59 protein-coding genes (1 of these 59 cut by a window edge) are annotated in these 54,778 nt (G+C 59.2%); 34 read left to right on the forward strand and 25 right to left on the reverse strand.

All coding sequences use genetic code 11. The features are described from left to right. Positions 1-255: 255 nt before the first annotated feature. Together HNQ83_RS00005 and HNQ83_RS00010 are read right to left on the reverse strand one after the other, a co-directional pair. The gene (locus HNQ83_RS00005; RefSeq protein WP_175387088.1) at positions 256-1,476 is read right to left on the reverse strand and encodes a CaiB/BaiF CoA-transferase family protein; all 1,221 of its coding nucleotides are present in this window, start codon (positions 1,474-1,476) and stop codon (positions 256-258) included. A 12-nt stretch (positions 1,477-1,488) separates the two neighbouring features. After that, positions 1,489-2,670, reverse strand: a complete 1,182-nt coding sequence (locus HNQ83_RS00010; RefSeq protein ID WP_175387089.1) for an acyl-CoA dehydrogenase — start codon at positions 2,668-2,670, stop codon at positions 1,489-1,491. Between the two features lie 159 nt (positions 2,671-2,829). On the opposite strand from HNQ83_RS00010, the gene HNQ83_RS00015 reads away from it, so the two are divergent. From HNQ83_RS00015 to HNQ83_RS00065, 11 genes are all read left to right on the forward strand, one after another. Continuing rightward, positions 2,830-3,729: a LysR family transcriptional regulator gene (locus HNQ83_RS00015; RefSeq protein ID WP_175387090.1), complete on the forward strand. Its 900-nt coding sequence runs from the start codon at positions 2,830-2,832 to the stop codon at positions 3,727-3,729. A gap of 435 nt (positions 3,730-4,164) precedes the next feature. After that, positions 4,165-5,286: a Re/Si-specific NAD(P)(+) transhydrogenase subunit alpha gene (locus HNQ83_RS00020; RefSeq protein ID WP_175387091.1), complete on the forward strand. Its 1,122-nt coding sequence runs from the start codon at positions 4,165-4,167 to the stop codon at positions 5,284-5,286. Between the two features lie 11 nt (positions 5,287-5,297). After that, entirely contained in the window at positions 5,298-5,654 is a 357-nt protein-coding gene (locus HNQ83_RS00025; protein WP_007992881.1) for an NAD(P) transhydrogenase subunit alpha, read from the forward strand. After that, complete coding sequence (locus HNQ83_RS00030) at positions 5,651-7,087, forward strand: NAD(P)(+) transhydrogenase (Re/Si-specific) subunit beta (protein WP_137806638.1); 1,437 nt, start codon at positions 5,651-5,653, stop codon at positions 7,085-7,087. Before HNQ83_RS00025 ends, HNQ83_RS00030 begins: the two co-directional genes overlap by 4 nt. Before the next feature lie 213 nt (positions 7,088-7,300). Then, entirely contained in the window at positions 7,301-8,794 is a 1,494-nt protein-coding gene (locus tag HNQ83_RS00035; protein ID WP_175387092.1) for an acetyl-CoA hydrolase/transferase family protein, read from the forward strand. A gap of 319 nt (positions 8,795-9,113) precedes the next feature. Further along, the gene (locus HNQ83_RS00040; RefSeq protein ID WP_175387093.1) at positions 9,114-9,329 is read left to right on the forward strand and encodes a DUF1127 domain-containing protein; all 216 of its coding nucleotides are present in this window, start codon (positions 9,114-9,116) and stop codon (positions 9,327-9,329) included. A 257-nt stretch (positions 9,330-9,586) separates the two neighbouring features. Then, a complete protein-coding gene (locus HNQ83_RS00045; RefSeq protein ID WP_175387094.1) occupies positions 9,587-9,796 on the forward strand; it encodes a DUF1127 domain-containing protein in 210 nt (69 codons plus the stop codon). 145 nt (positions 9,797-9,941) lie between these two features. Further along, positions 9,942-10,259 carry a DUF2388 domain-containing protein gene (locus HNQ83_RS00050; protein WP_175387095.1) on the forward strand — a complete coding sequence of 106 codons (318 nt, stop codon included), beginning with the start codon at positions 9,942-9,944 and terminating at the stop codon, positions 10,257-10,259. Positions 10,260-10,371: 112 nt separating this feature from the next. Beyond that, on the forward strand, positions 10,372-10,689 hold the full coding sequence (locus HNQ83_RS00055; RefSeq protein ID WP_175387096.1) for a DUF2388 domain-containing protein: 318 nt from the start codon (positions 10,372-10,374) through the stop codon (positions 10,687-10,689). A gap of 28 nt (positions 10,690-10,717) precedes the next feature. Continuing rightward, entirely contained in the window at positions 10,718-11,038 is a 321-nt protein-coding gene (locus HNQ83_RS00060; protein WP_175387097.1) for a DUF2388 domain-containing protein, read from the forward strand. Further along, on the forward strand, positions 11,035-12,996 hold the full coding sequence (locus HNQ83_RS00065; protein ID WP_175387098.1) for a DUF4105 domain-containing protein: 1,962 nt from the start codon (positions 11,035-11,037) through the stop codon (positions 12,994-12,996). Before HNQ83_RS00060 ends, HNQ83_RS00065 begins: the two co-directional genes overlap by 4 nt. Before the next feature lie 54 nt (positions 12,997-13,050). Here the strand turns inward: HNQ83_RS00065 and HNQ83_RS00070 are convergent, their stop codons facing one another. From HNQ83_RS00070 to trpB, 3 genes are all read right to left on the reverse strand, one after another. Continuing rightward, complete coding sequence (locus HNQ83_RS00070) at positions 13,051-13,497, reverse strand: anti-virulence regulator CigR family protein (protein ID WP_175387099.1); 447 nt, start codon at positions 13,495-13,497, stop codon at positions 13,051-13,053. Between the two features lie 121 nt (positions 13,498-13,618). Next, complete coding sequence (gene trpA / locus HNQ83_RS00075; RefSeq protein ID WP_175387100.1) at positions 13,619-14,431, reverse strand: tryptophan synthase subunit alpha; 813 nt, start codon at positions 14,429-14,431, stop codon at positions 13,619-13,621. After that, positions 14,431-15,651 (reverse strand): tryptophan synthase subunit beta, encoded by a 1,221-nt coding sequence (trpB, locus tag HNQ83_RS00080; protein ID WP_175387101.1) that lies wholly within the window; start codon positions 15,649-15,651, stop codon positions 14,431-14,433. The genes trpA and trpB overlap by 1 nt, the downstream gene beginning before the upstream one ends. A gap of 112 nt (positions 15,652-15,763) precedes the next feature. On the opposite strand from trpB, the gene HNQ83_RS00085 reads away from it, so the two are divergent. Next, entirely contained in the window at positions 15,764-16,681 is a 918-nt protein-coding gene (locus HNQ83_RS00085) for a LysR family transcriptional regulator (protein ID WP_175387102.1), read from the forward strand. On the opposite strand, the gene HNQ83_RS00090 is transcribed toward HNQ83_RS00085, so the two are convergent. Continuing rightward, positions 16,654-16,980 (reverse strand): YqjD family protein, encoded by a 327-nt coding sequence (locus tag HNQ83_RS00090; protein WP_175387103.1) that lies wholly within the window; start codon positions 16,978-16,980, stop codon positions 16,654-16,656. The genes HNQ83_RS00085 and HNQ83_RS00090 overlap by 28 nt on opposite strands. A 157-nt stretch (positions 16,981-17,137) precedes the next feature. Between HNQ83_RS00090 and HNQ83_RS00095 the strand changes: the two genes are divergently transcribed. Together HNQ83_RS00095 and HNQ83_RS00100 are read left to right on the forward strand one after the other, a co-directional pair. Then, on the forward strand, positions 17,138-17,353 hold the full coding sequence (locus HNQ83_RS00095; protein ID WP_090327193.1) for a dodecin: 216 nt from the start codon (positions 17,138-17,140) through the stop codon (positions 17,351-17,353). Positions 17,354-17,477: 124 nt separating this feature from the next. Continuing rightward, entirely contained in the window at positions 17,478-17,699 is a 222-nt protein-coding gene (locus HNQ83_RS00100) for a DUF1161 domain-containing protein (RefSeq protein WP_175387104.1), read from the forward strand. 133 nt (positions 17,700-17,832) lie between these two features. Here the strand turns inward: HNQ83_RS00100 and HNQ83_RS00105 are convergent, their stop codons facing one another. Further along, a complete protein-coding gene (locus tag HNQ83_RS00105; protein WP_175387105.1) occupies positions 17,833-18,834 on the reverse strand; it encodes an LLM class flavin-dependent oxidoreductase in 1,002 nt (333 codons plus the stop codon). Positions 18,835-19,074: 240 nt separating this feature from the next. On the opposite strand from HNQ83_RS00105, the gene HNQ83_RS00110 reads away from it, so the two are divergent. Next, on the forward strand, positions 19,075-19,506 hold the full coding sequence (locus tag HNQ83_RS00110; RefSeq protein ID WP_175387106.1) for an OsmC family protein: 432 nt from the start codon (positions 19,075-19,077) through the stop codon (positions 19,504-19,506). Positions 19,507-19,695: 189 nt separating this feature from the next. Continuing rightward, complete coding sequence (locus HNQ83_RS00115) at positions 19,696-19,929, forward strand: DUF1161 domain-containing protein (RefSeq protein WP_175387107.1); 234 nt, start codon at positions 19,696-19,698, stop codon at positions 19,927-19,929. 5 nt (positions 19,930-19,934) lie between these two features. Here HNQ83_RS00115 and HNQ83_RS00120 read toward each other — a convergent pair whose 3' ends face one another. Continuing rightward, a complete protein-coding gene (locus HNQ83_RS00120; protein WP_175387108.1) occupies positions 19,935-20,354 on the reverse strand; it encodes a hypothetical protein in 420 nt (139 codons plus the stop codon). Positions 20,355-20,394: 40 nt separating this feature from the next. After that, on the reverse strand, positions 20,395-20,817 hold the full coding sequence (locus tag HNQ83_RS00125) for a hypothetical protein (RefSeq protein ID WP_175387109.1): 423 nt from the start codon (positions 20,815-20,817) through the stop codon (positions 20,395-20,397). 59 nt (positions 20,818-20,876) lie between these two features. Between HNQ83_RS00125 and HNQ83_RS00130 the strand changes: the two genes are divergently transcribed. After that, positions 20,877-21,968 (forward strand): aminopeptidase, encoded by a 1,092-nt coding sequence (locus tag HNQ83_RS00130; RefSeq protein WP_175387110.1) that lies wholly within the window; start codon positions 20,877-20,879, stop codon positions 21,966-21,968. Between the two features lie 109 nt (positions 21,969-22,077). Here the strand turns inward: HNQ83_RS00130 and HNQ83_RS00135 are convergent, their stop codons facing one another. Together HNQ83_RS00135 and HNQ83_RS00140 are read right to left on the reverse strand one after the other, a co-directional pair. Beyond that, entirely contained in the window at positions 22,078-22,728 is a 651-nt protein-coding gene (locus tag HNQ83_RS00135; protein ID WP_175387111.1) for an HAD family hydrolase, read from the reverse strand. 28 nt (positions 22,729-22,756) lie between these two features. Beyond that, entirely contained in the window at positions 22,757-23,302 is a 546-nt protein-coding gene (locus tag HNQ83_RS00140) for a gamma carbonic anhydrase family protein (protein WP_175387112.1), read from the reverse strand. Between the two features lie 62 nt (positions 23,303-23,364). Here HNQ83_RS00140 and prlC point away from each other — a divergent pair, with 62 nt between their 5' ends. Together prlC and HNQ83_RS00150 are read left to right on the forward strand one after the other, a co-directional pair. Continuing rightward, positions 23,365-25,443 (forward strand): oligopeptidase A, encoded by a 2,079-nt coding sequence (gene prlC, locus HNQ83_RS00145; RefSeq protein WP_175387113.1) that lies wholly within the window; start codon positions 23,365-23,367, stop codon positions 25,441-25,443. Then, entirely contained in the window at positions 25,440-25,727 is a 288-nt protein-coding gene (locus tag HNQ83_RS00150; protein ID WP_175387114.1) for a YheV family putative zinc ribbon protein, read from the forward strand. Before prlC ends, HNQ83_RS00150 begins: the two co-directional genes overlap by 4 nt. Positions 25,728-25,772: 45 nt before the next feature. Here the strand turns inward: HNQ83_RS00150 and HNQ83_RS00155 are convergent, their stop codons facing one another. Further along, entirely contained in the window at positions 25,773-26,414 is a 642-nt protein-coding gene (locus tag HNQ83_RS00155; protein WP_175387115.1) for a tyrosine-protein phosphatase, read from the reverse strand. A 221-nt stretch (positions 26,415-26,635) separates the two neighbouring features. Beyond that, positions 26,636-26,938: a hypothetical protein gene (locus tag HNQ83_RS00160; RefSeq protein ID WP_175387116.1), complete on the reverse strand. Its 303-nt coding sequence runs from the start codon at positions 26,936-26,938 to the stop codon at positions 26,636-26,638. Between the two features lie 208 nt (positions 26,939-27,146). On the opposite strand from HNQ83_RS00160, the gene HNQ83_RS00165 reads away from it, so the two are divergent. The 3 genes from HNQ83_RS00165 (at position 27,147) to HNQ83_RS00175 (ending at position 30,796) form a co-directional block, all read left to right on the forward strand. Then, on the forward strand, positions 27,147-28,205 hold the full coding sequence (locus HNQ83_RS00165) for a PA0069 family radical SAM protein (protein ID WP_175387117.1): 1,059 nt from the start codon (positions 27,147-27,149) through the stop codon (positions 28,203-28,205). Between the two features lie 242 nt (positions 28,206-28,447). Beyond that, entirely contained in the window at positions 28,448-29,179 is a 732-nt protein-coding gene (locus tag HNQ83_RS00170; protein WP_175387118.1) for a carbonic anhydrase, read from the forward strand. Positions 29,180-29,269: 90 nt separating this feature from the next. Beyond that, positions 29,270-30,796 (forward strand): SulP family inorganic anion transporter, encoded by a 1,527-nt coding sequence (locus HNQ83_RS00175; RefSeq protein WP_175387119.1) that lies wholly within the window; start codon positions 29,270-29,272, stop codon positions 30,794-30,796. 111 nt (positions 30,797-30,907) lie between these two features. Here the strand turns inward: HNQ83_RS00175 and HNQ83_RS00180 are convergent, their stop codons facing one another. Further along, entirely contained in the window at positions 30,908-31,558 is a 651-nt protein-coding gene (locus tag HNQ83_RS00180) for a hypothetical protein (protein ID WP_175387120.1), read from the reverse strand. Positions 31,559-31,928: 370 nt separating this feature from the next. On the opposite strand from HNQ83_RS00180, the gene coxB reads away from it, so the two are divergent. The 4 genes from coxB to HNQ83_RS00200 all read left to right on the forward strand — a co-directional run bounded on the left by coxB (position 31,929) and on the right by HNQ83_RS00200 (position 36,366). Beyond that, positions 31,929-33,056: a cytochrome c oxidase subunit II gene (gene coxB / locus HNQ83_RS00185; protein WP_175387121.1), complete on the forward strand. Its 1,128-nt coding sequence runs from the start codon at positions 31,929-31,931 to the stop codon at positions 33,054-33,056. Between the two features lie 82 nt (positions 33,057-33,138). Then, entirely contained in the window at positions 33,139-34,731 is a 1,593-nt protein-coding gene (gene ctaD, locus HNQ83_RS00190; RefSeq protein WP_008044690.1) for a cytochrome c oxidase subunit I, read from the forward strand. 170 nt (positions 34,732-34,901) lie between these two features. Beyond that, positions 34,902-35,453, forward strand: a complete 552-nt coding sequence (locus tag HNQ83_RS00195; protein ID WP_175387122.1) for a cytochrome c oxidase assembly protein — start codon at positions 34,902-34,904, stop codon at positions 35,451-35,453. Between the two features lie 25 nt (positions 35,454-35,478). Further along, positions 35,479-36,366 (forward strand): cytochrome c oxidase subunit 3, encoded by an 888-nt coding sequence (locus HNQ83_RS00200; RefSeq protein ID WP_175387123.1) that lies wholly within the window; start codon positions 35,479-35,481, stop codon positions 36,364-36,366. 96 nt (positions 36,367-36,462) lie between these two features. On the opposite strand, the gene HNQ83_RS00205 is transcribed toward HNQ83_RS00200, so the two are convergent. Further along, a complete protein-coding gene (locus HNQ83_RS00205; RefSeq protein WP_175387124.1) occupies positions 36,463-36,666 on the reverse strand; it encodes a twin transmembrane helix small protein in 204 nt (67 codons plus the stop codon). Positions 36,667-36,736: 70 nt separating this feature from the next. Between HNQ83_RS00205 and HNQ83_RS00210 the strand changes: the two genes are divergently transcribed. Genes HNQ83_RS00210 through HNQ83_RS00230 form a run of 5 tightly spaced genes read left to right on the forward strand, consistent with a single transcriptional unit; the run spans position 36,737 to position 40,639 of the window. Then, positions 36,737-37,477 carry an SURF1 family protein gene (locus HNQ83_RS00210; RefSeq protein ID WP_175387125.1) on the forward strand — a complete coding sequence of 247 codons (741 nt, stop codon included), beginning with the start codon at positions 36,737-36,739 and terminating at the stop codon, positions 37,475-37,477. After that, positions 37,443-38,036 (forward strand): hypothetical protein, encoded by a 594-nt coding sequence (locus HNQ83_RS00215; RefSeq protein ID WP_175387126.1) that lies wholly within the window; start codon positions 37,443-37,445, stop codon positions 38,034-38,036. The genes HNQ83_RS00210 and HNQ83_RS00215 overlap by 35 nt, the downstream gene beginning before the upstream one ends. 10 nt (positions 38,037-38,046) lie before the next feature. After that, complete coding sequence (locus HNQ83_RS00220) at positions 38,047-39,120, forward strand: heme A synthase (protein ID WP_175387127.1); 1,074 nt, start codon at positions 38,047-38,049, stop codon at positions 39,118-39,120. Continuing rightward, positions 39,108-40,007 carry a heme o synthase gene (gene cyoE, locus HNQ83_RS00225; RefSeq protein WP_175387128.1) on the forward strand — a complete coding sequence of 300 codons (900 nt, stop codon included), beginning with the start codon at positions 39,108-39,110 and terminating at the stop codon, positions 40,005-40,007. Before HNQ83_RS00220 ends, cyoE begins: the two co-directional genes overlap by 13 nt. Then, positions 40,004-40,639, forward strand: a complete 636-nt coding sequence (locus HNQ83_RS00230; protein ID WP_175387129.1) for an SCO family protein — start codon at positions 40,004-40,006, stop codon at positions 40,637-40,639. Before cyoE ends, HNQ83_RS00230 begins: the two co-directional genes overlap by 4 nt. Before the next feature lie 172 nt (positions 40,640-40,811). Here the strand turns inward: HNQ83_RS00230 and HNQ83_RS00235 are convergent, their stop codons facing one another. The 3 genes from HNQ83_RS00235 to HNQ83_RS00245 all read right to left on the reverse strand — a co-directional run bounded on the left by HNQ83_RS00235 (position 40,812) and on the right by HNQ83_RS00245 (position 43,341). Further along, entirely contained in the window at positions 40,812-41,585 is a 774-nt protein-coding gene (locus HNQ83_RS00235; protein ID WP_175387130.1) for a MetQ/NlpA family ABC transporter substrate-binding protein, read from the reverse strand. Between the two features lie 74 nt (positions 41,586-41,659). Further along, positions 41,660-42,334: a methionine ABC transporter permease gene (locus HNQ83_RS00240; RefSeq protein ID WP_095194468.1), complete on the reverse strand. Its 675-nt coding sequence runs from the start codon at positions 42,332-42,334 to the stop codon at positions 41,660-41,662. Beyond that, a complete protein-coding gene (locus HNQ83_RS00245; RefSeq protein WP_175387131.1) occupies positions 42,334-43,341 on the reverse strand; it encodes an ATP-binding cassette domain-containing protein in 1,008 nt (335 codons plus the stop codon). Before HNQ83_RS00245 ends, HNQ83_RS00240 begins: the two co-directional genes overlap by 1 nt. A 178-nt stretch (positions 43,342-43,519) precedes the next feature. Between HNQ83_RS00245 and katE the strand changes: the two genes are divergently transcribed. After that, the gene (gene katE, locus HNQ83_RS00250; protein WP_372241867.1) at positions 43,520-45,688 is read left to right on the forward strand and encodes a catalase HPII; all 2,169 of its coding nucleotides are present in this window, start codon (positions 43,520-43,522) and stop codon (positions 45,686-45,688) included. 94 nt (positions 45,689-45,782) lie between these two features. On the opposite strand, the gene HNQ83_RS00255 is transcribed toward katE, so the two are convergent. The 4 genes from HNQ83_RS00255 to zur are packed head-to-tail and all read right to left on the reverse strand — an operon-like array spanning position 45,783 to position 48,588. Then, positions 45,783-46,502 carry a PA5502 family lipoprotein gene (locus tag HNQ83_RS00255; RefSeq protein WP_175387133.1) on the reverse strand — a complete coding sequence of 240 codons (720 nt, stop codon included), beginning with the start codon at positions 46,500-46,502 and terminating at the stop codon, positions 45,783-45,785. A gap of 37 nt (positions 46,503-46,539) precedes the next feature. Further along, positions 46,540-47,328 (reverse strand): zinc ABC transporter permease subunit ZnuB, encoded by a 789-nt coding sequence (znuB, locus tag HNQ83_RS00260; protein WP_175387134.1) that lies wholly within the window; start codon positions 47,326-47,328, stop codon positions 46,540-46,542. After that, positions 47,321-48,106, reverse strand: coding sequence for a zinc ABC transporter ATP-binding protein ZnuC (znuC, locus tag HNQ83_RS00265; protein WP_008064713.1), 786 nt, complete (start codon positions 48,104-48,106; stop codon positions 47,321-47,323). The genes znuB and znuC overlap by 8 nt, the downstream gene beginning before the upstream one ends. After that, positions 48,106-48,588: a zinc uptake transcriptional repressor Zur gene (gene zur / locus HNQ83_RS00270; RefSeq protein WP_175387135.1), complete on the reverse strand. Its 483-nt coding sequence runs from the start codon at positions 48,586-48,588 to the stop codon at positions 48,106-48,108. The genes znuC and zur overlap by 1 nt, the downstream gene beginning before the upstream one ends. Before the next feature lie 66 nt (positions 48,589-48,654). Between zur and HNQ83_RS00275 the strand changes: the two genes are divergently transcribed. Continuing rightward, positions 48,655-49,575: a metal ABC transporter solute-binding protein, Zn/Mn family gene (locus tag HNQ83_RS00275; RefSeq protein ID WP_175387136.1), complete on the forward strand. Its 921-nt coding sequence runs from the start codon at positions 48,655-48,657 to the stop codon at positions 49,573-49,575. Positions 49,576-49,683: 108 nt separating this feature from the next. On the opposite strand, the gene HNQ83_RS00280 is transcribed toward HNQ83_RS00275, so the two are convergent. Both HNQ83_RS00280 and HNQ83_RS00285 read right to left on the reverse strand, forming a co-directional pair. Further along, complete coding sequence (locus tag HNQ83_RS00280) at positions 49,684-50,634, reverse strand: homoserine kinase (protein WP_175387137.1); 951 nt, start codon at positions 50,632-50,634, stop codon at positions 49,684-49,686. 58 nt (positions 50,635-50,692) lie between these two features. After that, positions 50,693-50,980: a DUF2782 domain-containing protein gene (locus tag HNQ83_RS00285; RefSeq protein ID WP_175387138.1), complete on the reverse strand. Its 288-nt coding sequence runs from the start codon at positions 50,978-50,980 to the stop codon at positions 50,693-50,695. A 74-nt stretch (positions 50,981-51,054) separates the two neighbouring features. Here HNQ83_RS00285 and polA point away from each other — a divergent pair, with 74 nt between their 5' ends. After that, a complete protein-coding gene (gene polA / locus HNQ83_RS00290; protein ID WP_175387139.1) occupies positions 51,055-53,859 on the forward strand; it encodes a DNA polymerase I in 2,805 nt (934 codons plus the stop codon). Positions 53,860-54,156: 297 nt separating this feature from the next. Here polA and yihA read toward each other — a convergent pair whose 3' ends face one another. Then, positions 54,157-54,778: the 3' portion of a ribosome biogenesis GTP-binding protein YihA/YsxC gene (gene yihA / locus HNQ83_RS00295; protein ID WP_175387140.1), read on the reverse strand. It continues 20 nt past the right edge of the window; only the last 622 of its 642 coding nucleotides appear in the window; the start codon falls outside the window, past its right edge; the stop codon is at positions 54,157-54,159.

Raw genomic sequence — 54,778 nt, forward strand, 5'->3', positions numbered from 1 at the left:
GTCAACACCTCTTTTTCAACTCCCTTTCGGCTTCGATGACCTGAAGCAACTCACTGTCGAAAACTGCGTAACTCATTGTTTACCAAGGAGTTTTCCGTTTCGACTGCGCCGTAAGTGGGGCGAATTATAGACATCTGAAATCTGCCGTCAACACCTAATTTCAGCTTCCTTTCAATAAGTTACAGGCGGCAGGAAAAACAGCCCCTTCACACAATCGGAAGGAGCAAATCCTGCCTCTCTATATAGAAGGAATCCTTAGAGCACGCCTGAATCCTTGAATGCGCCCACCGCTCCGGCATCCAGCCCTAGCACCCGCTGCAGAACCTCCAGCGTATGCTCGCCCAACAAAGGAGGCGCAAGACGGTACTCGACCGGCGTCTTCGACAAACGAATCGGACTCGCTACCTGAGGCACCATCCCGGCCAACGCATGGGGCAGTTCGATCGCCAGCCCGCGCGCCTTGACCTGTGGATCGGCGAACATCTGGGCAAGATCATTGATAGGCCCACAGGGAACTCCAGCCTGCTCCAACTGCGCCACCCATTCAGCGGTCGTCTTGAAAACTGTCGCCTGGCGGATCAGGGGAATAAGCACCGCCCGATTCGCCACCCGCAGCTTGTTTGTGGCAAAGCGCGGATCATCCGCCCACTGAGGCTGCCCGGCGACTTCCGCAAATTTGCGGAACTGCCCGTCATTCCCCACGGTAAGGATAAAGTCGCCATCCGCCGTAGGAAAATCCTGATAAGGCACGATGTTCGGATGAGCATTCCCCAATCGCTTGGGCGGATTGCCTGTCGTCAGATAGTTCATCGCCTGGTTGGCCAGGCACGCCACCTGTACATCCAGCAATGCCATATCAATATGCTGACCACCCCCGACATGATCCCGATGCGCAAGCGCCGCCAGGATCGCCACCGTCGAATACAGCCCGGTCAAAATGTCGGTCAGCGCCACGCCCACCTTCACCGGCCCTGCACCCTCATCCCCCTCAGGTCGCCCAGTCAGGCTCATGAGGCCGCCTAGCCCCTGGATCATGAAGTCATAACCCGCGCGCTTGGCATAAGGGCCGGTTTGACCAAACCCGGTGATCGAGCAATAGATCAGATTCGGATTGATTGCCTTCAACGATTCATAGTCCAGCCCATAAGCCGCCAGACCACCCACCTTGAAGTTTTCGATCAAAATGTCCGACTTCGCCGCCAGGTCACGCACCAGCTTCTGCCCCTCCGGACGGGTGAAGTCGATGGTCACCGATTGCTTGTTGCGATTGGCCGACAAGTAATAGGCGGCCTCGCTGGTGTTTTCGCCATAGGCGTCTTTAAGGAAAGGCGGACCCCAGGCGCGCGTGTCATCACCATTGCCCGGACGCTCGACCTTGATCACTTCAGCGCCAAGGTCCGCAAGAATCTGCCCAGCCCACGGCCCGGCCAATACCCGCGACAAATCAAGTACCCGCAAATGTGAAAGCGCGCCCATGGCGTTCTCCTATTAATAGAACGCTTGAAGGCCGGTCTGCGCGCGACCGAGGATCAGGGCGTGGACGTCATGCGTACCTTCATAGGTATTCACTACTTCCAGGTTGACCAGGTGGCGAGCGACGCCGAACTCGTCGGAGATACCATTGCCGCCCAGCATGTCGCGAGCCATGCGCGCGATGTCCAGGGACTTGCCGCAGGAGTTGCGCTTCATCATTGAAGTGATTTCCACCGCTGCAGTACCTTCGTCCTTCATGCGCCCCAGACGCAGGCAACCTTGCAGCGCCATGGTGATTTCGGTCTGCATGTCAGCCAGCTTCTTCTGGATCAGTTGAGTGGCTGCCAATGGGCGACCGAACTGCTGACGATCCAGGGTGTACTGGCGAGCGGTGTGCCAGCAGAACTCGGCAGCACCCAGCGCGCCCCAGGAAATGCCGTAACGCGCAGAGTTCAGGCAAGTGAAAGGACCTTTCAAGCCGCGGACATCCGGGAAGATGTTCTCTTCCGGCACGAATACGTTGTCCATGACGATCTCACCGGTGATCGATGCACGCAGACCGACCTTTCCGTGAATCGCCGGGGCGCTCAGGCCCTTCCAGCCTTTCTCCAGAACAAAACCACGAATGTCGCCTGCATCGTCTTTACCCCAGACCACGAACACATCCGCGATCGGGCTATTGGTGATCCACATCTTGCTGCCCGTCAGGCTGTAGCCGCCTTCCACTTTGCGTGCACGAGTAATCATCGAGCCCGGGTCGGAACCGTGGTTCGGCTCGGTCAGGCCGAAGCAGCCGATCCACTCGCCGGAAGCCAGTTTCGGCAGATATTTCTGCTTCTGCGCTTCGGTACCGAATTCGTTGATCGGCACCATGACCAGCGAGGACTGCACACTCATCATCGAGCGGTAGCCGGAGTCGATACGCTCGACCTCACGGGCAATCAGGCCGTAGCTGACATAATTCAGGCCACTGCCACCGTACTGCTCAGGAATGGTTGCACCCAACAGGCCGACCTCGCCCATTTCGCGGAAGATCGCCGGGTCAGTCTTTTCGTGACGGAACGCTTCGAGAATGCGCGGCGCGAGGCTCTGCTGGGCGAACTGCGCGGCGGTGTCGCGGATCATGCGCTCTTCTTCGGTGAGCTGTTGATCCAGCAGCAGGGGATCGATCCAGTTGAAGCTAGCTTTACCGGCCATGAGTGTGTCCTCTCGAAACGGGGTGAAATAAACGTGGACTGATCCTAGGCCGGGTTCGTCATCTGGGCAAACGAGGATTTCGCATACTGTTGTGCTAATTTCTCACTCCGAAACGTCGCAAACGGCAAATTGTGCGATGTATTAGTGAGGTTGACGTACATGCGCAGGAAGATACCCAGCACCACCGCCCTGATCAGCTTTGAGGCGGCCGCGCGCCATGAGAGCTTTACCAAGGCGGCACAGGAACTTTCACTGACACAGGGGGCGATTTGCCGACAGATCGCCAGCCTTGAGGAGTTTCTCAATGTTGAGCTGTTCCGACGCTCACGACGCGGAGTAAAGCTGACAGAGGCTGGCCTCTCCTACAGTCGTCGGGTCGCCACCCAGCTCGACGCGGTCGAGCGCGACACCCTGTCCGTGATGGGCCAGCAAGGTGCCAACGTGATCGAGCTGGCAGTGGTGCCGACCTTCGGCACCCAATGGCTGTTGCCTCGCCTCAAGGACTTCCAGCAAAAACACCCGGAAGTAACGGTCAACCTGACCAACCGCACACGCCCCTTCCTGTTTGCCGACACGGACTTCGATGCCGCAATTTACTTCGGCGACGCAGACTGGTCCGGCACAGAATCCCACCGTTTGATGGGCGAACATCCACTCCCCGTTTGCAGCCCCAACCTGATGGGGAAAAACACTCATCTGACCGCCGACGAAATCGCTGAGCTACCTCTTTTGCAGCAGACCACCCGCCCCTACGCCTGGCGACATTGGTTTAACTCTCAGCGACTGAATGTCCCTCGCGACATGACAGGACCACGCTACGAGCTATTCTCCATGCTGGCCCAGGCAGCCATGCACGACATGGGTATCGCCCTGATTCCACCGTTTCTGATTCAGCGTGAATTGGCAGAGAAAAGACTGGTCATTGCCAACCCGCAGGCACTCTCCAGCATCAAGGCTTATTACCTGATGATTCCTGAACGGAAGGTCGAATCTGCCTCTTTGCGGGCTTTTCGGGATTGGCTGGTCAATCAGGCACACAGCTACAGCCTAGAAGGCTGAAGGCTTACAGCCATTAGCTGACCCCGTAGTCAATAAAATAAAAACCCTACAGATATAAGTATTTGTCGCATATCCGAAGACTGTACCCACAAGCGGTACAAACGTCCCACAAGCGCCTGAATACATGGCTTTGCGCCTGTATTCAAAGGCGATACAGCATCATTCATAGGGCCGATGTGAAAATTGCTGAATTTTGGCAAAATCGTCTGAAAGGCACGCTGTACAAGGGCTTGAACCGAATTGATGCGACATTCGGTCACGGGGTGACTTGTAGTTAATTTTCCGTCACACGTCATAATCCCTTGAAGGGCACAAAGTTCGCCTGCAAAATGCCGCGCCCCGCCCTGATTTAGCGGGATCGTGCTGATCGGCCGCCCCAGCCGCACCATCCGTAGTGCATGGGTTTACTTAATAAGATCACGCAGGAGATTTGACGTGCACATTGGTGTTCCTCTCGAAACCCAGACGGGTGAAACACGGGTTGCTGCTACCCCGGAAACCATCAAGAAGCTGATCGGCCAGGGTCATAAGGTCACTGTACAAAGCGGCGCCGGCGTTAATGCCAGCGTTGTAGACAGTGCCTATGAAGCGGCAGGCGCAACCATTGGCAGCGCCAATGATGCGTTTGGTGCCGAGCTGATTCTCAAAGTGGTCGCACCCAGCGACAGCGAACTGGTGCTGATCAAGCCCGGCACCGTTGTCGTGGGCATGCTCAACCCGTTCAGCAATGAAACCATCGCCAAGCTGGCCGAGTGCGGCATTACCGCGTTCGCGCTGGAAGCCGCGCCGCGCACCTCCCGCGCCCAGAGCCTGGATGTGCTGTCCTCCCAAGCCAACATCGCCGGCTACAAGGCTGTGTTGCTGGCAGCTCACCACTATCCGCGCTTCATGCCGATGCTGATGACCGCTGCGGGCACCGTGAAAGCGGCGCGCGTGCTGATTCTCGGTGCCGGTGTTGCCGGATTGCAGGCCATCGCCACGGCGAAGCGTCTGGGTGCGGTGATCGAAGCGTCTGACGTACGCCCGGCGGTTAAGGAACAGATTGAATCCCTCGGCGCCAAATTCGTCGACGTGCCTTACGAGACCGATGAAGAGCGCGAATGCGCCGTCGGTGTCGGCGGCTATGCCCGACCAATGCCGGCCAGCTGGATGCAGCGTCAGGCTGTGGCCGTGCATGAACGCGCCAAGCAGGCCGACATTGTCATTACCACCGCTCTGATTCCGGGCCGCAAGGCGCCGACGCTATTGAGTGCGGAAACCGTGGCGCAGATGAAGCCGGGCTCGGTGGTCATCGATCTGGCGGCCGCCCAAGGTGGCAACTGCCCGCTCACTGTGGCTGACCAGGTAGTCGTCGAACATGGCGTGACCATCGTCGGCCCGACCAATCTGGCGGCCGCGGTCGCAGCCGATGCCTCGGCCCTGTATGCACGCAACCTGCTGGACTTCATGAAACTGTTGTTCGATAAAGAAGGACAACTGGTGATCAACCTTGAAGACGATATCGTCGCCGCGTGCCTGATGTGCCGCGACGGCCAGATCGTGCGCAAGAACGGCTGAGGATAAAAACAATGGAAGACATGCTGATCTCTCACGGTATCTACAACCTGATCATCTTCGTACTGGCTATCTATGTCGGCTACCACGTGGTCTGGAACGTGACTCCTGCCCTGCACACACCACTGATGGCCGTGACCAACGCCATCTCCGCCATCGTGATCGTCGGTGCCATGCTCGCCGCCGCCCTCACCGTGACCCCACTGGGCAAGACCATGGGCACCCTGGCCGTGGCCCTGGCCGCAGTCAACGTATTTGGTGGCTTCCTGGTCACCCGACGCATGCTGGAAATGTTCAAGAAGAAGGCGGCTCCAGCAAAAGCTCCGGCAGCCAAGGCCGAAGCAGTCAAGGCTGAGGTGCAGCAAGCATGAGCATGAACCTGGTTACTTCCCTGTATTTGATCGCCTCGGTTTGCTTCATCCAGGCGCTCAAGGGTCTTTCGCATCCGACCACCTCGCGTCGCGGCAACCTGTTCGGCATGCTCGGCATGGGTCTGGCGATCCTCACCACGGTTGGCCTGATCTACAAGCTCGGCGCCGAACTGGCCCATGACGGTATCGTCTACGTGATCGTCGGCCTGCTGATCGGCGGCACCGCCGGTTCGATCATGGCCAAACGCGTTGAAATGACCAAGATGCCCGAGCTGGTCGCCTTCATGCACAGCATGATCGGCCTGGCAGCGGTGTTCATCGCCGTGGCTGCCGTGGTCGAGCCGCAGTCGCTGGGCATCGTCCAGCAACTGGGTGATGCGATCCCCGCTGGTAACCGCCTGGAACTGTTCCTCGGGGCTGCCATCGGTGCGATCACCTTCTCCGGTTCTGTCATTGCCTTCGGCAAACTGGCTGGCAAGTACAAGTTCCGCCTGTTTCAGGGTGCGCCGGTACAGTTTAGCGGTCAGCACAAGCTGAACCTGCTGCTGGGCCTGGCCACGCTGGCACTGGGTGTGACCTTCATGCTCACTGGCGACTACACCGCTTTCGGCGTGATGCTGGCGCTGGCCTTCGTGCTCGGCGTGCTGATCATCATCCCGATTGGCGGCGCCGACATGCCGGTGGTGGTGTCGATGCTCAACAGCTATTCCGGCTGGGCAGCGGCGGGTATCGGCTTCTCGCTGAACAACTCGATGCTGATCATCGCCGGCTCGCTGGTGGGTTCGTCCGGTGCGATCCTGTCGTACATCATGTGCAAGGCGATGAACCGCTCCTTCTTTAACGTACTGCTCGGTGGTTTCGGCAACACTGCGGACGCGGCCGGCCCTGCTGGCTCGAAAGAAGCGCGCCCGGTGAAATCCGGCTCGGCTGATGACGCGACCTTCCTGCTGACCAACGCCGACACCGTGATCATTGTTCCGGGCTACGGCCTGGCGGTAGCGCGGGCGCAACATGCGCTGAAGGAACTGACCGAGAAGCTGACTCATCGTGGCGTGACCGTGAAGTACGCGATCCACCCGGTTGCCGGTCGTATGCCAGGCCACATGAACGTATTGCTGGCCGAGGCTGAAGTGCCTTACGACCAGGTGTTCGAGATGGACGACATCAACTCCGAGTTCGGCCAAGCCGATGTGGTACTGGTGTTGGGCGCCAACGACGTGGTCAACCCGGCCGCCAAGAACGATCCGAAATCGCCGATTGCCGGCATGCCGATTCTCGAAGCGTTCAAAGCCAAGACCATCATCGTCAACAAACGCTCGATGGCCAGCGGCTATGCCGGCCTGGACAACGAACTGTTCTACCTGGACAAAACCATGATGGTGTTCGGTGACGCCAAAAAGGTCATCGAAGACATGGTCAAGGCTGTCGAGTAACCCTCGCTGGCAATAAAAACGCCCCGACTTGTCGGGGCGTTTTTGTTTGCGCAAATCGGCAGGCACAACGCTGTTTTATTACCGAAACGGTAACGGTGTTTTGCTTGAAAGCCGCGGAATAGACGCCTCTTTTGCGACCTTGGTAGCGGGACAGGGAGCAGCGAAATTCAATAGACTGCGCATCCAGCTACCCGCTTCCCGAGATAACAATCCATGTACCGTGACCGTATTCGCCTGCCTTCGTTGTTGGATAAAGTGATGAACGCCGCCGAGGCTGCCGCTTTGATTGAGGACGGCATGACCGTCGGCATGAGCGGCTTCACCCGCGCCGGTGAAGCCAAGGCCGTCCCCCACGCACTGGCGGAACGGGCCAAGGTCACGCCACTGAAGATCAGCCTGATGACCGGCGCCAGCCTGGGCAACGATCTCGACAAGCAGCTCACCGAAGCCGGCGTATTGTCACGGCGCATGCCATTCCAGGTGGACAGCACCCTGCGCAAGGCAATCAATGCTGGCGAAGTCATGTTCATCGACCAACACCTCTCGGAAACCGTCGAGCAACTGCGCAACCAGCAACTGAAACTGCCGGACATCGCGGTCATCGAAGCCGTCGCCATTACCGAACAAGGTCATATCGTGCCCACCACCTCCGTGGGCAACTCGGCCAGCTTCGCGATTTTCGCCAAACACGTGATCGTCGAGATCAACCTGGCGCACAACCCGAACCTCGAAGGCCTGCACGACATTTATATCCCGACCTATCGTCCGACCCGCACGCCGATTCCGCTGGTCAAGGTCGAGGATCGCATTGGCAGCACCGCCATCCCGATTCCGCCGGAAAAAATCGTCGCGATCGTGATCACCAACCAATCCGACTCGCCTTCCACCGTGCTGCCGCCAGACGCGGAAACCCAAGCCATCGCCGACCACCTGATCGACTTCTTCAAGCAGGAAGTGGACGCCGGGCGCATGACCAACAAGCTCGGCCCGCTGCAGGCCGGGATTGGCACCATCGCCAACTCGGTGATGTGCGGCCTGATCGATTCGCCTTTCGAAGACCTGACGATGTACTCCGAAGTGCTGCAGGACTCGACCTTCGACTTGATCGACGCCGGCAAGCTGAGCTTTGCCTCGGGTAGTTCGATCACATTGTCGAGCCGCCGCAATGCCGATGTGTTCGGTAATCTGGAGCGTTACAAGGACAAACTGGTGCTGCGCCCACAAGAGATCTCCAACCACCCGGAAGTGGTGCGTCGCCTGGGTATCATCGGCATCAACACGGCGCTCGAGTTCGACATTTATGGGAACGTGAACTCCACCCACGTCTGCGGCACGCGGATGATGAACGGCATTGGCGGTTCGGGTGACTTCGCGCGCAACGCGCATCTGGCGATCTTCGTCACCAAATCGATCGCCAAGGGCGGCGCCATTTCCAGTGTGGTGCCTATGGTCAGTCACGTTGACCACACCGAGCATGACGTCGACATTCTCGTCACCGAGGTGGGCCTGGCGGACTTGCGTGGCCTGGCACCCCGCGAGCGCGCCCGCGTCATCATCGATAACTGTGTACACCCGGATTACCGCCAGGCATTGAATGACTACTTCACGGCAGCCTGCGCAATCGGCGGGCACACCCCCCACATCCTGCGCGACGCCCTGAGTTGGCACATGAATCTGGAAGAAACCGGACAAATGCTCGCCGTCTGATTGGTACAGATAGCAGCTGATGCAAACACAGTTTCGTCAGCTGCTTATCGCTAAGCGTAAATCCTTCAAAAACTGTACTGCTGTACCGGTCATTTTCTACCGTAATTCCCTACGCCACCCTATCAAACCAGCAAAAACGCACTATTTAGGTGCGGATAGGTACAGTTGCCTCAATTTTGACCAGTACACCCCCTATAAACAGTTAACTGAGCCCTCACAATACAGATGAACTGTATCTACAGGGACTAGGCAAACAAGAGGATCATGGGCACCAGTTAAACCACTACCTAATCCCGCCACAAGCGGAAGGATGAAAACCATGGAACGTACACTCAGTTCCGATCTGTTCTTCGAAGACACTGCTGCAAAAACCCAGGCTTCCCTGCCTCTGCGCGTTATCGCCAACCTGATGCTGTGGCAGCGCCGCATCTCCAGCCGCCACCAACTGGCTCGCCTGGATTCGCGTCTGCTGGCTGATGCCGGGATCAGCGAAGCACAACGCTTCGAAGAGCTGAGCAAGCCGTTCTGGCGCTAAGTCAGCGTCGCTGGCCCTGACCTTAAGGTCCACCGCCAGCAACCCGAATTGAAAAAGCAAAGCCCGTCGTGGGAAACCACGACGGGCTTTGTCGTTTTGACGATCCAAAACCAACAATACAGAGGAAGAAGTCGCCAATAGGTACAGTTGTAATAACATCGCAACTGAACCAGTACAATTCAGTCTTGGTGTGTCTGTTGCCAGTATCCGGTCGGGATCAACATGAGATCCCATCCCGACTGCAAAAGGACTGCACCATGAATCGCACTTTGGATACTTCCATTTCCACGCCTCAATCCAATCATCGCGTGAGCTGGCTCCGCAGATTGCTCAGGAGGTTCGGCGACAGCCTGGAAAGGAGCAGAACCCGGCATTTACTGGGCCAACTGGATGATCGGCAGCTCTCAGACCTGGGCATCAGCCACGCTGATCGTGCCAAAGAATTGGATAAACCATTTTGGCGCTGATGCGCTGCCCGAACAGAAGGCACTGTTCGAATCGCTATGAGCAGGCCTAATATCAAACCAGAACTTGGCGAGCGCGGAGTGTCTAACGTCTGACTCTCCAGACACCACGCCATATTTCAATTGAATTATCCAAAGGAGCTACACCATGTCCCGTCTTCGCCTGCTCAGCGCTGCAGCCCTGATTGCCGTGGCTGCCAATGCCCACGCCACCAGCTTCATCGTGACCACCGATGCCGTCGTCGGTGCACTCAAAGCCACCTCCGATGCAACCTCCGACGTCACTTCGTCCTTTAAAGATGACAAGATCGTACTGGCCGCTCGTGACGACGCCGCCAGTTTCGTCGCCAGCGAGGGCAACATCCGCGGCGTAAAACTGGAAAGCGCGCTCGACCACATCCGGCATCAGGCTCCTCAACTGAATGCAAGCGATGCGCAATTGGCGCAAGCGATTCTGGCGATCTAAGCAAACGTCTGACGCGGGACACGCCCAACGTGTCCCCATGTTCATGTTTCGGCGCTGGCTCTAGTCCGGGCATTGCGCTAGCCTTGGGACTCGCTTTCAACTGCCGAGTCTCATGCGTTTTCTTTCACGCCTGTTAATCACTTCTGCCTTTATGGCGGCCAACTATTCGGGCTCGGCCTATGCCTTCGACGCCTTTAATCTGTCGACGCAAGGCACCGTGGCCAGTGGTTATGCCTCAAGCCTGGTGACCTCCGCCCCCTTCGACCATAAACTGCTGCTCGCCGCCCATGATGACGCCGCAGCGTTCATCGCCAGTGACGGCCAATTGAGAGGCGCCCAACTCGAGTCGGCCCTGCGCTATCTGCGCCAGAACCAGCCAAAACTTCATGCCAGCGACCTTGAACTGGCACAGGCAATTCTCGTCCAATAGTTATCCTTAGTTCCTCCGGAGTCGTTCCATGCGTAGCCCGCTGATTGCCGCCACCCTTGGCCTGCTGTTGTTGGCCGATATGGCCCAGGCACATACCCTGGTAGCCACCAGTAACATCCTCATTCGTGCCACCCAGCGCACACTGGATTTCACTTCTGATACCACCACGTCCATCAGGGACTCGAAACTCGTGCGCGAAGCACAGGATGACGCCGCCAGCTTCGTTGCGACCAATGGCGATATTCGTGGTGCGCACCTGGAAGCGGCCTTCGACATGTTGCGCACCCGCGTGCCGGAAGCCCGTGATGCCAGTGATCAGGTTCTCGCCGAAGCCATCCTCGCACTGTGAAGCTATCCACAGCCTGGCTACTGGCCGGGGCGCTGTTGCTGTTCGGCAACAACGCCCAGGCCGGCCTTGAACTACACCTCAAGACAGAAGATCTGAGTCCCGCACAACAGCAGGCCAGTCAGGCGTTGCTCGATGAAGCCATGCAGGCGCTACCGCCGCGCTTTATCGAGCACCTCGACCGGCGCATCGACGTCGGCTGGACCGACGACATGCCCACAAACGCCTATGGCCAGGCATCGTTGGTGTCCGAACTCGATCTGAATCGCAGGTTGCTGGCCAGCCTCACGGACGGCAGCGCCGCCACCAAAAAAACCTACCGTCCCCATGGCACCGTACGCCGGGAAATGCTCGCTACGGTTTTGCACGAACTGACCCACATTTATGACCGTTCACGCCTGTGGCCCCAGGCGGAGCGCACACTGATCCAACGCTGTACCCGACAGGACAGCAGCTCAGGCCTGGTCGGCATTCCCGACGAATGTCGCGGTCAGTCCGGGCGCCGCTTCACCCTCAGCGACGATCCGCGCCTGCTCGACCTTGCCGGCTGGCCGCAATACGTGGGCCGTCGTGGCGAACGTGAACAGTACAACCGGCAGATCGCACGCAGTCCGGACATCTACGAAACGAGCAGTCCCAAAGAGTTCGTCGCGGTCAACATGGAGTACTTCCTCCTCGATCCGGGTTACGCCTGTCGCCGCCCGGCCCTGTACCGCTACTACAAAGAACACTTCGGCTGGGCACCTGCCGCCAAAGACACCTGCGGCAAAACCTTCGCGTTCCTCAATGCCGGCAATGACTTTGCCAAAACACCGCTGGGCCAGGTCGATCCGGAGCGGGTGTATGCCGTCGACTATCTGCTGGCCGAGGCCAATCAGAACTGGGTCAGCCGCTGGGGCCACAGCATGTTGCGGCTGGTGATCTGTGCTCCGGGCCGGCCTCGTGGGCCGGACTGTCGGCTGGACCTGGACCAGCATCTGGTGTTGTCCTACCGCGCCTTCGTCGGCGACGTGCAGCTGTCGAGCTGGGATGGACTGGTGGGCAAATACCCCTCTCGCCTGTTTGTCCTGCCGTTGGCCCAAGTGATCGATGAATACACCAAGACCGAATTGCGCAGCCTGGCTTCAGTGCCGCTGAATCTGTCGCGCAACGAAATCGAAGAGGTGGTGGAACATGCCGCCGAGATGCACTGGAGCTATGACGGAAACTACTTTTTCCTCTCCAACAACTGCGCAGTAGAAGGCCTCAAACTGCTACGCAGCGGCACCAACAATTCGAAGCTGGTCGGACTGGACAGCATCATGCCAAACGGGCTGCTCGAAGTGCTCAAGGGGCGCGGCCTGGCCAACACCAGCGTGCTGGACGATCCCCGCGAAGCGCTACGCCTGGGTTATCGCTTCGACTCCTTCCGTGAACGCTATCAAGCGATGTTCGAGGTGTTGAAGAAACACTTGCCGATCAAACAGGACAAGGTCGAGGACTGGCTGGCCTTGAAAGCCGAGCAGCGCCGCCAATGGTTTGATCAGGCTGACCTGCGCACCAGTGCGGCACTGCTGCTGCTGGAGCAGGCCAGTTTCCGGCAGCAATTGGTGCTGGCCCAGGATGAAGTGAAACAACGCTATCTGGGCGCCCGGGAGCTGCAGAACGGCGGCATGGACAGAGCCAATAAAACCTTGCAGGAGATTCTGGCCAACAGCGGCTTCCTCAGCCGCCCGGCGGAACTGCTCGGCAGCGGAGGCTATGGATTGCCGCAGCCGAATGAATGGCAACGCCTGGAATCGGAAAGCAGCCTGCGCCAGAAACAGCTTCAGGCACTGAGCGGAGATCTGGACAAGGAAGTCAGGGCCTTGCTTGAACCGGAACGTGCAGCGGAAATGGCGGCTAATGAAGCCAACGTGAAGCAGATTGGCGAGCATCTGCGCACACTGCACAAGGCGTCGGGCGGGTTGGAGTTGCCTTAAGTGAGTATTTTTGTGGCGAGGGAGCTTGCTCCGTCGCCACAATCAAACAGCGACTCAGTAGAGCACGCCCTCTAGGACCTCATACACAATCCCGCTCCCCACCGCGATCAGCACAACATCCCCCCCGGCCCGACGCCATTCGTAACCCGGGTAGTACGGCAGTCGCCCCAGTGCACGGTTATCCAGTCGCTCACCATAGTAACCATGGGGCAAAGGCCGACCCCGAACCAGACGAATACCCGGCGGTGGCGGAGCCCCGCGTACGAAATAGTCGCGATGGTCGTGAATGGTCTGGCGCACTGGACCGAAGTCCCGTGGAGGAGGTCCGCCACGATGGTTGTCCTGCCCGCCACGATGATCATCGCCGTGATTGTCGTAATGGCCCTGCTGCGGGCCGCCGTGGTCGTGATCGTCGCGTTGATCGGCGCTGGCGTGCAGCAACGGGGTCGCACTGAGCATCAGCACACCCAGGCTGGCAATCAGACGTTTCGGCATTTTCATTGGGGGTTTCCTCACAACACACACAGCAAAAAGGGCTTCAGAACGCAGTCCTGAAGCCCTCGGTCTTGCTGGTTAGTCTGTGCCGGGAGGCTCTAATTCCTCTGTATCAGGAACTTTACCTTCAGCTGACACGGGCCTTACGCACACCATCAGCCAGTGCCGAGCAAAGGCTCAGTACGCCATCGATCGCCTGATCCGGCGTCGAGGCATCGGCGATGTGATCGATCAATGCCGAACCCACCACCACACCGTCCGCCAGACGCGCGATAGACGCCGCTTGCTCCGGTGTACGGATGCCGAAGCCGATGCTGATCGGCAGGTCGGTATGGCGACGCAGACGAGCGACCGCCTCTTCGACGTGCTCCAGTGTTGCCGCGCCAGCACCGGTCACACCGGCAACGGAGACGTAATACACAAAGCCGGAGCTGCCGTTGAGCACGGTGGGCAGGCGAACGTCGTCTGTGGTCGGGGTGGTCAGACGGATGAAGTCCAGACCGGCAGCCTGTGCCGGGTCGCACAGTTCGCCATTATGTTCAGGCGGCATATCGACCACGATCAAGCCATCGACACCAGCCTCTTTCGCATCAGCGATAAAACGCGGTACGCCGTACTTGTGAATCGGGTTGAAGTATCCCATCAGCACCAGCGGCGTTTCGTTGTTGTCCTTGCGGAACTCACGCACCATTTCCAGGGTTTTCACCAGGTTCTGCTTGGCAGCCAGGGCGCGGATGTTGGCGAGCTGGATCGCCGGGCCGTCAGCCATCGGATCGGTGAAGGGCATGCCCAATTCGATCACGTCGGCGCCAGCGGCCGGCAAACCCTTGAGGATCGCCAGGGACGTGTCGTAGTCCGGGTCACCGGCGGTGACGAAGGTCACCAGGGCAGCGCGGTTCTGTTCCTTGAGTTCGGCAAAACGTGTTTGCAGGCGGCTCATCAGTGTTTCTCCTGCTTCGATTGTTCCATGTGGTGCATCACGGTCTGCATGTCTTTGTCCCCGCGACCGGACAGGTTGACCACCATCAGGTGATCCTTCGGCAGCTTCGGTGCGCGCTTGAACACTTCAGCCAGGGCGTGAGCGCTTTCCAGTGCAGGAATAATCCCTTCCAGGCGGCAGCATTGGTGGAAGGCAGCGAGGGCTTCGTCGTCGGTCACCGAGGTGTACTGGACGCGGCCGATGTCATGCAACCAGGCGTGTTCCGGGCCGATGCCCGGATAGTCCAGGCCTGCGGAGATCGAGTGGGCGTCGATGATCTGGCCGTCGTCGTCCTGCAACAGGAAAGTGCGGTTGCCGTGCAGCACACCCGAAACGCCACCGTTCAGGCTGGCAGCGTGCTTGCCGGTTTCGATGCCGTGACCGGCCGCTTCAACGCCGATGATTTCAACGCTCTTGTCGTCGAGGAACGGGTGGAACAGGCCCATGGCGTTGGAACCGCCACCGATGCACGCCACCAGGCTGTCCGGCAGACGACCTTCCTGGGCTTGCAGCTGGTCGCGGGTTTCCTTGCCGATGACGGCCTGGAAATCACGAACCATCGCTGGATAAGGGTGTGGACCGGCGACGGTGCCGATCAGGTAGAAGGTGTTGTCGACGTTGGTCACCCAGTCACGCAGGGCTTCGTTCATCGCATCCTTCAAAGTACCGGTACCGGCCACGACCGGAATCACTTCGGCACCCAACAGCTTCATGCGGAATACGTTGGCCTGCTGACGCTCGATGTCAGTGGTACCCATGTAGATCACGCAGTCCAGGCCAAAACGTGCGGCCACGGTGGCGGTCGCGACGCCGTGCATGCCCGCGCCAGTCTCGGCAATGATGCGTTTCTTGCCCATGCGCCGCGCCAGCAGAATCTGGCCGATGCAGTTGTTGATCTTGTGCGCGCCGGTGTGGTTCAGCTCTTCGCGCTTGAGATAAATCTTTGCGCCGCCGCAGAACTCGGTCAGACGCTCGGCGAAATAGAGTGGGCTTGGACGACCGACATAGTCGCGCTGGAAGTAGGCCAATTCTTCCTTGAATGCAGGATCTTCCTTGGCCGCTTCGTATTCACGGGCCAGGTCGAGGACCAGCGGCATCAGGGTTTCAGCGACGTAACGGCCGCCGAACGCGCCAAACAGGCCGTTAGCGTCAGGGCCGTTGCGCAGATTTGTCTGGGTCATTTGGCGCTCCAGTTGAATGCGTGAAGAGAGAGTGGGCTTCACTCTACCCCTGACGCTGCGACCTGAAAACCGATAAGATCGCTGCAACCTGTCAGGAAAACTCACAGATACCATGAGCCACGACCTGCCCCCCTTGAATGCCTTGCGCGCCTTTGAAGCCACGGCCCGCCTGAACAGCGTCAGTCAGGCTGCCGAACAGCTGCACGTCACCCACGGTGCGGTCAGCCGGCAACTGAAGGTGCTGGAAGAACACCTCGGCGTAAGCCTCTTCATCAAGGAAGGTCGCGGCCTGAAACTCACAGATGCCGGCATGCGATTGCGCGATGCCAGCGCTGAAGCCTTCGAGCGCCTGCGCACGGTGTGTGCCGAACTGACCCAGAGCACGGCCGATGCGCCTTTTGTGCTGGGCTGCTCGGGAAGCCTGCTGGCACGCTGGTTCATTCCGCGCCTGGGACGATTGAATGCCGACCTGCCTGACCTGCGCCTGCACCTGTCCGCCGGAGAAGGCGATCTTGATCCCCGCCGCCCAGGCCTGGACGCCTTGCTGGTATTTGCCGAGCCACCCTGGCCGGCGGATATGCAGGTATTCGAACTCGCCAGCGAACGGATCGGCCCGGTGATGAGCCCTCGATTCGCCGGCTATGCCAGGCTCAAAGACGCGCCCGCCACAGCCCTGCTCAATGAATCATTGCTGCACACCACATCGCGCCCACAAGCCTGGCCCAGTTGGGCACAGCAGAGCGGCCTCGACGCCAAGTCGTTGAAATACGGTCAAGGTTTCGAGCATTTGTATTATTTGCTGGAAGCGGCCGTGGCCGGATTGGGCGTGGCGATTGCCCCTGAGCCACTGGTGACCGAGGACCTGAAGGCCGGCCGACTGGTCGCGCCCTGGGGGTTCAGCGAAACGCCGGCGCAACTGGCGCTATGGCTGCCCAAGCGCGCCGCGGACGGGCGCGCCCGGCAACTGGCGCAATGGCTCAAAAACGAGCTGTGCCAGACGGATCAGTCACCGCGTTTGAACAGCAGGTAGGCCGCCAACAGGCCCAATGCACCGACGGCCACACCGGCTGTCGTCCAAGGGTGCTCCTGGGCGTAGTCCCGAGTCGCGATCCCGGTTTCCCGGGTTTTCACCTTGACCTCCTCATAGGCATCGGAAAGCAGATGGCGCGAATGTCTCAGCGCGTTCTCAGCGTTGCCTTTGAGCACCTTGAGGGTCTTGCGCGACTCGTCCGAGGCGTCGTCCTTCAGGCTCTCCAAGGATTTGAGCAGACTCTCGATCTCCGCTTCCATGCTTTGCAATGAGGCTTTGCGTAACGAGCTGTTGGCCATGGTGGCTCTCCTTCATTGTTGATGAGTGGCGTGTGTTGGTTGGGACTTCAGGGGCTCGAGAAAGTGCAGTAAATGTGAACGTCCATGTCGGAACGACCAATAGAAGTAAGACAGAAAATCACTGCTAGGCTGTATTTCACACCCTGAGGAGAACGCCATGTCTGACCATCACACCTACAAGAAAGTCGAACTGGTTGGCTCGTCCACCAGCAGCATTGAAGACGCGATCAACAACGCACTGGCCGAGGCCAGTAAAAGTCTCAAATACATGGAATGGTTTGAAGTGACCGAAACCCGCGGACACATCAAGGATGGCAAGGCTGCGCACTTCCAGGTGACGCTTAAAGTCGGGTTCAGGATTGCCAGCAGCTGACGTTGGTCTAGCCTTCTGAACTTGCGCGCTGGCCGAGTGCCATAGGGAATGGCAAGGCGCTATATAACTAAAATCTGGCCAAAGGCTGGGTGCTCCCTTTTGATCCGACCAGAGATTGCGACTGATGAAGAAGTTTATTTTGGCGGCAGGTTTGTTGAGTCTGGCGGGGACAGCCTTTGCTGACGTCAAATCCTGCGAAGAACTGAAAGCCGAGATCGCGGCAAAGCTAGATGCCAAGGGCGTTTCCGGTTATTCGCTGGAAATTGTCGATAAAGGAGCAGCCGCTGGCGGAAAAGTCGTCGGTACCTGTGAAAAGGGCACCAAGGTCATCGTCTACAAGCGTTAAGCGGGTTACCAAAACCTGTAGGAGCGAGCTTGCTCGCGATGGTCGCCAACGATAACGCTGGAAGCCTGACACCCTGCAGTGGTCTCAGGTTCATCGCGAGCAAGCTCGCTCCTACAAGTCAATGCGCCAAATGTCAGCCTTTCATGACTTGCGCCAACAGCTCGTAGGAATGCAGACGATCAGCATGTTCGTACAGGTCGCAGGTAAAAATCAGCTCGTCGGCCTGGGTCTGCTCGACCAGTACGTCCAGCTTGGCGCGGATTTTCTGCGGGCTGCCGATCATGGCCAACCCCAGGAAATCCATCACCGCCTCCCTCTCGTGGGGTAGCCACAGGCCATCCATGGTTTTCACCGGTGGACGCTGCACCAGGCTTTGGCCGCGCATCAGCGCGAGAATGCGCTGGAACACCGAGGTCGCCAGATAGTCGGCTTGTTCATCGGTGTCGGCCGCCACCAGTGGCACGCCGAGCATCACGTAAGGTTTGTCCAGCACCGCTGAAGGCTTGAAGTGATTGCGGTAGACGCGAATCGCTTCATGCATGTAGCGCGGTGCGAAATGGGAGGCGAAGGCGTAGGGCAAACCGCGCTCACCTGCCAGTTGCGCACTGAACAGGCTTGAGCCCAGCAACCAGATCGGCACATTCGTACCGGTGCCCGGCATCGCAATGACGCGCTGGTCTGGCGTGCGCGGGCCGAGGTAACGCACCAGCTCCGCCACATCGTCCGGGAAGTCGTCTGCGCTGCCGGAGCGTTCGCGACGCAACGCACGGGCAGTCAACTGATCGGAACCAGGGGCACGACCGAGCCCCAGATCGATGCGGCCCGGATACAGGCTTTCAAGGGTGCCGAACTGTTCGGCAATCACCAGGGGGGCATGGTTGGGCAGCATCACGCCACCCGAACCCACGCGAATGGTCGACGTGCCGCCCGCCAGGTATCCCAGCAACACCGAGGTCGCGGAACTGGCAATGCCATCCATGTTGTGGTGTTCGGCGACCCAGAATCGGTTGTAGCCGAATTTCTCGACGTGCTGCGCCAGATCCAGCGAATTGCGCAGCGACTGGGCGGCGCTGCCGTTCTCTCGAACGGGCACAAGATCGAGGGTCGAGAACTTGATATCGGACAGTCGTTTCATAAACCTGCTTCTCCAATTGAGGGCGCAGGTTTTTTCTTGCGAACTAAAACCTGCCGAATCCAAAGGCGTGATTCATGCAATGAGGGCATATACCCGAGTTTCAATAGCGCGGGAAAAATTCCTGCCCAAAAGCCGCCAGGATCGGATGAAGTGAACTTTGATTCACAGACTACCCTCACAATCCTGGTAACCGAAACCATACAGGCGCGACCTTTCGCGCCGGATTTTGAGGAGAAAGGCATGGCTATCATCAAGAAAGCATCGGCCCATTGGGAAGGTGACCTGAAAACCGGCATCGGCTCGATTTCCACGGAAACCGGTGTGCTCAGGGAAGCGCCCTACGGCTTCAAGGCGCGTTTCGAGGGCGGCAAAGGGACCAATCCGGAAGAGCTGATCGGCGCAGCCCATGCGGGCTGTTTCTCCATGGCATTTTCCATGATTCTCGGTGAGGCCGGCCTGAAGGCCGATAGCATTGATACCAAGGCCGAAGTCACCTTGGACCAGGTGGATGGCGGATTTGCGATTACAGCGGTAAAACTGATCCTCAAGGCGAAAATTCCCGGTGCCAGCCAGGCGCAATTCGAGGAGCTGAGCAATAAGGCCAAGGAAGGTTGTCCGGTTTCCAAGGTTCTGAATGCGAAAATCAGCCTGGATGCGACTTTAGTTAGCTGAATCGGGGTTGGCGCCGTAAAAAATCGCAGCCTTCGGCAGCTCCTGCAATGAATCTCGTTCCCCTGTAGGAGCTGCGTAAGGCTGCGATCTTTTTGCTCGACAGCAGACTTGCCCGTCAAAATTGTGGTCGAATAAATGACAGCAGCCAAAACGCAGAATCCTGCGAGCTGCCTCAAAGGAGCTTCAACCATGAAACGTTTTGCCTTGACGGTTATCTGTTGCGCACTGGCCTCTTCGGCCTTGGCAGCACCTAAACCCTGTGAAGAACTCAAGGCCGAAATCGAAGCCAAGATCCAGGCTCGCGGAGTGACCTCCTATACCCTGGAAATCGTTACCAACGACGAAGTCCACGATCAGAACATGGTCGTGGGCTCGTGCGAAAATGGCACCAAGAAAATCATCTACCAGAAGAACGACCGCTGACCGACCTATGGCACACAGTTGATCTGTCTTTCTTCGGCGACTATTTCATTTTTGGCGTTGTACAGACGAGCTTCGGGCGTGAACGCCATGGAGCGGGCTTGCAACACATAACGCTGACCGGCCTCGAAATGGTCGTACTTGATGATCATGTAGCACAGCCGTTCCGAGCCACCGTCAAACAAATCCGAGCCCCCTCCAGGCACTTCAAAATCGAAGCGAACCGTGAGTTCGTGGCTACCGGGAGTGACCTGGAAAAACCGCCCGTCGCGCAAGCGCTGGTTGTCCAGTCGCTCGCCCATCAGCAATTTGTCGTTTGGAAAGGGTGTGGAGAAGTCGACCCACGCCATTTGCGGATTGGCTGCCGGCATCGGTGTCGAACAACCGGCAACCAAGCTTGCAGCCAGTAACAGCATCAACCTGCGCATGATGAATGTCCTGAGTACCGGGTATTCAGAATAGCGCCGATCAGGTGCGTTGGCAGCCCGCCGGTGTACCTTGGCCAATCACTTTTCGCTGCTGATCATAGAGCTTGGCCCATGGTCGGAACCCGATATTCCCTGCTTGCAATTGATAGCGCTCGCCGGCGTTGAATTCGTTGAATTTCACGTTTAACTGACAGTCACGCCACAGCGGCTTGGCGTCGGGGCCAATGTTGGTGGGCTGTACGGGAAACTGATAGCGAACCTTTAGCTCATGACTACCGGGCTGCACCTGGAAGTAGCGTTTATCAGTGGTCGCTTTGTCATCCACTCCCAGCGCCAGCAGCGCCGTATCTTCCTGATGGGATTCCAGATCAATCCATGCTTGCGTCGGATCATGATGAGGCAAGCCGAACCCGGCACAGCCGGCCAGCGTCAGCAGGCCTCCCGTCAGCATCAATTTGCGCATAGCGGAGCTCCAGTCAAGCGGGATAGTCTTGCGAGCAGACTCTCCAGGAATTTTTTATTTTGATCAGGCCGCATCCAAGCCTTGGGTTACTTGATCGCGTTTTGCGCATTTTGTTTCCGGCTGCGTTGCTTTTGTTACTCAACGGTTGTTCCAGCATCAGCTATTACAGCCAACTGGCCAGTGGCCAACTGCAATTGCTGCGCGCACGGGAACCCGTTTCCACTGTGATTGCCGATCCCCACCGAGATCAGAAACTGCGGATGCACCTGGCCCAGTCACAAAAAGCCCGGACCTTCGCCAGCCAGCAACTGCATCTGCCGGACAACCAGAGTTACCGGTTGTACGCCGACATCGGCCGTCCCTATGTCGTCTGGAACGTGTTCGTCACGCCGGAATTTTCCCTGAAGCCGCAGAATCATTGCTTCCCGATCGCCGGCTGCGTGGCCTATCGCGGCTACTACAGCCAGAGTGCCGCGCGTGGTGAAGCGGCGCTGCAACGCCTGCAGGGCATGGATGTGACCATCGGTGGCGTCGAGGCCTACTCGACCCTGGGCTGGTTCAACGATCCGATCATGAGCTCGATGATGGGGTGGGGCGATGAACGTCTGGCCACGCTGATTTTTCACGAACTGGCGCATCAGCGCATTTATGTGAAGGACGACACCGAATTCAACGAGTCATTCGCCACCTTCGTCGAGCAGGAAGGCACCCGCCAATGGCGTGCCTGGCGCAATCTTCCACCCGATACCGGGAAACAGGTGCAACAACGGGATCAGTTCATTCAGCTGGTGCTGGACGCCCGCACCCGGCTTGAAAAGCTCTACGCCCTGCCACTGCCACCCGAACAAATGCGCCAACGCAAAGCTGCAGAGTTCGAGCGCCTGCGCGGCGAGTACCGGCAACTGCGTGATAGCCAATGGGCCAGCGACAAGCGTTATGACGCGTGGATCAATGCGCCGATGAACAATGCGCGATTGCTGCCCTTTGGGCTGTATGACCAATGGGCACCTGCGTTTGCGGCATTGTTCAAACAGATGGGTGGGGATTGGGTGAAGTTTTATGTCGAGGTCGAGAGATTGGGTGCGCTGCCCGTTGAACAGCGTAAGACAGCGCTGAAGGCCTTGGCGGAGTCCAAGAGTTTCGGTGCCTGAGCCGGCCTCTTCGCGGGCAAGCCCGCTCCCACAGATGCGATGTCGTTCACAACATTGAAACACGACGCAAAACCTGTGGGAGCATGGCTTGCCCGCGATGGCGATCTCATTAGCCCCGCAAAAACGCCTGATGCATCTCATCCAACGTTTCAAAATGATAGGCCGGCGCTTCGGCGCTGAGCTCTTCCCGACTGCCAAACCCATAGCCCACCGCCGCCGCGTCCAGGCCGTTGCTGCGCGCGCCGATCAGGTCGTGCTTGCGGTCGCCGATCATCAGGGTGTTGGTTGGGTCCAGGCCTTCCTCGGCGATCAAATGGGCGATCAGCTCGACTTTGTTGGTACGGGTGCCGTCCAGTTCGCTGCCGTAGATCACTTTGAAGTGCTTGGCGAAGTCGAAATGCCGGGCAATTTCCCGGGCGAAAACCCACGGCTTGGACGTCGCGATGTACAGCTGTCGCCCCTGTCCGCCCAAGGTTTCCAACAGCGGCGTGACACCGTCGAACACTCGGTTTTCATACAAGCCTGTGACTTTGAAGCGTTCGCGATAGAAATTCACCGCCTCCCAGGCCTTGGCTTCGTCGAAGTCATAGAACTGCATGAATGCCTGCAACAACGGCGGGCCGATGAAATGTTCGAGCTTGGTGAGATCGGGCTCATCGATGCCAAGCTTGCTCAAGGCAAACTGAATCGAGCGGGTGATGCCTTCACGCGGGTCGGTCAGGGTGCCATCGAGGTCGAACAAAACGGTTTGGTAATGCATGAAAATTCCTGGGTAATAGTGAGACGCGTCAGATCTGGTCGTAGCCTTCGGCCAAATGCAGATCCTTGAGCTTCACGTAGTTCGCCGCGCTGTAGGTAAAGAAAGCCTGTTCCTTGTCCGTCAGCGGCCGTATCTGCTTCACCGGGCTGCCCACATAGAGGAAACCGCTTTCCAGGCACTTGCCCGGTGGCACGAGGCTTCCGGCACCGATGATGACATCATCGGCGACCACCGCACCGTCCATCACAATGCTGCCCATCCCGATCAGCACCCGGCTACCAATGGTGCACCCATGCAGCATGACCTTGTGGGCGATGGTCACATCATCGCCGATCAGCAATGGGTACCCGTCCGGGTTGAACGGCCCGGCGTGGGTGATGTGCAGCACACAGCCATCCTGCACGCTGGTGCGCGCACCGATGCGGATGCGGTGCATGTCGCCGCGGATCACCGTCAAAGGCCATACCGAACTGTCTTCGCCGATTTCGACGTCGCCGATCACCACCGCCGAGCGGTCGACAAAAGCGCCTTGGCCGAGCACTGGCGTGTGGTTCTGATACTTGCGAAGGGGCACGATAGGTTCTCTCTCTGTCGCTGATAGCTGCGGTGAGTGCCGATTGTAATTAAGATGGGCCAATGTTTCTTCCAGCCAAGGTGTCAACCGTGAGCGTGAACAACCCTCTTTTGCAGTCCTACGACCTGCCGCCGTTCTCCGCAATCCGTGCCGAACATGTGCAACCGGCCATTGAACAGATCCTGGCTGACAACCGCGCCGCCATTATCGAGATCCTCAAGAGCCAGGGCAAACAACCGACCTGGACCGGCCTGGTGCTGGCAATGGACGAACTCAATGACCGTCTCGGCGCTGCGTGGAGCCCGGTCAGCCACCTGAATGCCGTGTGCAACAGCGCCGAATTGCGCGAAGCCTATGAATCCTGCCTGCCGGCCCTGAGCGCCTACTCCACCGAGATGGGCCAGAACCGTGAGCTGTTCCAGGCCTATGAAGCCCTGGCCAACAGCCCGGAAGCCGCCGGATTCGACGTGGCGCAGAAAACCATCCTGGAACATGCGCTGCGCGATTTCCGCCTGTCGGGTATCGATCTGCCGGAAGCCGAACAGAAGCGTTACGCCGAAGTGCAGAGCAAACTGTCCGAGCTGGGCAGCCGCTTCTCCAACCAGTTGCTGGACGCGACCCAGGCCTGGACCAAACACATCACCGATGAAGCCGCCCTCGCCGGCCTGACCGACTCGGCCAAGGCGCAAATGGCTGCCGCGGCCCAGGCCAAAGACCTCGACGGCTGGCTGATCACCCTGGAATTCCCCAGCTACTACGCGGTGATGACCTACGCCCAGGATCGTGCGCTGCGCGAGGAAGTCTACGCCGCCTACTGCACCCGCGCGTCGGATCAAGGCCCGAATGCCGGTCAGAACGACAACGGCCCGGTCATGGAGGAAATCCTCGACCTGCGTCAGGAGCTTGCCAAGCTGCTGGGCTTCAGCAGTTTCTCCGAGCTGAGCCTGGCGACCAAAATGGCCGAATCCAGCGATCAGGTGCTGAGTTTCCTGCGCGACCTGGCCAAGCGCAGCAAGCCGTTCGCCGCTCAGGACCTGCAACAGCTCAAGGCTTACGCCGCCGAACAGGGCTGCCCGGACCTGCAAAGCTGGGACAGCGGTTTCTACGGCGAAAAACTCCGCGAGCAACGCTACAGCGTGGCCCAGGAAGCCCTGCGCGCCTACTTCCCGATCGATAAAGTGCTGAGCGGCCTGTTCGCCATCGTCCAGCGCCTGTACGGCATCGAGATCGCCGAACAAAAAGGCTTCGACACCTGGCACCCGGATGTCCGCCTGTTCGAAATCAAGGAAAACGGCCAGCACGTCGGTCGCTTCTTCTTCGACCTGTACGCCCGCGCCAACAAACGTGGCGGTGCCTGGATGGACGGCGCACGCGACCGTCGTCGCACCGTCGAGGGCGTGCTGCAAAGCCCGGTGGCCAACCTGGTGTGCAACTTCACCCCGGCCGACAGCGGCAAGCCCGCGCTGCTGACCCACGACGAAGTCACCACCCTGTTCCACGAGTTCGGCCATGGCCTGCATCACCTGCTGACCCGTGTCGAACATGCCGGTGTCTCCGGCATCAACGGCGTGGCCTGGGATGCGGTCGAGTTGCCAAGCCAGTTCATGGAGAACTGGTGCTGGGAGCCTGAAGGCCTGGCGTTGATTTCCGGTCACTATGAAACCGGCGAGCCCCTGCCTCAGGACCTGCTGCAAAAAATGCTCGCGGCAAAAAATTTCCAGTCCGGCCTGATGATGGTGCGCCAGCTGGAGTTCTCGCTGTTCGACTTTGAACTGCACGCCACCCACGGCGACGGCCGCAGCGTGCTGCAGGTGCTCGAAGGCGTACGCGACGAGGTGTCGGTGATGCGTCCGCCGGCCTACAACCGCTTCCCGAACAGCTTCGCCCATATCTTCGCCGGCGGTTATGCCGCGGGTTACTACAGCTACAAATGGGCAGAAGTGTTGTCAGCCGATGCGTTTTCGAAGTTTGAAGAAGAAGGCGTGCTCAACGCCGAGACCGGTCGCGCGTTCCGCGAAGCGATCCTGGCGCGCGGCGGTTCTCAAGAGCCAATGGTGTTGTTCGTCGACTTCCGTGGCCGTGAGCCATCGATTGACGCATTGCTGCGCCACAGCGGCCTGAGTGAAGGCGCGGCAGCATGAGTGAGGGTCCTGTGATTACCAAGCGACGCTTTATCGCCGGCGCGGTTTGCCCGGCTTGCAGCGAGCCGGACAAGTTGATGATGTGGAGCGAAGACAACGTTCCACATCGCGAGTGTGTGGCGTGCGGTTACTCCGACACATTGAATGAACAAGGTTTGTCCGTGCCCAAGGAATTAGGCACGCGGGTCAATACGCCCGTGGTGAAACCTGCGGATACCAAAGTCCAGGCCGTACAGTTCTTTCCGAATCCCAAGCTGAAGAAAAAACCTGACGAGCAGCACTGAGTAGAGTGAATAGCCTTCCACCGCGCAATGCGGTGGAAGGCGTTGTTACTGGATATGGGCCGACTGCAACCAACTCTTCATCGAACACGCCGCGAACGGGCTCGTGCTGCAATCGCCATTGGCCAACGCCTCACGAAGCTTGTCGACATCAGCCTTCATCATGTAACGCACGCCGTCCTTGAAGTGGGTGCTGTCACCAAAGCCACCTTCAGTCATTTCGCTCAACGCGTCTTCCTTGCTCCAACCCTGCACCACTACCCGGTACATGGCCGCCATCAGGCCGGTCCGGTCGGAACCATGTTTGCAGTGCATCAGGACCGGACCTTTGGCTTCAGCATCTTGAATGGCACGCAGAGCCTTGAGTACATCGGCGTCATCGACATGATTGGTGCGATAGGGCAGTTGCACTTGGGCGATGTCGGGTGCGGTCAACCAGCGTGAATCCGCTTCGGGCAGAAAATTGATCACCGTTACGACTTTGAGCTTATTCAGCAACGGTACCGCTCCACTGTCAGGTAGCGCACTGCGGTACAGCGTTGGCGACATCTGAAACAGGTTGTATTGCGCTTCGACCGGCTGCGCCCATTCCGCGGGACGTGGCACCGCAGAGTCGTCGGCGTGGACGAAAGTGAAAAATGCGGACAGTGTTAACAGTAACGTCGCAATTGAAAGACGCGGTAAGGACATACCTGAACGACCATGCGGATAGTGTGAATGGGCGCAGTGTCGCTGCTGGCTGGTTAAAGGCCTGTGAGGTGCCTGTCAAAGAATTGTGAATTGAGGGCGCTGTTTATTGTTACTTGAAATACACAGTTCAAAAAAGTAAAAAACGGCACAAAACCAAAGTGCCGTTTTATGTTGCGGACTATGCAGAGTCGTTCACTTGAAGAACCCGATGCATTCTCTGATCAGGGGTTGAGGATCTTCGAATAGGCTTTCGCCAGCCCCACCAATACCGCCTTGTCCTGCAAGTCGATGTCGCCATCACCGTCAACGTCAGTGGGGCTTTTCATCGTAAAAGTAACCCCACCGTCATTCGATACCGCCTCGCGAATGGTCGAGTCGAGCAAAGAACAGGTGACATCACCGATGACCGGGTCGTAGCCCTCTTCCTTAAGCGCAAATTGCATGGAAACCCTGACTTCCTTTGGATTGAAAACAGAGGGGCGAAATAACTGAAGAAATACACCACGTTGATTGTAATGCGACATGAATAAATCCCTTTAATAACGAAGACACGATCATTTCGTGTGAAGAAGAGGGTACTGATCCAATAGCAGAACACTACGGGCGATGTGTTTCCCGTCATGAATATCAGCGTATTGAACAAAGCTCGAAAAGCCTTTGGGTGCCGAACGGCACTGGCCTGGCAGGCGAACCTCGGATACTGTATGTACATACAGCTAAAGGATCGCACTGATGGCTACCCCCCTGCCTCCTCGCGGACGCGGCACCGCGACCAACCCGCACAACCGCTTCGCCCCCAACCGTTCGGTGACCGAGGACGACGGCTGGTATCAGGAAGCGCCGATGACCCAAGGCACTGAAGTGCGCATCGAAACGGCGAAAACCATCATCACCCGCAACACCTCTCCGGACCTGCCCTTCGATCGCTCGATCAACCCTTACCGTGGCTGCGAGCACGGTTGCATCTATTGCTATGCACGCCCCAGCCACGCCTATTGGGACCTATCGCCAGGGCTTGATTTCGAAACAAAGCTGATCGCCAAGACCAACGCCGTGGACGTGCTGGAAGAACAGCTGTGCAAACGCGGTTATCAATGCGCACCGATCAACCTCGGTTCCAACACGGATCCTTATCAACCGATCGAGCGCGAATACAAGATCACCCGGCAAACCCTCGAAGTGCTCCTGCGTTACCGCCATCCGGTGACCATCGTGACCAAGGGCTCACTGATTCTTCGCGATCTGGACCTGCTGACCGAACTCGCCCGGCAAAAATTGGTGGCGGTGATGATCAGCCTGACCAGCCTGGACGACGAACTCAAGCGCATCCTCGAACCCCGGGCTGCGGCGCCCAAGGCCCGGTTGCGGGCGATCAGGGTCATGCGCGATGCAGGCATTCCGGTGGGTGTACTGTGTTCACCGATGATTCCGATGATCAACGACAGCGAACTCGAAAATCTGCTCACCGAGGCCCATGCGGCCGGGGCGCAGAGTGCGGCTTACATGATGTTGCGCCTGCCGCTGGAAGTGGCGCCGCTGTTCGAAGAATGGCTGCTCGCCCACTACCCGCAACGGGCCGCACATGTGTTGAGCCTGATCCGCCAGAGCCGTGGCGGTGAGCTTTACGACAGTCGCTTCGGGGCGCGGATGCGTGGCGAAGGCCCCTTTGCCGACCTGCTGGCACAGCGCTTTGCCAAAACCATCAAACGCCTGGGGCTCAATCATCGCGAAGGCTTCAATCTGGATTGCGAAGCCTTTTGTCCGCCGGGTCGCCAAATGTCGTTGATTTAAGGACAATTGGCCTAAGGTTGAGTACGGGGAAACCCGCGCAGTGTTAGGCTGGTCACGTTTTATGTGACCTGGAACACGCGTTCTAGAGCGTTTTATTCAGTTTCAATTAAGATTCGACAGCTACCTTGCTCATCGAGTGACTGACGGGTCGAGTTTCAAGACCTGGATGTTTTTTAACCAGCCACTGGCTTCACACCGGACAACACGGGATAACTCCCTGAGCCCGCCAAAGAGGATGAATCATGAGTGACAAGGATAAACAGCCGTTGGCTGCGTCGGCTTCTGCCCAACCCGAGGTGGAAAGCGCCGATGCAGCGTTGAAGCGTATCGTTGACGGCTTTTTACATTTTCATCATGAGGTCTTCCCGCAGCAGGAAGAACTCTTCAAGAAACTCGCCACGGCCCAACAGCCACGGGCAATGTTCATCACTTGTGCCGACTCGCGCATCGTGCCCGAACTGATTACCCAAAGTTCGCCCGGCGATCTGTTCGTGACTCGCAACGTTGGCAACGTCGTACCGCCTTATGGCCAGATGAACGGTGGTGTTTCCACGGCCATCGAGTACGCGGTGCTGGCACTGGGCGTACAGCACATCATCATCTGCGGCCACTCCGACTGCGGTGCCATGCGTGCAGTACTCAATCCCGACAGCCTGGAAAAAATGCCCACGGTCAAAGCCTGGCTGCGGCACGCGGAAGTCGCGAAAACCATGGTGCACGAGAACTGCAACTGCACCGACGAAAACGAGAGCATGCATGTCCTCACCGAGGAAAATGTCATCGCCCAATTGCAGCACTTGCGTACCCATCCTTCGGTAGCCTCGCGCATGGCGAACGGTCATCTGTTCATCCATGGCTGGGTCTACGACATCGAAACCAGCGAAATCAAAGCTTACGACGCGGATCAGGGTCGTTTCCTGCCGCTCGACGGCAGTCACCCGATTCCGGTGGCGACGCCCAAAGCGCGCTTCTAAATCCTCCTAACAATCTGTGTGGTTTGACGCCGGCCGCTGTTTCAGCGGTCCGGCCTTGCCACGCCTGAAGAAAACTTCGGGAGAATCACCATGCGTGCTGCTCAATTGAAAGCTGTACTGCCACGGGAGCTATTGGCTTCGGTGGTTGTGTTTCTGGTCGCACTGCCCCTGTGCATGGGCATTGCCATCGCTTCGGGCCTGCCCCCTGCAAAAGGACTGATTACCGGGATCATCGGTGGCCTGGTTGTCGGCTGGCTGGCGGGTTCTCCGCTGCAAGTCAGCGGTCCCGCGGCAGGCTTGGCAGTGCTGGTGTTCGAACTGGTTCGCCAGCACGGCGTGGCCATGCTTGGGCCGATCCTGCTATTGGCTGGCTTTCTGCAGCTGCTGGCCGGGCGTTTCAAGCTTGGTTGCTGGTTCCGGGTCACGGCCCCGGCGGTGGTGTACGGCATGCTCGCCGGGATTGGTGTGCTGATCGTACTTTCGCAGGTGCATGTGATGCTCGACGCCGCGCCGAAACCCTCGGGCCTGGACAACCTCACGGCGTTCCCCGGCGCAGTGGCACAGGCACTGCCGTCGTTCGGCTGGCAGGCCGGTCTGCTCGGGCTTTCGACCATCGCCGTGATGTGGCTCTGGGAAAAACTGCGCCCGCGTTCACTGCGCTTCATTCCCGGCGCGCTGCTCGGGGTCGGCCTGGCGACGATCGCCAGCCGGCTGCTGGCATTGCCCGTCAAACGGGTTGAAGTTCCCGCCAACCTGGCCGAAGCCATCGACTGGCTCAAACCTGCGGACCTGCTCAACCTGACCGACCCCGCGCTACTGATCGCCGCTTTCGCCGTGGCTTTCATTGCCAGCGCCGAGACCCTGCTGTCCGCTGCTGCGGTGGATCGCATGCACAGCGGCCAACGCTCGGACTTCGACCGTGAACTGTCAGCGCAAGGTGTGGGCAATATGCTCTGCGGATTACTCGGCGCGTTGCCAATGACCGGGGTGATCGTGCGCAGTTCAGCCAACGTCCAGGCCGGCGCCACCACCCGTTACTCGACGATTTTCCACGGTCTGTGGCTGCTGGCGTTCGTGTTGTTGCTGTCGAGCGTCCTGCAAAGCATTCCAGTGGCAAGCCTGGCCGGTGTGCTGGTTTACACCGGTTTCAAACTGGTAGACCTCAAAACCTTTCGCGGTCTGGGTCGCTACGGCCGGATGCCGATGTTCACCTACGCCGCAACGGCATTGGCGATCATCTTCACCGACTTGCTGACCGGTGTTCTGATCGGTTTCGGCCTGACCCTGGTGAAGCTGGCGCTGAAGGCTTCTCGCTTGAAGATCAGCCTGATCGACCTGCCCCAAGAGGGTGAAATGGAATTGCGCCTGGTGGGTGCGGCGACCTTCCTCAAGGTGCCGGCGCTGACCCAGATACTCGGCAGCATACCGCCAGGCACCACGGTGCACGTGCCGCTCAATCATCTGAGCTACATCGATCACTCGTGCCTGGAGTTGCTGGAAGACTGGGGCCGGGCGAATGCGGCCAAGGGTTCGACGTTGTTGATCGAGTCACGCGGGTTGAAGCGCAGGCTGGAGGGGCGCGTTCGGACCAATATCGGCATCGGCGCGGCTGGATAAAAAACTGTGTGGGAGCGAGCCTGCTCGCGAAAGCGTTCTGTCAGTCGACATAAATGTTGAATGATCAAATGCATTCGCGAGCAGGCTCGCTCCCACAGGTTCCGGGGTGGATCAAGCCACGGTTTGATCCAGCGCCAGGCCCACACCCAGGCGGCGGGACATGCAAGGCCAGCGCTTCCACGCGGCGCCAGTGTCCGGGCTGCTGAGTTTCTCGCGGTAGGCTTCAACCGATTCCAGCGCAAAGCTGTCGTCGTTGAGCATCTCGTCCACGGCGTGGTGCACGGCCTCGTCCAGTTGGTTGGCAAATTCCTCACCGATCAACTGGTGAGCAATCAGATTGGCGACCGTCATGTCCAAGGGGATCAGTGGCTGGCCGAAATGCTTGATGTACAAGTCGTTGACCTCTTCGACGAACCGATGCGCCAGATAGGCTTCGTCCAGCAGGCTGTCGAGCCCGACATGCCCGGCCATGATCGCCGGCGGCTGGAGGAAGTACTGCTCGGCGATTTTCAGCACCGGTTTGATCTGTGATTCGATGCCCGCTTCCCTGGCGACTTCATTGGCTGCTTCCAGCAGATCAGGAACTTCGTCGATGTAGGCGGCGACAAAACGCGTCAGCACGCCGTTGGCGTCCGTCTCCGGCAACTGGATCGCCGGGTGTAGATGAGGCAGTTTACTTTCCAGCTGACGAGTCAGCAGGCGGGTCTCGGCTTCGTGTTGTTGGGCTTTTTGGATCTGCTCGCGCAATGCGGCGGTGTTCATGAAAACTCCAGGAAACAAAGGCAATGAAATAGGGAAGACATAACTTAGCTGGCTTACGAAAAATGCTAAGACGCATTTGTCATAATTGTTTCATCCTTGAGACGCCCGCGTTATATCGGTTTGCCACCACTCGTCTGCATCCTTCTCCATTCGTGACCCGCAACGCAAGTTAATGCTGTTTCAGATGATTTACGCCTTCACATTGCGAGGTGAGAGTCGCTGTCTATACTCGCTCATGAATGGAGTTAGCTGATGACGCCCGACTGCACTGCAGCAAGGCCCGGCGATTCAAGTTCGTAGTCTGATGCAGCCGCTCCCTTGCCGCAGGTGAAAGCCGGCGGGATAACAAGAACGATAAGGGGAACCCGCAATGATGCGACATCCACATGTCTGGATGGGCCTCCTGTTGTGGTCGATTTTCAGTCAGGCGCAAGCGGCCTGGACTGTGAATATGGCGCCTGGAGCGACTGAAATCAGTCACGCTGTGTTTGACCTGCACATGACCATTTTCTGGATCTGTGTAGTGATCGGCATCATCGTCTTTGGCGCCATGTTCTGGTCGATGATCCTGCATCGCCGCTCGACCGGGCAGGTCGCCGCAAAATTTCATGAAAGCACCACCGTCGAAATCCTCTGGACCATCGTGCCCTTCATCATTCTGGTGGCCATGGCGGTTCCGGCGACCGCGACCCTGATCAAGATGTACGACGCCAGTGAGCCGGATATCGATATCCAGGTCACCGGTTACCAGTGGAAGTGGCACTACAAATACCTGGGTCAGGACGTCGAGTTCTTCAGCAACCTGGCCACCCCCGCCGATCAGATCCACAACAAGGAAGCCAAGAGCGAGCATTACTTGCTCGAAGTCGACAAGCCGTTGGTGCTGCCGATCGGCGCCAAGGTGCGCTTCCTCGTGACGTCCGCCGACGTGATCCACTCCTGGTGGGTGCCCGCCTTCGCGGTCAAGCGCGATGCGATCCCCGGGTTCGTCAACGAAGCCTGGACCCGCGTCGACAAACCCGGCATCTACCGTGGCCAGTGCGCCGAACTGTGCGGCAAGGATCACGGTTTCATGCCGATCGTGGTCGAGGTCAAGGACAAGCCCGATTACGAAAAATGGCTGGCCGAGCGCAAGGCTGAAGCCGCGCAACTTAAAGAACTGACCAGCAAGGAGTGGACCCTCGACGAACTCAAGGAGCGCGGCGACAAGGTCTATCACACCACTTGCGTGGCCTGTCACCAGGCCGAAGGCCAGGGCCTGCCGCCGATGTTCCCGGCACTCAAGGGCTCGAAAATCGCCACCGGACCGATCAAGGATCACTTGGGCATTGTCTTCCACGGCAAGCCTGGTACCGCCATGGCAGCGTTCGGCAAGCAGCTGTCGGAAGTCGATATCGCGGCGGTTGTGACCTACGAACGTAACGCCTGGGGCAACAACAAGGGCGACATGGTCACGCCGAAAGAAGTGCTGGAGCTGAAACAGGCGGAAAGCAAATGACCCGGTCTATTGCGTACACCAGCAACCGGTCGGGGCAATGCGCTCCGGCCCGCCCAGCCTCTCTGTTTGCAGGAGACATGAAATGACGGCTGTCATCGATGACCCTGTCCATACCCATACCGAGCACGCCCATGGCCCTGCCAAAGGCCTGATGCGCTGGGTGCTGACCACCAACCACAAGGATATCGGCACGCTGTACCTGTGGTTTGCGTTTTCCATGTTCCTCTTGGGCGGCTCGTTCGCGATGGTGATTCGCGCCGAGCTGTTCCAGCCGGGGCTACAAATCGTCCAGCCGGAATTCTTCAACCAGATGACCACCATGCACGGTCTGGTGATGGTCTTCGGTGCGGTGATGCCGGCTTTCGTCGGCCTCGCCAACTGGATGGTTCCGCTGATGATCGGTGCACCGGACATGGCGTTGCCGCGGATGAACAACTTCAGTTTCTGGCTGCTGCCGGCGGCGTTCCTGCTGTTGGTGTCGACCCTGTTCACCCCCGGTGGCGGGCCGAACTTTGGCTGGACGTTCTACGCGCCGCTGTCAACGACCTACGCGCCGGAAAGCGTGACCTTCTTCATCTTCGCCATCCACTTGATGGGGATCAGCTCGATCATGGGCGCGATCAACGTGATCGCCACCATCCTCAACCTGCGCGCCCCCGGCATGACGCTGATGAAAATGCCGCTGTTCGTCTGGACCTGGCTGATCACCGCGTTCCTGCTGATTGCGGTGATGCCGGTACTGGCCGGTTGCGTGACAATGATGCTGATGGACATCCACTTCGGCACCAGCTTCTTCAGTGCCGCCGGTGGCGGTGACCCGGTACTGTTCCAGCATGTGTTCTGGTTCTTCGGTCACCCGGAGGTGTACATCATGATCCTGCCGGCCTTCGGTGCCGTCAGCTCGATCATTCCTGCGTTCTCGCGCAAGCCGCTGTTCGGTTACACCTCGATGGTCTATGCCACCGCGAGTATCGCGTTCCTGTCGTTCATCGTCTGGGCGCACCACATGTTTGTGGTCGGCATTCCGCTGGTAGGCGAGCTGTTCTTCATGTACGCCACGTTGCTGATCGCCGTGCCCACCGGGGTGAAGGTGTTCAACTGGGCCAGCACCATGTGGCAGGGTTCGTTGACCTTCGAGACGCCAATGCTGTTCGCCGTGGCGTTCGTGATCCTGTTCTCCATCGGCGGTTTCTCCGGGCTGATGCTGGCTATCGCCCCGGCGGACTTCCAGTACCAGGACACCTACTTCGTGGTCGCGCATTTCCACTATGTGCTGGTGCCGGGGGCGATCTTCGGGATCTTCGCTTCGGCCTACTACTGGATGCCGAAATGGACCGGACACATGTATGACGAAACCCTCGGCAAGCTGCACTTCTGGTTGTCATTCATCGGCATGAACATGGCCTTCTTCCCGATGCACTTCGTGGGGCTGGCGGGCATGCCACGACGGATTCCGGACTACAACCTGCAGTTCGCCGACTTCAACATGGTGTCGTCGATCGGCGCGTTCATGTTTGGCGCCACGCAGATCTTCTTCCTGTTCATCGTGATCAAGACCATCCGCGGCGGCCCGCCTGCACCGGCCAAACCGTGGGACGGGGCCGAAGGCCTGGAGTGGAGCATTCCGTCACCGGCGCCCTATCACACCTTCACCACGCCGCCGGAAGTGAAATGAAATGAGCGCCATGGCCTTTGTGGGAGCGAGCCTGTGTGGCGAGGGAGCTTGCTCCCGCTCGGCTGCGAAGCAGACGCAAAGCTTTTGGGGTCGCTTCGCGACCCAGCGGGAGCAAGCTCCCTCGCCACACAGGCTCGCTCCCACAGGGCTCTCGGCGCAGGTGAGAAATCATGGCTGACTCGATTTCGATGAAGAAACTGGTCACCCGCCTGTTGCTGGTGGTGGTGGCGATGTTTGTCTTCGGGTTTGCCCTGGTGCCGATCTACGACGTGATGTGCAAGGCGTTCGGCATCAATGGCAAGACCGCCGGGCAGTACGAGGGCGAGCAAACGGTCGATACCTCGCGGCAGGTTCGCGTGCAGTTCCTGACGACCAATTCCGTCGACATGTCCTGGGATTTCTATCCCAAGAGCGATGAGCTCACGGCCAACCCGGGGGCGGTGAACGAGATGATCTTCATTGCGCACAACCCCACCGACCGCCCGATGAGTGCCCAGGCCGTACCAAGCATCGCGCCCAGCGCTGCGGCGGCGTATTTCCACAAGACCGAATGCTTCTGCTTTACCCAGCAAGTGCTGCAGCCCGGTGAACGAATAGAAATGCCGGTACGTTTCATCGTTGACCGTGACATGCCCAAGGAAGTGAAGCATTTGACGCTGTCCTACACGCTGTTCGATATCACCGCCCGACATCCACCGGTCGCAGTAAACACTGGCGGTTGAGCGTGCCCGATAAGGAGAACAATAAATGGCAACTCATGAGCACTATTACGTTCCGGCCCAGAGCAAATGGCCGATCATCGCCACGGTCGGGATGTTCGTCACGGTGTTCGGGCTGGGCACCTGGTTCAACGATCTGAAGGCCGCCCGGCCGGAATCCCACGGCCCGCTGATCTTTTTCGTTGGCGGACTGCTGCTGGCCTACATGCTGTTCGGCTGGTTCGGCACGGTGATCAAGGAAAGTCGTGGCGGGTTGTACAGCGCCCAGATGGATCGCTCGTTCCGCTGGGGCATGAGCTGGTTCATTTTCTCTGAAGTCATGTTCTTCATCGCCTTCTTCGGCGCGCTGTTTTATGTGCGCCACATTTCCGGCCCGGCGCTGGGTGGCGAAGGCACCAAAGGCCTCGCGCATATGCTATGGCCTGGCTTCGAGTGGACCTGGCCGCTGCTGAACAACCCGGACTCCAAACTCTTTGTGCCCCCGAAGGAAGTCATCAGCCCCTGGGGCTTGCCGCTGCTCAATACCGTGTTGCTGGTGAGTTCCAGCGTCACGATCACCATCGCCCACCATGCCTTGAAAAAGGGCCATCGCGGTGTGCTGAAAGTCTGGCTGGCAATCACCGTGTTACTGGGCTGTGCGTTCCTCGGCTTTCAGGCCGAAGAATACATCCACGCCTACCACGAACTGGGCCTGACCCTGGGCTCGGGTATCTACGGCGCAACATTCTTCATGCTCACCGGGTTTCACGGCGCGCACGTGACCATCGGCACCATCATTCTGTTCGTGATGCTGATGCGCATCCTGCGCGGGCACTTCGACAACGAGCATCAGTTCGGCTTCGAGGCGGCGAGTTGGTATTGGCACTTCGTGGACGTGGTGTGGATCGGGCTGTTCATTTTCGTCTACGTGCTGTAGGAGCGAGCTTGCTCGCGATGAGCGTTAACGATAACGCGGGCTATCTGGATTAACGCGTTGTCATGAAGTTTTTCGCGAGCGAGCTCGCCCCTACAGTTACCAAGGCACGTGCGACACCAACTGGCCGCTGAAAAAACCCCAGGCGATCAATCCGAGGGTGATGGCGGCCAGGGCAACACGGACACTCAAGGCAATGACGAGGCGGTTCGAGCTGCTGTCGTCCTTGACCAGAAAAAACAGGCCGCTGAACAGGCTGACAACCGTGGCAATCAGCATCAGGACGATAGCTGCTTTGAGCATGGTGAGACTCCGGGAGACAAGCGATGCACTTGATTATAGCTATCGCACAGACCGACTTTCTGGCAACGCCATGAAGCGCTTCCGGCCGGGCGTTGTACCGACGCTGGTGGTCGCCATCCTGCTGCCGCTGATGGTGTCGCTCGGGTTCTGGCAATTGAATCGGGGCGCGGAGAAAAGCGCGCTGCTGCATACCTACATCGAACGGCGGGCCGCCGAACCGATGGCCAGCACCGCGCTGCAAAATATGGCAGACCCGGCCTTTCGCCGGGTTCGCCTGCACGGTCAGTTCGATGCCGCCCACAGTTTGTTACTGGACAACCGCCAGCGTGGCGGCAAGGTCGGCGTCGAGTTGCTGCAACCCTTTCAGGACCAGGCCACCGGGCTGTGGCTGCTCGTCAACCGCGGCTGGCTGCCATGGCCGGATCGGCGTACACCGCCGCAATTCACAACGCCCACTGAAGGCTTGAGCCTCGACGCCTGGGTCTACGTTTCGCCTGGTGCGACCTTCCAGCTCCACGCTGACCCAAGCACCAGCACCTGGCCAAAACTGTTGACGGCCATTGACCCGAACACACTCTGGACCGCCCTGGACCGCGAAGGCTTTGCCTACGAGTTACGCGCAGAAACCGGCCCGGCGACTTACCAGGCCGATTGGCCTGTCGTTGCCATGGGCCCGGAAAAACACATCGCCTATGCCGTGCAGTGGTTCGCCATGTCGATCGCCCTGCTCGGCCTCTATCTCTACCTCGGATGGCACAACACAAAGGAGAAACACCATGGGAGCGGCCATGAATCCACCCAGCATGTCTGAGACAAAAACGCCGCCGAGCCGACGCAAGGGGCGCTTGCAACTGCTGCTGATTGTGCTCGGGGTCGTCGGTCCGATGATCCTGGCCACCGGCATGTACAAATTGCAGTTCTGGGTGCCGGAAGGCCGCAGTTATCACGGCGAACTGATCGGCAACGGCCAGACACGTGCCGACCTCGGTGTGCAGGCCGACGAGCAGCGATGGCAGTTGCTGGTGACCGCGCCGAAAGAGTGTGCCGTGGACTGCCAGCAACTGGTGTACCTGGCCCGGCAGATTCAGATCGGCCTGGGTCGCGATGCCGGGCGAGCCAGTCATGCCATTGCCGCGGCACAGCCGCTGAGCAGCGATTACGACGCCAAGCTGACCCGGGAGTATCCTCAACTGCAGCGCTATCCACTGGACTTGAGCACCTTCAACAAGGCCACCGGCGACAAGGCTGTGCCGCAACTATGGATCATCGACCCCCACGGCAATCTGGTGCTGCGCTACGACCCGTCGGTCAAAGGCAAGGACCTGCTCAATGACCTGCGGCACCTGCTGAAACTGTCGAATATCGGATAAGGGCATCGTCATGGCCAAACCTGGATTTCGCCTCGCGCTGTTTGCCACCTTCCTGGCACTGATTGTGGTGTTGCTCGGCGCCTACACCCGCCTGACCCACGCCGGCCTCGGTTGCCCGGACTGGCCGGGCTGCTACGGCTTTATCAGCGTGCCGAAAAGCGAAGCCCAGCTGGCCCATGCCGAATTGCATTTCCCCGACACTCCGGTGGAAGCCCACAAGGGCTGGAACGAGATGGTTCACCGCTACTTCGCCGGCACCCTCGGCTTGCTGATTTCGGTGCTGGCAGGGCGCGCCTGGGTTCATCGTCGGCATCCGGGGCAACCGGTGAAGCTGCCATTGTTCCTTTTAGCGGTGGTGTTCGCCCAAGCCGCTTTCGGCATGTGGACGGTCACGCTCAAGCTCTGGCCGCAAGTGGTGACCGGGCATTTGCTCGGAGGATTCGCCACGTTGAGCCTGCTGTTTTTGCTGACCCTGCGCCTGTCCGGCGTACTGCCGGCGCTGACGGTGCCGCGTCGCTTGCAGCGCTGGGCGACCGCAGGGCTGTTGGTTGTGATCGTGCAGATCGCCCTCGGCGGATGGGTCAGCTCCAACTATGCCGCCGTGGCGTGCATCGACTTTCCGACTTGCCACGGGCAATGGCTGCCACCGACTGACTTCGCCAACGGCTTTCACCTGACCCAGCACATCGGCCCCAACTACCTCGGCGGACAACTGGACAGCGATGCCCGTACTGCCATTCACCTGACTCACCGCATCGGCGCGTTGCTGGTAACGCTGGTGCTGCTCGGCCTCGCCTGGCAACTGAAAGTCGTCGGTATGACCCGCCTCGCCGGGTTGGTGCTGATCGCCCTCGCCGCTCAAATCACCCTCGGCATCAGCAATGTGCTGTTTCATCTTCCGTTGCCAGTGGCGGTTGCACACAACGCCGGAGGCGCGGCGCTACTGCTGACCATGGTGTTGGTCAACTATCACGCGCGAACCAGTCTGGTTCGGGTCAAGCAGCCGAACCGCTGGCGCTTCAGCCCGCGTAAACACTCAGCCGGGCCCATAACAATAAAAGGAGAGATGCCATGGCGATTCTGATCGGCGAGCGTCACAGCCAGGCGATCTGGCGAGATTACCTGGAGCTGACCAAACCCAAAGTGGTGGTGCTGATGCTCATCACCTCGCTGGTCGGGATGTTCCTCGCGACCCGCGCCGGAGTGCCATGGACCGTGCTGGTGTTCGGCAATCTGGGGATTGCGTTGTGCGCCGGCGGAGCAGCGGCGGTCAATCATGTGGTGGACCGGCGGATCGACGCGGTGATGGCGCGCACCCACAAGCGGCCATTGGCTGAAGGCCGAGTCTCACCGACGGCTGCGCTGACATTCGCACTGGTGCTGGCGGTGCTCGGGCAAGCCTTGTTGCTGGCCTTCACCAATCCGCTGACCGCGTGGCTGACCCTGGCTTCGCTGCTGGGTTACGCGGTGGTCTACACCGGTTTTCTGAAACGCGCGACCCCGCAGAACATCGTCATCGGCGGTCTCGCCGGTGCCGCCCCGCCCCTGCTCGGCTGGACCGCCGCCACCGGTCACGTCAGCGCCGAACCCCTGCTGCTGGTGCTGATCATCTTCGCTTGGACGCCACCACACTTCTGGGCGCTGGCCATCCACCGCAAAGAGGAATACGCCAAGGCCGACATCCCGATGCTGCCGGTGACCCACGGCGAGCACTACACCAAGGTGCATATCCTGCTGTATACCGGCGCGCTGTTGGCTGTCAGCCTGATGCCTTACGTGATCCACATGAGCGGCCTGCTCTACCTGGTCTGCGCCATTGGCCTGGGCGCAAGGTTTCTGCAATGGGCCGTGGTGCTGTACCGTGGCACTCGGCCGCACGCGGCGATCAACACCTTCAAGTACTCTATTTATTACTTGTTCCTGTTGTTCATCGCCCTGCTCGTAGACCACTACCTATTGTTGAACCTATGACTCGAACCCAGAAAACCGTCTTCATCCTTGTCGCCCTGATCGCGCTGGTCCTGGGCCTGACCATCAACAAAGTGCTCTCCGGCAAAGGCCAGGGCGATCCGACAGCACTGATCGACGCCGGCATCATCCTGCTGCCGCAAAGCCGCAATCTGCCGGATGTGAAGATGACCGATCAGGACGGCAAGCCGGTGGCGGTCAACGAGCTCAAGGGCAAGTGGTCGCTGCTGTTTTTCGGCTACACCTTCTGCCCGGACATCTGCCCGACCACCCTCGCCCAACTGCGCCAGATCAAGAGCGAACTGCCGCCGGAGGCTGTGGACAAGTTGCAGATCGTGCTGGTCAGCGTCGACCCGAACCGCGACACGCCCAAGCAGCTCAAGCAGTATCTGGGTTACTTCGATCCGCAGTTCATCGGCCTGACGCCGACCTCGGTCGAAGAACTGCAAAAAGTCGCCAATGCGGTGAGTATTCCGTTCATTCCGGCGGACACCAGCAAGCCGAACTACACCGTCGACCACAGCGGCAACCTCGCGGTGATCGGGCCGGATGGCACGCAGCGTGGATTCATTCGGGCGCCGTTGAACAACCAGAAGCTGGTGGCGCAGTTGCCGGTGATGCTTAACCGTCAGTAAGAACACCGCAAAACTCTGTGGGAGCGAGCCTGCTCGCGAAGAGGCCATAACATTCAACATCACCGTTGGCTGATAGACCGCTTTCGCGAGCAGGCTCGCTCCCACAGTTACGATGTTTCAGGCACAAAAAAGGGGACGCTCATGGCGTCCCCTTTTTCGTTGCATCCACAGATCAGAACGCCGGCACGACCGCGCCTTTGTACTTCTCGATGATGAATGCCTTCACTTCCGGGCTGTGCAGGGCTGCCACCAGTTTCTTCATCGCGTCGCTGTCCTTGTCGTCCGGACGGGCCACGAGGATGTTCACGTATGGCGAGTCGCTGCCTTCGATGACCAGTGCGTCCTTGGCCGGATCGAGCTTGGCTTCCAGGGCGTAGTTGGTGTTGATCAGCGCCAGGTCGACCTGGGTCAGCACGCGCGGGATGGTCGCGGCTTCCAGTTCACGGAATTTCAGGTCTTTGCTGTTCTCGGTGATGTCCTTGACGGTCGACAGGATGTTGTTCGAATCCTTCAACTTGATCAGGCCGGCCTTGGCCAGCAGCAACAGCGCACGACCGCCGTTGGTGGCGTCGTTCGGGATCACCACGTTGGCGCCGCCCGGCAGTTCGGTCAGGGCTTTGTACTTGCTGGAGTAGGCGCCCAGGGGTTCCAGGTGAACACCGGCCACCGACACCAGATTGGTGCCCTTGGCCTTGTTGAATTCATCGAGGTACGGCTGGTGCTGGAAGAAGTTGGCGTCCAGACGCTTCTCCGCAACCTGCACGTTCGGCTGGATGTAGTCGGTGAAGACCTTGACCTTCAGGTCCACGCCTTCCTTGGCCAATGCCGGTTTAACGAACTCGAGGATTTCCGCGTGTGGGACCGGGGTCGCCGCGACAGTCAAGGTGTCGGCAGCGTGGGCGGAAAAGGCTGCAACGGCAGCGAACGCGACGAGTAGTTTTTTCATTCAGCTAACTCCTTGTGAGGCGCCCGTTTGGCGCCTGCCAGCGAATGGCCGGCTCATGCATTTAACTAAAAAGCTTACTTACGGGAAAAATGGACGACCAATTTGTCGCCCACGGTTTGCAGCACCTGTACCAGCACCAGCAGCAACACCACCGTGACCACCATCACATCGGTCTGGAAACGCTGGTAACCGAAACGGATCGCCAGGTCACCCAGACCACCAGCGCCCACCACACCGGCCATCGCCGTGTAGGACACCAGCGTAATGGCTGTGACCGTAATCGCTGCGAAGATGCCCGGACGGGCCTCAGGCAGTAACGCATTGGTGATGATTTGCCGCGTGGTCGCGCCCATGGACTGGGTCGCTTCGATGATGCCGCGATCCACTTCACGCAGGGCGGTTTCAACCAGTCGCGCGAAGAAAGGCGTGGCGCCCACCACCAGTGGCGGAATCGCACCGGCGACACCCAGGGAGGTGCCGGTGATCAGCACGGTGAACGGAATCATCACAATCAGCAGAATGATGAATGGCAGCGAACGCAGAATGTTCACCACCAGCGACAACATGGCGTAGACACCCTTGGCTTCCAGCAACTGGCGCGGGCTGCAGAGGAACAACAACACGCCCAGCGGCAGGCCCAGCAGCACGGTGAATAGCAGCGAACCGCCGAGCATCAGCAGGGTATCGCCAGTGGCCAGCCAGATTTCGAACCAGTCGATATTGGCGAAGAAACTTGTCAGGGCTTCCATTAGCGCAGCACCTCCATGTGGACGTCCGCTGCGGTGAAGCGGGCGAAGGCCGCTTCCATGTCACCGCCGGTCACGGCCAGGGTCAGTTGCCCGTAAGGGACGTCTTTGATGCGATCGATACGACCGGCGAGGATGCTGTAGTCCACACCCGTTTCCCGGGCGACGGTACCCAGCAGCGGCGCGTAGGTCGCATCGCCCTGAAAGGTCAGGCGCACAATGCGGCCGGGCACATGGGCGAAATCGTCACGCTGTTCGCTTTCGTCGATCTGTTCGTCTTCTTGCACGAAGCGCTTGGTCGTCGGGTGTTTCGGGTGCAGGAACACCTCGGCCACCGAGCCTTGCTCGACGATCACGCCAGCGTCCATCACGCCGACCTGATCACACACCCGGCGGATCACGTCCATTTCATGGGTGATCAACACGATCGTCAGCTTCAGCTCGCGATTGATCTCGGCCAGCAATTGCAGGACCGACGCCGTGGTCTGCGGGTCCAGTGCACTGGTGGCTTCGTCACACAGCAGGATTTTCGGCTTGGTCGCCAAAGCGCGGGCGATGCCGACACGCTGCTTCTGACCGCCGGACAACTGCGCCGGGTACTTGTTGGCGTGATCGGACAAACCGACTCGGGCCAGCAACTCGGCGACGCGCTGGTCGATGTCGCTGCGGGACAGTTCACCGGCCAGCGTCAGCGGCAGCGCGACATTGTCGGCCACGGTCTTGGACGCCAGCAGGTTGAAGTGCTGGAAAATCATCCCGACCTGTTGACGGAAACGGCGCAAGCCGTTGGCGTCGAGCGCGGTCACTTCTTCGCCGTCGACGATGATCTTGCCGCCACTGGAGTTCTCCAGGCGATTGATCAGACGCAGCAGGGTACTTTTTCCCGCACCGGAATGGCCGATCAGGCCAAAGACCTGACCGTTCTCAATCGTCAGATTGGTCGGGTGCAGGGCGGGGATATCCCTACCGGCGACGCGGTAGGTTTTATGGACGTTTTGAAACTCGATCACGTAGCGAACCTTGTGGGGCGCGTTGGAAAAGGATCAGCGGTTAGCCGGGCGCGCATTTTAGCCTGTCCGTATAGAGGTTCTTAGCATTTATTTCGTATTCAACCAGCGATTTGGCAATAACGCGATCAAAGGTCAGATAAAAGGAACGGCTAAAAACGTCGCCAGTCACTACTTAGGCATCTCCAAAAAGCCTGAGGAGTCTCGCCTGATGAGTACTAAAAAGCCTGCCACGCCAAAGAGCGACCTGGCCGGGACCGATACCCTGGACCGCAGCAACACCAACGCCAAGCTCGATAGCCTGGAAAAATTCCGCTCCGACGCCACCGGCCAGGCCCTGCGCACCAATCAAGGCGTGAAGGTGGCGGACAATCAGAACACCCTGAAAGCCGGCGCCCGCGGGCCATCACTGCTGGAAGATTTCATCATGCGTGAAAAGATCACGCATTTTGACCATGAACGCATTCCCGAGCGCATCGTGCATGCACGTGGCACCGGTGCCCATGGTTACTTTCAGAGTTATGAGAATCATAGCGTTCTGACCAAGGCCGGGTTCCTGCAAGACCCCGGTAAAAAGACGCCGGTATTCGTACGCTTTTCCACGGTGCAGGGGCCTCGCGGGTCAGGCGATACCGTGCGCGATGTGCGAGGTTTCGCCGTGAAGTTCTTCACCGAGGAAGGCATCTACGACCTGGTGGGCAACAACATGCCGGTGTTTTTCATCCAGGACGCCATCAAGTTTCCTGACTTCGTGCACGCAGTGAAACCCGAACCCCACAACGAAATCCCCACCGGCGGCTCGGCCCACGACACCTTCTGGGACTTTGTTTCGTTGCAGCCGGAATCGGCGCACATGGTGATGTGGGCCATGTCCGACCGGGCGATCCCCAAAAACCTGCGCAGCATGCAGGGTTTTGGCGTGCATACCTTTCGCATGATCAATGCCGAAGGAAAATCACGCTTCGTCAAATTCCACTGGCGCCCTGCTGCTGGCACCTGTTCGCTGGTGTGGGATGAAGCGCAAAAACTTGCGGGAAAAGACACCGACTACCACCGGCGCGACCTCTGGGAGGCCATCGAAATGGGGGACTATCCGGAATGGGAGCTGGGCGTGCAGGTCGTGGAGGAGGAAAACGAACACGCCTTCGACTTCGACATCCTCGACCCGACCAAGATCATTCCTGAGGAGCTCGTGCCCATCACCCCGCTGGGCAAAATGGTGCTCAACCGCAACCCGGACAACTTCTTCGCCGAAACCGAGCAGGTCGCGTTCTGCCCGGGGCATATCGTGCCGGGGATCGACTTCTCCAACGATCCGCTGCTGCAAGGTCGGCTGTTTTCCTACACCGACACGCAGATCAGCCGACTCGGCGGGCCGAACTTTCACGAGATTCCAATCAACCGAACGATTTCCCCCCTGCACAACGGCCAGCGGGACGCGCTGCACCGCACCACCATCGACAAAGGTCGTGCGGCCTACGAGCCGAACTCCATCGATGGCGGATGGCCGCAAGAAACCCCACCCGCCGCGCAAGATGGCGGCTTCGAGAGCTACCCGGAGCGCATCGACGCCAACAAGATCCGCCAGCGCAGCGAGTCGTTCAGCGACCACTTCTCCCAGGCGCGGCTGTTTTTCCACAGCATGAGCCAGCACGAGCAGGAACACATCATCGCGGCGTACAGCTTTGAGCTGGGCAAGGTTGAGCGTGAGTTCATTCGTGCAAGGGAAGTGAATGAAGTCCTGGCCAACATCGATCTGGAGCTGGCCAAACGGGTGGCGCAAAACCTCGGTCTTCCGGTGCCGAAAGCGGGGACTGTCGAGGTGCCAAAAACCTCACTGGAGCGCTCACCCGCCTTGAGCCAGGCCAATCTGCTCCCGGGTGATATCAAAACCCGGAAAGTGGCGATTCTGGCGGCCGATGGCGTAGACGGCGCAGCGATCGACGCCATGAAGAAAGCGCTGGCAGCTGAAGGGGCGCACGCCAAATTGCTCGGCCCGACCTCAGCGCCGGTGAAAACCGCCGATGGTAAATCGCTGCCAGTGGATGCATCGATGGAAGGGTTGCCCTCAGTGGCGTTCGACGCGGTGTTCGTGCCCGGTGGCGCGGCGTCGATCAAGGCGCTGAGCACGGACGGCGTGGCGTTGCATTACGTGCTGGAGGCTTACAAGCATTTGAAAGCGATTGCGCTGCATGGCGAGGCGAAGCAGTTGCTGGATGTGTTGAAGCTGGAGGTTGATGCAGGGTTAGTCGTAGGGGCGGACGCCAAGCTGTTCAAGGCGTTTTTTGCGGCGATTGGGCAGCATCGGATTTGGGAGAGGGAGGCGAAGGCCAAGGCAATTCCGGCCTAGAAATTTTCATCGTCAGAAAGGACGCCATCGCGGGCAAGCCCGCTCCCACAGGTTTTACGCTATCCCTGTGGGAGCGGGCTTGCCCGCGATGCTTTCAAGGGGCTTTGCGAGGACTCAGAACAACCTGCGCCGGAACACTGCGTAGAATCTGCCGCTCCAGTTTCAAATCAAACTGCGGATCCAGCTTATTCACCCGCTTGGTCAGCAAGTTAGCTAGCCAAGGATAATCATCGGTACGCGGCACCTGAAGGCTCACGTCGCACTGAAAATTCACCACATCGGCGGCGATGGCATCCAATTGACGACGCATTTTGCCCATATCGGTGATTTTCAGCTTCACCGTGGTGCTTTCAGCTTCCGGGTCAATGACCTTGGCTTTGCGCTTGGCTTCGGCGGACTTGAGGTCCGCTTCGGTTTTTTCCAGTTCAGCCTTGCGAGCTTGAGCGAGCGCACCATTGACCCCGCCGGTCAGCGCAGGAGCCTTGGGCATCAAGGCGCGGGCCCGAGCCAGTGCGGTGGCAGCGGCATTGACATCACCTTTCTGCAGAACGGCCTGGCTGCGCATCAGGTAGGCTTCGGCCAATTGCCGTTGGTATTGCTCCAGGGATTGATCGTTGGGCGATTCAGCCTGCAAGGCGGCCAATTGACCTTCGGCGGTGGCCAGGTCGCTGCTGGCCAGGCTTTGCTCCAGCTGTGCAATGGCCGTGGCCCGCGCATCCGGGACCTCGGTGGCCGCCGGAGGCGTGCTTTGGCAAGCGCCCAGCAGCATGGAAAATGCGACAAGGAGCAGATAACGGGAGGCGAACGACTTCATTCCTGCGACTCTCTATTTGCGCAAAAAACGAGCAAGTCTACACCCCTCGACGGGGCAGAACAAAACTCAGCAGAAACAGCGCGGCGGCCGTCACTACAATCGACGGGCCAGCCGGGGTGTCCTTGAACCAGGACAGCGCCAGCCCGCCACACACCGCGAGTATGCCCAGCAGGCTCGCGCCCATTGCCATCTGTTCCGGCGAGCGGGCGTGACGTTGTGCCGCAGCCGCCGGGATGATCAGCAACGAAGTAATCAGCAAGACGCCGACGATTTTCATCGCCACGGCGATCACGACGGCGATCAGCAACATCAGTGCCATGCGCAGTCCCGCTACGGGAAGGCCTTCGACCCTGGCCAACTCTTCATGCACGGTGATCGCGAGCAAGGGTCGCCACAGTGTCACCAGCAACACCAACACCGCCGCGCTGCCACCCAGAATCCAGGCCAGATCGGTCGGACTGATCGCCAACAGGTCGCCGAACAGATAGGCCATCAGGTCGATCCGCACTTCGTGCATGAAGCTTAGTACCACCAGGCCCAGAGAGAGGGTGCTCGGTGCGAGAATTCCCAAAAGCGTGTCGGACGCGAGCGGTTGGCGCTGCTGCAACGTCACCAGCATCACCGCCAATAGCAGGCAGCCTACAGTGACCGCAACGGTCGGACTGACATCCAGCAGGAAGCCCAACGCCACACCCAGCAACGCCGCGTGGGACAGGGTGTCGCCAAAATAGGCCATGCGCCGCCAGACCACGAAAGAACCCAACGGGCCCGCGACGACTGCCAGGGCCAGACCTGCAAGCAGGGCGTAGAGCAGAAAATCAGCCATGCTTGCAGCTATCTCCGTGAACATGGTTATGGCCCGACGCGGGCGCCTTGACCACCGAGCCGTGCAAATCGTGGGCGTGGTCGTGATGGTGGTGATAAATCGCCAGGCTTTGTGCGTTTTTTCCGAACAGCTCGACAAATGCCGGGTCCCCGCTGACCTGCTCGGGGTGACCGGAGCAGCAGACGTGGCGATTCAGGCAGACCACCTGGTCGGTGGTACTCATGACCAGATGCAGATCATGGGACACCATCAACACACCGCAGCCGTGACGGTCACGCAGACGGGTGATCAGGCTGTAGAGTTCAGCCTGACCGGCCACATCGACGCCTTGCACCGGCTCATCGAGCACCAGCAACTCCGGTTCGCGCAACAGGGCGCGGGCCAGCAAGACGCGCTGCATCTCACCGCCGGAGACACTTTGCACGGGGCTATCGATCACCTGCTCCGCACCGACTTCCTTGAGCGCCGCCAAGGCCATCGCCCGGTCCACGCCCGGCACCAGGCGCAAGAAGCGCAGCACCGAAAGCGGCAGGGTCGGATCGACATGCAGCTTTTGCGGCATGTAGCCGACCCGCAGTTTCGGCTTGCGCCAGACACTGCCACTGTCGGGTTTTAACAGACCGAGCACAGCGCGCACCAGCGTCGTCTTGCCGGCGCCGTTGGGGCCGATCAAGGTGACGATCTGCCCGGGCTCGACGCTCAGCTCGATGTTATCCAGCACAGGTTGCCCGGCAAACGTGACAGCAACCTGCTCGAGGCGGATCAGCGCGTTGCTCATCAAGCCCCCTGGCAACCCGAGCAGAGACCGATCACTTCGACGGTCTGGCCTTCGACGACAAATCCGACGTCCTGCGCACTGGCGATGATCGCGTCGCTGATCGATTTCTGCTCAAGCTCGATGGCCGCATGGCAGTCACGGCAGATCAGGAACTGACCCTGGTGGGCATGTTCCGGGTGATTGCAGCCAATGAAGGCGTTGAGTGAGGAGATGCGGTGCACGAGGCCGTTTTCCAGCAGGAAATCCAGTGCCCGGTAGACCGTCGGCGGCGCCGCACGGCGTCCGTCCTGCTCGCTGAGCACCGCGAGAATGTCGTAAGCCCCCAACGGTTTGTGGCTTTGCCACACCAGCTCCAGCACCCGCCGACGCAACGCGGTCAGGCGCAGACCCTGGCGTTCGCAAAGAGCATCGGCCTCGGTCAAAGCGCTGTGCACGCAATGAGAGTGGTCGTGGGGACGGCTGGCAATCGGTGTTTTAGACATGAGCGGCGACGAGTTTTGTGAGAGACGTTATTATGTTACCCGTTCTCGCCTCTTCGAGTGGTCATCGTGTCCCGACTTTTTTCAATCTTTGTCGCATTTGTCGCAAGTTTTCTGCTGATTGGTCCGGCGCAAGCCGAAGTCAAAGTCCTCACCAGCATCAAACCCTTACAGCTGATCGCCACGGCGGTGCAGGATGGCGTGGCGATTCCGGAAGTCTTGCTGCCGCCGGGTGCATCGCCTCACAACTATGCCTTGCGCCCATCCGACGTACGGAAAGTGCAATCGGTGGATCTGCTGTACTGGATCGGGCCGGACATGGAAGGTTTCCTGCCACGAGTACTGAACGGCCGCATGCTGCCCAGCGTCGCCGTGCAGGATCTACCCGGCTTGAAATTGCGCCATTTCGCCGAAGATAACCACTCTCACGCCGAAGAAGCCGACGAACATGACCACGATCACCGTCCTGGCAGTCTGGACGCGCACTTGTGGCTTTCACCCGTCAACGCCCGGGTCATTGCCACGAAAATGGCTGCCGATCTCAGCGCAGCCGACCCTGCCAACGCCGCGCGGTACGCGAGCAACCTCAAGGCCTTTGATGAGCGTCTCGATGCCCTCGACCTGCGCCTGAAGAAACGTTTGGCCGGTGTCGAAGGCAAACCGTACTTCGTGTTCCACGAGGCCTTCGATTACTTCGAAGACGCCTACGGCCTCAAGCACGCCGGCGTGTTCAGCGTCGCCGCCGAAGTACAACCCGGCGCCCAACACGTAGCGGCCATGCGTGCGCGGCTGCAGGAAGTGGGCAAGACCTGCGTGTTCAGCGAACCGCCGCTGCGTCCGCGCCTGGCGGAAACCCTGGTAGCGGGCCTGCCGGTGAAACTGGCGGAACTGGATGCCTTGGGCGGGTACACGCCGGCGACCGCTCAGGGTTATGAGCAGGTGCTGGAGAAGTTGGGGAATGATCTGGCGGGGTGCCTGGAGTCGTTGTGACCACACAGATATCTGTAGGAGCGAGCTTGCTCGCGAAGAAATCTGCAGCACCGCGGGGTGTCAGGCACCCCGCGTCATCGTTAATGACCATCGCGAGCAAGCTCGCTCCTACAGGGCGAAAGGCAAAGGCGTGTTGACTGTCTGCCGCTGCGCCAACCGCTGCTGGAACTCCATCGGATCGTGAATCAACACATCCTGCCCGGCAAATGACTCCGCCGCGATCAACCGCGACAACCAGAACCGCACGCACGCCACCCGCAACATCGTCGGCCAAAGCTCAGCCTCGGCAGCGGTAAACGGACGCAGTGCGGCATAAGCTCCCAACAACGCCCGCGCCCGTGGTCCGTCGATCAAACCTTCATCGTCCGAACACCAGTCGTTCAAGGCAATGGCCACGTCGTAGAGCATCGGTCCCGAGCATGCGTTGTAGAAATCGATCAGGCCGGTCAGGTGCGTGCCTTCGAACATCGCGTTATCGCGGAACAGGTCGGCGTGGATGTTGGCTCGCGGCAACGCCAGAATTTTCTCTTTCTGCAGCGTGATTTCGTCCAGCGCCCGTTCAAGCAGATCTTTCTGTTCGGCATTCAGGTGCGACAAAAATTGCGTGCCCTCTTCCAGCATCCAGTCCAGGCCACGATCGGTTTTGCGCTTGATCATATTGGCCTGGGTCGCCAGGTGCAGGTGCGCCAGCAACTCGCCCACCTGAGCGCAGTGTTGAGCATTGGCTTGTTTGATGTGCTTGCCGGCCAGGCGTGGTTGCAACAATGCAGGCTTGCCGGCCAGCTCGCGCAACGCAACGCCGTCGGTGGTGCGCAGGGCGTAAGGCACCGGCAGGTCAGCTTCATGCAGCACATCGAGCAATTCAATAAAGAACGGCATCTCCTGGACCGGGCCACGCTCGACCAGTGTCAGGACAAACTCGCCCTGCTCCAGGCTGATAAAGAAATTGGTGTTTTCGCTACCGGCGGCAATCCCCTGGAAATCAAGCAGGCGGCCGAGGCCATAAGGGGCGAGAAAGGTTTCCAGCTCGGGCCGAGCCAGGGGGGTGAACACAGACATGTTTAAACTGCCAGTACGGGCGCCGCACATGCCGACGCCGATTAAAATTAAGGACGACTTACCACTTAAATATTTCCCACGCCGGAATCAGCATATCCGGGTAATCCGAGCGAATGAAGTTACCTTCCGAGCCATCCGCGCGCACCAGGAAATAAGGTTTACCGACTTTCGGCGTGACCTTGATGGCATACAAAAAGCCATTTTGCCGATATTCCTGAATGGTTTTATCGCCTTCCGTGCGGATCGTGACATCCGGGTCTGCCGAAGGTGCGTCATCTGCCGCCATGACGGCCAATGGAACGGTTGCAATCAAGCCAGCCAGCAACAGGCGATTTAGTGTGCGCATGATAACCTTGTCCCTTTGTCGTCAACGGTCCCGCTATTCTAGCGCCGGACCCGCCGAAAAGGTTGATCCTGCTCATGAGCCAAGCCCCCCTCGTCCTGGTGGACGGTTCGTCTTACCTGTACCGCGCCTTTCACGCGCTGCCACCGCTGACCACTTCCAAAGGCCTGCCGACCGGTGCGGTCAAGGGCGTGTTGAACATGCTCAAGAGTCTGCGCAAGCAGTACCCGAACAGCCCGTTCGCCGTGGTGTTCGACGCCAAGGGTGGGACATTTCGCGATGAAATGTACGCCGAATACAAGGCCAACCGCCCGAGCATGCCCGACGACATGCGCGTGCAGATCGAGCCGCTGCATCAGAGCGTGATCGCCCTGGGCTTTCCGCTGTTGTGCGTCGAAGGCGTCGAAGCCGACGACGTCATCGGTACCCTCGCCCGCAGCAGCGCCGCCGCCGATCGTCCTGTGGTGATCTCCACGGGCGACAAGGACATGGCGCAACTGGTCGACGGCCACATTACCTTGGTCAACACCATGACCGGTAGCAGCATGGACGTGGAGGGCGTAAAGGAGAAATTTGGCGTCGCTCCGGAGCAGATCATCGATTACCTGGCGCTCATGGGCGACTCTTCCGACAACATTCCGGGGGTTCCGGGCATCGGCCCGAAAACCGCTTCCGGCCTGCTGGTCGGTGTGAATGGCGGCCTGACCGAGCTCTACGCGCAGCTCGACATCGTCCCGACCCTGCCGATCCGTGGCGCCAAGACCCTGCCGGCCAAGCTCGAAGAGCACAAGGAGATGGCCTTCCTCTCCTATCAACTGGCAACGATCAAGGTCGATGTCCCGCTGGAAATCGGCCTTGATGACCTGCAAATGGGTCCGGAAGATCCGGAAAAACTCACCGAACTCTATAACCTGCTCGAATTCAAGAGCTGGCTGAACGATCTGCAACGGGACGCCAAGCGCATTGAGCTGAGCACCGCCGCCGAGCCTGAGCCGGTCGTCGATCTGTTCAGTGCCGCCGAAGCGCAAGCGCCGGTGGCCGTTTCTGAAACCCACTACGAGACCATCCTCGATCAGGTGCGATTCGACGTCTGGCTGGAGAAACTGAACAACGCCAAACTGTTCGCCTTTGACACCGAAACTACCGGTATCGACGCGCAACAGGCGCAATTGGTGGGGCTGTCGTTTGCGGTGCAGGCCAACGAAGCGGCCTACATCCCGCTCACTCACTCCTACATCGGCGTGCCGGAGCAACTGGATCGCGACACCGTCCTGCGTGCCCTCAAGCCGATTCTGGAAGACCCGAACAAACTCAAGGTCGGCCAGCACGCCAAGTTCGACATGAACATCCTGGCCAACTGCGCCATCGGTGGCGATCAGGCCAACGGCATCACCGTGCGCGGCATCGCGTTCGACACCATGCTCGAATCCTATGTGCTCAACTCCACAGCCACCCGCCATGACATGGACAGCCTGGCACTGAAGTATCTGGACCACACCACCGTGAGTTTCCAGGACATCGCCGGCAAAGGCGTGAAGCAGCTGACTTTTGATCAAATCGCGCTGGAGCAGGCCGGCCCCTATGCCGCCGAAGATGCCGACATCACGTTGCGCCTGCATGAAGCGCTGTTCGAGAAGCTCAGCGCCATTCCGAGCCTGGCCAGCGTGCTGACCGACATCGAAATCCCGTTGGTGCCGGTGCTCGCGCGCATCGAACGCCAGGGGGCATTCGTCGATGCCGCCCTGCTCGGCGTACAAAGCATCGAACTGGGCGACAAGATGGTGGCGCTGGAGCGTGAAGCCTTCGAGATTGCGGGCGAGGAGTTCAACCTTGGCTCACCCAAGCAACTCGGGGTCATTCTTTACGAGAAGCTTGGTCTGCCGGTGCTGAAGAAAACCGCCAAGGGCCAGCCGTCCACCGCCGAAGAAGTGCTGGCCAAACTGGCCGAGGACGACTATCGGCTGCCCAAGGTGCTGATGGAATACCGTTCCATGAGCAAGCTGAAAAGCACCTACACCGACCGCTTGCCGGAGCAGATCAACCCACGTACCGGGCGCATCCATACCTCGTATCACCAGGCAGTGGCCTCCACCGGACGTTTGTCTTCCAGCGATCCGAACCTGCAAAACATTCCGGTACGTACCGCTGAAGGGCGTCGCATCCGCCAGGCCTTCGTGGCGCCGACTGGCTACAAACTGCTGGCGGCGGACTACTCGCAGATCGAACTGCGGATCATGGCGCACCTGTCCCGGGACGAAGGCCTGATGAACGCCTTCCGCCACAATCTGGACGTGCACACCGCGACAGCCGCCGAGGTGTTCAAAGTCGAACTGGCAGACGTAACCTCCGATCAGCGCCGTAGCGCCAAGGCGATCAACTTCGGCCTGATCTACGGCATGGGTGCGCAGAAGCTCGGCAAAGACATCGGCGTCGACACCAAGACTGCCAAGGCTTACATCGATACCTACTTCGCCCGTTATCCGGGTGTACGCGAGTACATGGACCGCACCCGCGCGCAAGCGGCGGAGCAAGGTTATGTGGAAACCTTCTTCGGACGCCGGCTGTATCTGCCGGAAATCAACTCCAACAAGCCGCAGGAGCGCGCCGCCGCCGAGCGCACGGCGATCAACGCGCCGATGCAAGGCACTGCGGCCGATATCATCAAGAAGGCCATGGTCGCGGTGGATAACTGGCTGGCGACCTCCGGACTCGACGCCAAAGTCATCCTGCAGGTGCACGATGAATTGGTGCTTGAGGTGCGTGAAGATCTGGTCGACCAGGTCCGCGACGAAATTCGTGTGCACATGAGCGGCGCGGCGAAACTGGATGTTCCGCTGTTGGTCGAAGTAGGCGTAGGCAACAACTGGGATGAGGCTCACTGAGCCCGCTTTTAGAGGTTTCTGCTGCGGCATAGTGCCGCGGCAGAAAGCGTGAATTGCGCTTAGTTCAAAAAGCGCTTGGGGTTATTCCAAACGTGATTGAAAAAATTCTGAACTAATATGCAGATCCGCTACTCAGAGTAACTGAATGGCTGGTGAAGCCCTTCAATGCTCCTATGTTGTGTTAAGTGTTGGCAGATATCTGGACCCCGCCCTAGCGGTCTAGAACTTGAACCCCGGAACTTCCCCCTCCCCATAGAAGTCCGGGGTTTTTTTTGCCTGCTGCTTTTGACTGAAGAGCTATTCGGCAGCCTCGGCGCCCTTGTCCGCGAGTTCCATCCAGCCCGCCAACACAGTGTAGGCGTCTTCCAGCCCCATGCGTTTCGGCGCCGAAAACAGCTGAATCGTCACGCTGTCGCCCCAGCCCTTGCGGATTTCCGACTGAACCTTGAGCAACGTGTTTTTGGCCGCGCCATAGGTCAGCTTGTCTGCCTTGGTCAGCAGAATGTGCATCGGCATGCCGCTGGCAATGGCCCAATCGAGCATCAGCAGGTCGAAATCGGTCATTGGATGACGGATATCCATCATCAAAATCAACCCCTTCAAACTCTCGCGGCTGCCCAGGTACGCTTCCAGGTGACGCTGCCAGTGTTGCTTGAGCGGAATGGGCACTTTTGCGTAACCGTAGCCCGGCAGGTCGACCAGACGGCGTTCATCGTCTAGCTTGAAGAAATTCAACAGTTGCGTGCGCCCCGGGGTTTTCGAGGTTCGCGCCAGGCTGGCATGGGTCAGGGTGTTGAGCGCACTGGACTTGCCGGCGTTGGAACGCCCGGCGAAGGCGACTTCAAAACCTTCGTCGTCCGGACATTGGTCGACTTTGGCGGCGCTGAGCATGAAGGTGGACTGTTGGCACAGACCGAGG

Source organism: Pseudomonas sp. C2B4 (assembly GCF_013359695.1).
In the GTDB taxonomy this organism is placed as follows: domain Bacteria; phylum Pseudomonadota; class Gammaproteobacteria; order Pseudomonadales; family Pseudomonadaceae; genus Aquipseudomonas.

Bases quoted from the DNA above. Each gene is read 5' to 3' on its own strand.
- HNQ83_RS00005 (WP_175387088.1), bottom strand. From the start codon at position 1,476: ATGGGCGCGCTTTCACATTTGCGGGTACTTGATTTGTCGCGGGTATTG.
- HNQ83_RS00010 (WP_175387089.1), bottom strand. From the start codon at position 2,670: ATGGCCGGTAAAGCTAGCTTCAACTGGATCGATCCCCTGCTGCTGGAT.
- HNQ83_RS00015 (WP_175387090.1), top strand. From the start codon at position 2,830: ATGCGCAGGAAGATACCCAGCACCACCGCCCTGATCAGCTTTGAGGCG.
- HNQ83_RS00025 (WP_007992881.1), top strand. From the start codon at position 5,298: ATGGAAGACATGCTGATCTCTCACGGTATCTACAACCTGATCATCTTC.
- HNQ83_RS00030 (WP_137806638.1), top strand. From the start codon at position 5,651: ATGAGCATGAACCTGGTTACTTCCCTGTATTTGATCGCCTCGGTTTGC.
- HNQ83_RS00035 (WP_175387092.1), top strand. From the start codon at position 7,301: ATGTACCGTGACCGTATTCGCCTGCCTTCGTTGTTGGATAAAGTGATG.
- HNQ83_RS00040 (WP_175387093.1), top strand. From the start codon at position 9,114: ATGGAACGTACACTCAGTTCCGATCTGTTCTTCGAAGACACTGCTGCA.
- HNQ83_RS00045 (WP_175387094.1), top strand. From the start codon at position 9,587: ATGAATCGCACTTTGGATACTTCCATTTCCACGCCTCAATCCAATCAT.
- HNQ83_RS00050 (WP_175387095.1), top strand. From the start codon at position 9,942: ATGTCCCGTCTTCGCCTGCTCAGCGCTGCAGCCCTGATTGCCGTGGCT.
- HNQ83_RS00055 (WP_175387096.1), top strand. From the start codon at position 10,372: ATGCGTTTTCTTTCACGCCTGTTAATCACTTCTGCCTTTATGGCGGCC.
- HNQ83_RS00060 (WP_175387097.1), top strand. From the start codon at position 10,718: ATGCGTAGCCCGCTGATTGCCGCCACCCTTGGCCTGCTGTTGTTGGCC.
- HNQ83_RS00070 (WP_175387099.1), bottom strand. From the start codon at position 13,497: ATGAAAATGCCGAAACGTCTGATTGCCAGCCTGGGTGTGCTGATGCTC.
- trpA (WP_175387100.1), bottom strand. From the start codon at position 14,431: ATGAGCCGCCTGCAAACACGTTTTGCCGAACTCAAGGAACAGAACCGC.
- trpB (WP_175387101.1), bottom strand. From the start codon at position 15,651: ATGACCCAGACAAATCTGCGCAACGGCCCTGACGCTAACGGCCTGTTT.
- HNQ83_RS00085 (WP_175387102.1), top strand. From the start codon at position 15,764: ATGAGCCACGACCTGCCCCCCTTGAATGCCTTGCGCGCCTTTGAAGCC.
- HNQ83_RS00090 (WP_175387103.1), bottom strand. From the start codon at position 16,980: ATGGCCAACAGCTCGTTACGCAAAGCCTCATTGCAAAGCATGGAAGCG.
- HNQ83_RS00095 (WP_090327193.1), top strand. From the start codon at position 17,138: ATGTCTGACCATCACACCTACAAGAAAGTCGAACTGGTTGGCTCGTCC.
- HNQ83_RS00100 (WP_175387104.1), top strand. From the start codon at position 17,478: ATGAAGAAGTTTATTTTGGCGGCAGGTTTGTTGAGTCTGGCGGGGACA.
- HNQ83_RS00105 (WP_175387105.1), bottom strand. From the start codon at position 18,834: ATGAAACGACTGTCCGATATCAAGTTCTCGACCCTCGATCTTGTGCCC.
- HNQ83_RS00110 (WP_175387106.1), top strand. From the start codon at position 19,075: ATGGCTATCATCAAGAAAGCATCGGCCCATTGGGAAGGTGACCTGAAA.
- HNQ83_RS00115 (WP_175387107.1), top strand. From the start codon at position 19,696: ATGAAACGTTTTGCCTTGACGGTTATCTGTTGCGCACTGGCCTCTTCG.
- HNQ83_RS00120 (WP_175387108.1), bottom strand. From the start codon at position 20,354: ATGCGCAGGTTGATGCTGTTACTGGCTGCAAGCTTGGTTGCCGGTTGT.
- HNQ83_RS00125 (WP_175387109.1), bottom strand. From the start codon at position 20,817: ATGCGCAAATTGATGCTGACGGGAGGCCTGCTGACGCTGGCCGGCTGT.
- HNQ83_RS00135 (WP_175387111.1), bottom strand. From the start codon at position 22,728: ATGCATTACCAAACCGTTTTGTTCGACCTCGATGGCACCCTGACCGAC.
- prlC (WP_175387113.1), top strand. From the start codon at position 23,365: ATGTTTCTTCCAGCCAAGGTGTCAACCGTGAGCGTGAACAACCCTCTT.
- HNQ83_RS00150 (WP_175387114.1), top strand. From the start codon at position 25,440: ATGAGTGAGGGTCCTGTGATTACCAAGCGACGCTTTATCGCCGGCGCG.
- HNQ83_RS00155 (WP_175387115.1), bottom strand. From the start codon at position 26,414: ATGTCCTTACCGCGTCTTTCAATTGCGACGTTACTGTTAACACTGTCC.
- HNQ83_RS00160 (WP_175387116.1), bottom strand. From the start codon at position 26,938: ATGTCGCATTACAATCAACGTGGTGTATTTCTTCAGTTATTTCGCCCC.
- HNQ83_RS00165 (WP_175387117.1), top strand. From the start codon at position 27,147: ATGGCTACCCCCCTGCCTCCTCGCGGACGCGGCACCGCGACCAACCCG.
- HNQ83_RS00170 (WP_175387118.1), top strand. From the start codon at position 28,448: ATGAGTGACAAGGATAAACAGCCGTTGGCTGCGTCGGCTTCTGCCCAA.
- HNQ83_RS00175 (WP_175387119.1), top strand. From the start codon at position 29,270: ATGCGTGCTGCTCAATTGAAAGCTGTACTGCCACGGGAGCTATTGGCT.
- HNQ83_RS00180 (WP_175387120.1), bottom strand. From the start codon at position 31,558: ATGAACACCGCCGCATTGCGCGAGCAGATCCAAAAAGCCCAACAACAC.
- coxB (WP_175387121.1), top strand. From the start codon at position 31,929: ATGATGCGACATCCACATGTCTGGATGGGCCTCCTGTTGTGGTCGATT.
- ctaD (WP_008044690.1), top strand. From the start codon at position 33,139: ATGACGGCTGTCATCGATGACCCTGTCCATACCCATACCGAGCACGCC.
- HNQ83_RS00195 (WP_175387122.1), top strand. From the start codon at position 34,902: ATGGCTGACTCGATTTCGATGAAGAAACTGGTCACCCGCCTGTTGCTG.
- HNQ83_RS00200 (WP_175387123.1), top strand. From the start codon at position 35,479: ATGGCAACTCATGAGCACTATTACGTTCCGGCCCAGAGCAAATGGCCG.
- HNQ83_RS00205 (WP_175387124.1), bottom strand. From the start codon at position 36,666: ATGCTCAAAGCAGCTATCGTCCTGATGCTGATTGCCACGGTTGTCAGC.
- HNQ83_RS00210 (WP_175387125.1), top strand. From the start codon at position 36,737: ATGAAGCGCTTCCGGCCGGGCGTTGTACCGACGCTGGTGGTCGCCATC.
- HNQ83_RS00215 (WP_175387126.1), top strand. From the start codon at position 37,443: ATGGGAGCGGCCATGAATCCACCCAGCATGTCTGAGACAAAAACGCCG.
- HNQ83_RS00220 (WP_175387127.1), top strand. From the start codon at position 38,047: ATGGCCAAACCTGGATTTCGCCTCGCGCTGTTTGCCACCTTCCTGGCA.
- cyoE (WP_175387128.1), top strand. From the start codon at position 39,108: ATGGCGATTCTGATCGGCGAGCGTCACAGCCAGGCGATCTGGCGAGAT.
- HNQ83_RS00230 (WP_175387129.1), top strand. From the start codon at position 40,004: ATGACTCGAACCCAGAAAACCGTCTTCATCCTTGTCGCCCTGATCGCG.
- HNQ83_RS00235 (WP_175387130.1), bottom strand. From the start codon at position 41,585: ATGAAAAAACTACTCGTCGCGTTCGCTGCCGTTGCAGCCTTTTCCGCC.
- HNQ83_RS00240 (WP_095194468.1), bottom strand. From the start codon at position 42,334: ATGGAAGCCCTGACAAGTTTCTTCGCCAATATCGACTGGTTCGAAATC.
- HNQ83_RS00255 (WP_175387133.1), bottom strand. From the start codon at position 46,502: ATGAAGTCGTTCGCCTCCCGTTATCTGCTCCTTGTCGCATTTTCCATG.
- znuB (WP_175387134.1), bottom strand. From the start codon at position 47,328: ATGGCTGATTTTCTGCTCTACGCCCTGCTTGCAGGTCTGGCCCTGGCA.
- znuC (WP_008064713.1), bottom strand. From the start codon at position 48,106: ATGAGCAACGCGCTGATCCGCCTCGAGCAGGTTGCTGTCACGTTTGCC.
- zur (WP_175387135.1), bottom strand. From the start codon at position 48,588: ATGTCTAAAACACCGATTGCCAGCCGTCCCCACGACCACTCTCATTGC.
- HNQ83_RS00280 (WP_175387137.1), bottom strand. From the start codon at position 50,634: ATGTCTGTGTTCACCCCCCTGGCTCGGCCCGAGCTGGAAACCTTTCTC.
- HNQ83_RS00285 (WP_175387138.1), bottom strand. From the start codon at position 50,980: ATGCGCACACTAAATCGCCTGTTGCTGGCTGGCTTGATTGCAACCGTT.
- polA (WP_175387139.1), top strand. From the start codon at position 51,055: ATGAGCCAAGCCCCCCTCGTCCTGGTGGACGGTTCGTCTTACCTGTAC.